At 50.7% G+C, this 57,671-nt stretch carries 36 protein-coding genes, 1 tRNA gene and 6 pseudogenes (1 of these 43 cut by a window edge); 15 read left to right on the top strand and 28 right to left on the bottom strand.

Annotation, left to right across the window (positions count from 1 at the left end; all coding sequences use genetic code 11):
• Positions 1–12: 12 nt before the first annotated feature.
• A complete protein-coding gene (locus ABD035_RS06190; protein WP_343868576.1) occupies positions 13–282 on the top strand; it encodes a hypothetical protein in 270 nt (89 codons plus the stop codon).
• Between the two features lie 354 nt (positions 283–636).
• On the opposite strand, the gene ABD035_RS06185 is transcribed toward ABD035_RS06190, so the two are convergent.
• The gene (locus ABD035_RS06185; RefSeq protein WP_343868574.1) at positions 637–1,893 is read right to left on the bottom strand and encodes an MFS transporter; all 1,257 of its coding nucleotides are present in this window, start codon (positions 1,891–1,893) and stop codon (positions 637–639) included.
• 60 nt (positions 1,894–1,953) lie between these two features.
• Complete coding sequence (locus ABD035_RS06180) at positions 1,954–2,874, bottom strand: aminoimidazole riboside kinase (RefSeq protein ID WP_343868572.1); 921 nt, start codon at positions 2,872–2,874, stop codon at positions 1,954–1,956.
• Between the two features lie 215 nt (positions 2,875–3,089).
• On the opposite strand from ABD035_RS06180, the gene ABD035_RS06175 reads away from it, so the two are divergent.
• Positions 3,090–4,523, top strand: a complete 1,434-nt coding sequence (locus ABD035_RS06175; protein ID WP_343868570.1) for a glycoside hydrolase family 32 protein — start codon at positions 3,090–3,092, stop codon at positions 4,521–4,523.
• A 6-nt stretch (positions 4,524–4,529) separates the two neighbouring features.
• On the opposite strand, the pseudogene ABD035_RS06170 reads toward ABD035_RS06175, so the two are convergent.
• Positions 4,530–4,712, bottom strand: a pseudogene (locus ABD035_RS06170) (LacI family DNA-binding transcriptional regulator); the annotation flags it as partial.
• Between the two features lie 365 nt (positions 4,713–5,077).
• On the opposite strand from ABD035_RS06170, the gene ABD035_RS06165 reads away from it, so the two are divergent.
• Positions 5,078–5,950, top strand: coding sequence for a phosphorothioated DNA-binding restriction endonuclease (locus ABD035_RS06165; RefSeq protein WP_343868761.1), 873 nt, complete (start codon positions 5,078–5,080; stop codon positions 5,948–5,950).
• A 515-nt stretch (positions 5,951–6,465) separates the two neighbouring features.
• On the opposite strand, the gene ABD035_RS06160 is transcribed toward ABD035_RS06165, so the two are convergent.
• The 7 genes from ABD035_RS06160 to ABD035_RS06130 all read right to left on the bottom strand — a co-directional run bounded on the left by ABD035_RS06160 (position 6,466) and on the right by ABD035_RS06130 (position 16,997).
• The gene (locus ABD035_RS06160) at positions 6,466–8,079 is read right to left on the bottom strand and encodes a purine-cytosine permease family protein (protein ID WP_249213534.1); all 1,614 of its coding nucleotides are present in this window, start codon (positions 8,077–8,079) and stop codon (positions 6,466–6,468) included.
• A 309-nt stretch (positions 8,080–8,388) separates the two neighbouring features.
• The gene (locus ABD035_RS06155; protein ID WP_343868566.1) at positions 8,389–9,123 is read right to left on the bottom strand and encodes a GntR family transcriptional regulator; all 735 of its coding nucleotides are present in this window, start codon (positions 9,121–9,123) and stop codon (positions 8,389–8,391) included.
• A 6-nt stretch (positions 9,124–9,129) separates the two neighbouring features.
• Entirely contained in the window at positions 9,130–12,747 is a 3,618-nt protein-coding gene (gene uca / locus ABD035_RS06150; protein ID WP_343868564.1) for an urea carboxylase, read from the bottom strand.
• Positions 12,748–12,749: 2 nt separating this feature from the next.
• Complete coding sequence (gene atzF, locus ABD035_RS06145) at positions 12,750–14,546, bottom strand: allophanate hydrolase (protein WP_343868562.1); 1,797 nt, start codon at positions 14,544–14,546, stop codon at positions 12,750–12,752.
• A 778-nt stretch (positions 14,547–15,324) separates the two neighbouring features.
• Positions 15,325–15,714, bottom strand: coding sequence for a putative T6SS immunity periplasmic lipoprotein (locus tag ABD035_RS06140; protein ID WP_343868560.1), 390 nt, complete (start codon positions 15,712–15,714; stop codon positions 15,325–15,327).
• Positions 15,715–16,077: 363 nt separating this feature from the next.
• On the bottom strand, positions 16,078–16,440 hold the full coding sequence (locus ABD035_RS06135; protein ID WP_343868558.1) for a putative T6SS immunity periplasmic lipoprotein: 363 nt from the start codon (positions 16,438–16,440) through the stop codon (positions 16,078–16,080).
• Positions 16,437–16,997 (bottom strand): type IV secretion protein Rhs, encoded by a 561-nt coding sequence (locus ABD035_RS06130; protein ID WP_343868554.1) that lies wholly within the window; start codon positions 16,995–16,997, stop codon positions 16,437–16,439. Before ABD035_RS06130 ends, ABD035_RS06135 begins: the two co-directional genes overlap by 4 nt.
• Positions 16,998–17,458: 461 nt before the next feature.
• On the opposite strand from ABD035_RS06130, the pseudogene ABD035_RS17635 reads away from it, so the two are divergent.
• The 7 genes and pseudogenes from ABD035_RS17635 to ABD035_RS06100 form a co-directional block, all read left to right on the top strand.
• Positions 17,459–17,959: pseudogene (locus ABD035_RS17635) on the top strand (POTRA domain-containing protein); the annotation flags it as partial.
• Between the two features lie 162 nt (positions 17,960–18,121).
• Positions 18,122–19,201 (top strand): ShlB/FhaC/HecB family hemolysin secretion/activation protein, encoded by a 1,080-nt coding sequence (locus ABD035_RS17630; RefSeq protein ID WP_425579712.1) that lies wholly within the window; start codon positions 18,122–18,124, stop codon positions 19,199–19,201.
• A 9-nt stretch (positions 19,202–19,210) separates the two neighbouring features.
• The gene (locus ABD035_RS06120) at positions 19,211–19,801 is read left to right on the top strand and encodes a toxin-activating lysine-acyltransferase (RefSeq protein WP_343868550.1); all 591 of its coding nucleotides are present in this window, start codon (positions 19,211–19,213) and stop codon (positions 19,799–19,801) included.
• Positions 19,802–19,826: 25 nt separating this feature from the next.
• Positions 19,827–20,402, top strand: a complete 576-nt coding sequence (locus ABD035_RS06115; RefSeq protein ID WP_343868547.1) for an Ail/Lom family outer membrane beta-barrel protein — start codon at positions 19,827–19,829, stop codon at positions 20,400–20,402.
• A 137-nt stretch (positions 20,403–20,539) separates the two neighbouring features.
• A complete protein-coding gene (locus ABD035_RS06110; RefSeq protein ID WP_343868545.1) occupies positions 20,540–29,521 on the top strand; it encodes a hemagglutinin repeat-containing protein in 8,982 nt (2,993 codons plus the stop codon).
• Positions 29,508–29,762 carry a hypothetical protein gene (locus ABD035_RS06105; RefSeq protein ID WP_343868543.1) on the top strand — a complete coding sequence of 85 codons (255 nt, stop codon included), beginning with the start codon at positions 29,508–29,510 and terminating at the stop codon, positions 29,760–29,762. Before ABD035_RS06110 ends, ABD035_RS06105 begins: the two co-directional genes overlap by 14 nt.
• Positions 29,763–29,902: 140 nt before the next feature.
• Positions 29,903–30,823 (top strand): annotated as a pseudogene (locus ABD035_RS06100) (VENN motif pre-toxin domain-containing protein); the annotation flags it as partial.
• 154 nt (positions 30,824–30,977) lie between these two features.
• Here ABD035_RS06100 and ABD035_RS06095 read toward each other — a convergent pair.
• The 7 genes and pseudogenes from ABD035_RS06095 to ABD035_RS06065 form a co-directional block, all read right to left on the bottom strand.
• Entirely contained in the window at positions 30,978–31,328 is a 351-nt protein-coding gene (locus ABD035_RS06095; RefSeq protein WP_343868541.1) for a DUF1493 family protein, read from the bottom strand.
• Positions 31,322–31,765: an STM2901 family protein gene (locus tag ABD035_RS06090; protein ID WP_343868539.1), complete on the bottom strand. Its 444-nt coding sequence runs from the start codon at positions 31,763–31,765 to the stop codon at positions 31,322–31,324. The genes ABD035_RS06095 and ABD035_RS06090 overlap by 7 nt, the downstream gene beginning before the upstream one ends.
• A 393-nt stretch (positions 31,766–32,158) precedes the next feature.
• On the bottom strand, positions 32,159–32,623 hold the full coding sequence (locus ABD035_RS06085) for a DUF943 family protein (protein WP_343868537.1): 465 nt from the start codon (positions 32,621–32,623) through the stop codon (positions 32,159–32,161).
• A pseudogene (locus ABD035_RS06080) lies at positions 32,620–32,757 on the bottom strand (DUF3289 family protein); the annotation flags it as partial. The pseudogene ABD035_RS06080 and the gene ABD035_RS06085, both read right to left, overlap by 4 nt.
• A gap of 15 nt (positions 32,758–32,772) precedes the next feature.
• Positions 32,773–32,883 (bottom strand): annotated as a pseudogene (locus tag ABD035_RS06075) (DUF3289 family protein); the annotation flags it as partial.
• Positions 32,884–33,374: 491 nt separating this feature from the next.
• The gene (locus ABD035_RS06070) at positions 33,375–33,698 is read right to left on the bottom strand and encodes a helix-turn-helix domain-containing protein (protein WP_025903927.1); all 324 of its coding nucleotides are present in this window, start codon (positions 33,696–33,698) and stop codon (positions 33,375–33,377) included.
• The gene (locus ABD035_RS06065) at positions 33,682–34,041 is read right to left on the bottom strand and encodes a type II toxin-antitoxin system RelE/ParE family toxin (RefSeq protein WP_343868534.1); all 360 of its coding nucleotides are present in this window, start codon (positions 34,039–34,041) and stop codon (positions 33,682–33,684) included. Before ABD035_RS06065 ends, ABD035_RS06070 begins: the two co-directional genes overlap by 17 nt.
• Before the next feature lie 313 nt (positions 34,042–34,354).
• On the opposite strand from ABD035_RS06065, the gene ABD035_RS06060 reads away from it, so the two are divergent.
• Positions 34,355–34,723 carry a DUF1493 family protein gene (locus tag ABD035_RS06060; RefSeq protein WP_343868532.1) on the top strand — a complete coding sequence of 123 codons (369 nt, stop codon included), beginning with the start codon at positions 34,355–34,357 and terminating at the stop codon, positions 34,721–34,723.
• Positions 34,724–35,141: 418 nt separating this feature from the next.
• On the opposite strand, the gene ABD035_RS06055 is transcribed toward ABD035_RS06060, so the two are convergent.
• Positions 35,142–38,660: an AAA domain-containing protein gene (locus ABD035_RS06055; RefSeq protein WP_343868530.1), complete on the bottom strand. Its 3,519-nt coding sequence runs from the start codon at positions 38,658–38,660 to the stop codon at positions 35,142–35,144.
• 261 nt (positions 38,661–38,921) lie between these two features.
• Here ABD035_RS06055 and ABD035_RS06050 point away from each other — a divergent pair, with 261 nt between their 5' ends.
• Together ABD035_RS06050 and ABD035_RS06045 are read left to right on the top strand one after the other, a co-directional pair.
• Complete coding sequence (locus ABD035_RS06050) at positions 38,922–40,655, top strand: AAA family ATPase (protein WP_343868528.1); 1,734 nt, start codon at positions 38,922–38,924, stop codon at positions 40,653–40,655.
• Positions 40,652–42,553 carry an N-6 DNA methylase gene (locus ABD035_RS06045; RefSeq protein WP_343868526.1) on the top strand — a complete coding sequence of 634 codons (1,902 nt, stop codon included), beginning with the start codon at positions 40,652–40,654 and terminating at the stop codon, positions 42,551–42,553. Before ABD035_RS06050 ends, ABD035_RS06045 begins: the two co-directional genes overlap by 4 nt.
• 80 nt (positions 42,554–42,633) lie before the next feature.
• On the opposite strand, the gene ABD035_RS06040 is transcribed toward ABD035_RS06045, so the two are convergent.
• From ABD035_RS06040 to ABD035_RS06010, 7 genes and pseudogenes are all read right to left on the bottom strand, one after another.
• Positions 42,634–45,696, bottom strand: a complete 3,063-nt coding sequence (locus ABD035_RS06040; protein ID WP_343868524.1) for a type I restriction endonuclease subunit R — start codon at positions 45,694–45,696, stop codon at positions 42,634–42,636.
• 1 nt (position 45,697) lies between these two features.
• Positions 45,698–46,885 carry a restriction endonuclease subunit S gene (locus tag ABD035_RS06035; RefSeq protein WP_343868522.1) on the bottom strand — a complete coding sequence of 396 codons (1,188 nt, stop codon included), beginning with the start codon at positions 46,883–46,885 and terminating at the stop codon, positions 45,698–45,700.
• Between the two features lie 16 nt (positions 46,886–46,901).
• Positions 46,902–48,374, bottom strand: a complete 1,473-nt coding sequence (locus ABD035_RS06030; protein WP_343868520.1) for a type I restriction-modification system subunit M — start codon at positions 48,372–48,374, stop codon at positions 46,902–46,904.
• A gap of 5 nt (positions 48,375–48,379) precedes the next feature.
• A complete protein-coding gene (locus tag ABD035_RS06025; RefSeq protein WP_343868518.1) occupies positions 48,380–49,879 on the bottom strand; it encodes a type I restriction-modification system subunit M in 1,500 nt (499 codons plus the stop codon).
• Positions 49,879–50,106 carry a helix-turn-helix domain-containing protein gene (locus ABD035_RS06020; protein ID WP_343868759.1) on the bottom strand — a complete coding sequence of 76 codons (228 nt, stop codon included), beginning with the start codon at positions 50,104–50,106 and terminating at the stop codon, positions 49,879–49,881. The genes ABD035_RS06025 and ABD035_RS06020 overlap by 1 nt, the downstream gene beginning before the upstream one ends.
• A 248-nt stretch (positions 50,107–50,354) precedes the next feature.
• Positions 50,355–51,104, bottom strand: a pseudogene (locus ABD035_RS06015) (tyrosine-type recombinase/integrase); the annotation flags it as partial.
• A 246-nt stretch (positions 51,105–51,350) separates the two neighbouring features.
• Positions 51,351–51,435: transfer RNA gene (locus tag ABD035_RS06010), tRNA-Leu, on the bottom strand.
• 1,149 nt (positions 51,436–52,584) lie between these two features.
• Between ABD035_RS06010 and ABD035_RS06005 the strand changes: the two genes are divergently transcribed.
• The gene (locus ABD035_RS06005; RefSeq protein ID WP_212713687.1) at positions 52,585–53,100 is read left to right on the top strand and encodes a YjjA family protein; all 516 of its coding nucleotides are present in this window, start codon (positions 52,585–52,587) and stop codon (positions 53,098–53,100) included.
• A gap of 238 nt (positions 53,101–53,338) precedes the next feature.
• Positions 53,339–54,013 carry a MarC family NAAT transporter gene (locus tag ABD035_RS06000; protein ID WP_343868514.1) on the top strand — a complete coding sequence of 225 codons (675 nt, stop codon included), beginning with the start codon at positions 53,339–53,341 and terminating at the stop codon, positions 54,011–54,013.
• Between the two features lie 39 nt (positions 54,014–54,052).
• Here ABD035_RS06000 and ABD035_RS05995 read toward each other — a convergent pair whose 3' ends face one another.
• The 3 genes in view from ABD035_RS05995 to ABD035_RS05985 are tightly spaced (at most 28 nt apart) and all read right to left on the bottom strand, a layout consistent with a single transcriptional unit that may run on beyond the window.
• Positions 54,053–55,324 (bottom strand): c-type cytochrome, encoded by a 1,272-nt coding sequence (locus ABD035_RS05995; protein WP_343868512.1) that lies wholly within the window; start codon positions 55,322–55,324, stop codon positions 54,053–54,055.
• 4 nt (positions 55,325–55,328) lie between these two features.
• A complete protein-coding gene (locus ABD035_RS05990; protein ID WP_343868510.1) occupies positions 55,329–57,098 on the bottom strand; it encodes a GMC family oxidoreductase in 1,770 nt (589 codons plus the stop codon).
• Positions 57,099–57,126: 28 nt separating this feature from the next.
• Positions 57,127–57,671, bottom strand: partial view of a gluconate 2-dehydrogenase subunit 3 family protein gene (locus ABD035_RS05985; protein WP_212713683.1) — the 3' portion only. Its footprint extends 184 nt past the window's final position; 545 of the gene's 729 nt are visible here — the last part of the coding sequence; the start codon falls outside the window, past its right edge; it ends in the stop codon at positions 57,127–57,129.

Genomic DNA, 57,671 nt, shown 5'->3' with positions numbered 1-57,671 from the left:
ATACCCCCCCGGATGACCGGGAATGAGAACGAGGAAACCATAGTTCGGGCAGGTAATGGGGTATGCCCTGGCAGAACTGTCAAACAATGGCATGTAATATTCCTGCTATCGTTGTCCGGCGAAGAATGGCATGTAATATTCCTGCTGTCGTTGTCCGGCGAGGAATGGCATGTAATATTCCTGCTGTCGTTATCCGGCGAAGAATGGCATGTAATATTCCTGCTGTCGTTGTCCGGCGAGGAATGGCGGAATACCTCCATTATCCGGGTCAAAGACCGGTAAGTCCCCGGAAGCGGAACAACACCCCGGAGAGTGCACCAGGCTCCGTTTTCCGCCCGCGTTTCACCCGCCGGACCATACCCGTTTATCGCCGGATTTCCCCGGAACAGACTTCCCCCCTTGCCGGCAGGAAAACGGGATAAAAGAAGGCGGGTCTGATTGCGGAGCCCGGACGGCAGGATCTGCCATCACTCGTCAGGGCTGGATACCCTCCCCGGGCCCGCCACAGGCTGTCGATTCGGCAGAAAACCTGCTGGCTGAGACTTCTGTCTGCCCTTAAGATGCGCCGGAACCCGGGCCGGTCTGTTTTTCCGGCCGCCGGGTCAACAGCCAGGGGCCGCGGGCTATCCCGTGGTTCTATAGTGTTCCGGGCGCGGTGGCTGCCGCAGGTTCAGCGCCGGGGCGTTCCCGTTTTTTACTGAGTAATACCCTCCCGAACAGCAACATCAGAAACACAATGCCGGAGATGGCGAAAAATACGGTCCGGTAGCCTGCGTTATCGAACAGGATCCCGATCGGCGCAGACAGAAAAATGATCCCGACGGAACTGGCAATCTGGAATCCCACCAGAAAGATCGTCGAAGAGAGCCGTTTATCGAAATTGGCGACGCTGTATTTGAACACTGAAATCACACACAGCGGCACTTCTATCGCATGTAATAACTTCACCAGCGAAATAATATAAGGGTTAACAAACAGCGCACAGGACAGGATCCGCAGCATCATAATCACTACCCCCAGCAGCAACGCATTCTTAGGGCCGACACGGTTCACAAAGAAGGGGACCACCAGCATACAGAGGGCTTCCAGTATGACCTGGAACGAGTTGAGATAGCCGTAAACCCGTGTGCCGACCTCACGGGATTCAAACAGGCCGGCATAAAAGACCGGGAACAATTGCTGGTCATAGATATTATAAAAGGACCAGGTCCCGACAATAAACAGCACGAAGATCCAGAAATTGCGATCTTTAAAGACCGCGAGGAAATCCTCTTTTTTTACGCGGCCTTCCCCGGTGGTCACACAATGCTGAGGCTGAAATTTCACCCGGAAATTGATCGCGATAAATGCGAGACCGAATAACGACACCAGCCAGAAATTAATATGCGGATTAATACTGAAAAAGATACCGGCGAAAAATGCCCCGACGGCGTAACCGAAAGATCCCCAGGCACGGGCCGTCCCGTATTCAAAGTGGAAACTGCGGGCCATTTTTTCGGTGAAGCTGTCCAGCAGGCCGCTACCGGCCAGATACCCCAGACCGAAAAAGAGTGAGCCCAGCACCAGGCCCGCCGAAAAGTGGGTTCGCAGCAACGGCTCATAAATATAAATCATAAACGGCCCGGTCAGGAGCAGCACGATCCCCATACACCAGATCAGCGTTTTCTTCAGGCCCAGTTTGTCCTGAATAATGCCGTAGACCACCATAAACAGCATACTGGTGAACTGGTTAACGGAGTACAGCGTCCCTAATTCGGTACCGGACAGCCCCAGATGCCCTTTCAGCCAGATGGCATACAGCGACCACCATAATGACCAGGAGATAAAAAAGAGAAACGAGTAACCGGATGCAAAACGATAGTACGCATTTCTGAAGGGGATATTCAGCGTCATAATCACCTGCCTGTCGTTAATAAAATGGAGATCCTGTCCACGGGAAGCGCGGTTTAGCTGTTACTTTCCCTGAGTCAATGCCTGCCGACGGGGCAGTGCCGTCATCGCCCCCTTTGCCGTCACCGCTATCGCACCACACCGCTGGGCCTGGTCGATCATCTGTTGTAATTCTTCTTCGTTTTCCGGAAAGCCCCGCGCCGCCAGCCAGGCCAGTAAACCGGCCATAAAGGCATCCCCGGCCCCGGTACTGTCGATACAGGTCACCGGCCTGCCCGGGAAATGGCGGACCTCCCCCCGCCAAAAAACCGCCACCCCGTCGGCTCCGCGGGTGACCAGCAATAACCGGATATCATTCTCTGCCGCCAGCGTGCGGATACCCCGATCGCTGAGCGGTTCTCCGCTGATAAAGGTGAGTTCGTCTTCTGAAAGTTTGACCACATCGGCCAGCTGTAACGCCTGTTGCAGGCACTCCTGTAATCGCCGGGTATCGGGCCAGAGATCCTGGCGAATATTCGGGTCAAAACTGACAAATCCGCCGGCGTCCCGTTGTGCTGACATTGCGGCCAATGCACTGCTGCGTGAGGGCTCCGCCGACAGAGCAATCGAACAGAGATGTAACCACTCACCGCGATGCCATCGGGGAAGATCGGTTTTTTCCAGCATAAGATCGGCAGACGGACGAACCATAAAGGTGAATGAGCGTTCGCCCTGTTCAAGTGCCACCAGGACGGTCGACGTCCGGTGCCATTCGTCTTCAGTCAGGTAAGCGGTATCCACGCCCTCCGCCTGCAGAGTCTTTTGCATCAGGGCACCGAAAGGATCACTCCCCACCCGGCCGATAAAACCACTGCGTCCATCCAGCCTGGCGATACCCACGGCCACATTGGCCGGCGCTCCGCCGGGACACGGCAGGAGGCGACCATCGGCCTCCGGTAACAGATCCACCACCGCATCCCCTAACACCCACACTTTCACTGACATGTTTTTATCCTGTGCTTATGCTGCATAAGCACATTGATAAACTGCTTTATGCGAAATTCGTTGCGAATTATCAGCAATATGCATATTCGATCACAAATCCGGATGGTTAACGTTAACATTTGCGAATAACATCACAAAAAGCAAACTTAGCGGCTTTATCTTTGTCATAGTTAACGTTAACAATCAGGTGAATTTACTGAATCAGGATATTGAATATGACTCAATCCCGTCCGGATAAGGCGCAGAAGGCGCTTGAAGAGCTGTGCGATCATCGTGGTAACACTTTTTACCCGCATTATCACCTCGCCCCCCGGGCGGGATGGATGAATGACCCCAACGGCCTGATCTGGTTTAACCACCGCTACCACGCGTTTTATCAGCACAACCCGCTGAATGAGAACTGGGGAGCGATCCACTGGGGACATGCCACCAGCGAAGATATGGTGCACTGGCATCATGAACCTATCGCCCTGGCGCCGGGCGATGATGAGGATAAAGATGGCTGTTTTTCCGGCAGTGCCGTCAGCGATAATGGTGTCCTTTCGCTGATCTATACCGGCCATGTCTGGCTGGCGGGAGAAGGCAATGATGCTGAAATCCGTCAGGTACAATGCCTGGCCACCAGCCGGGACGGCGTGCATTTCGTGAAACAGGGGGTCGTGTTAACGCCTCCGGAAGGGATTATGCATTTCCGCGACCCGAAAGTCTGGCAGCAGGACGGCCACTGGTGGATGGTGGTCGGGGCAAAAACTCCGGACAATATCGGGCAGATCCTGCTTTACCGTGGCCGTTCGTTACGTGAATGGACCTTCGATCGCGTACTCGGCCAGGCCGATGATGGTGAAACCTATATGTGGGAATGTCCGGATCTTTTCGCTCTCGGCAAACACCATTATATGATGTTCTCCCCGCAGGGGATGTCACCGCAAGGCTACCACAAACGTAACCTGTTTCAGAGCGGGGTCATCCCGGGTCAGTGGTCTCCGGGCAGTGACTTTATCCCCTCCGGCGCTTTTACCGAGCTGGATAATGGCCATGATTTTTACGCGCCGCAAAGCTTTACGGCCGGTGACGGCAGGCGTGTGATGATTGGCTGGATGGATATGTGGGAATCCCCCATGCCCTCCAAAAAAGAGCGCTGGTCCGGTTGCCTGACGCTGGCCCGTGAACTTTCCGAACATGAAGGGAAACTGATCCAGCGGCCGGTGCAGGAAGCGGAGACCCTGCGCGGTTCACATCAGGCAATCCCTGCCGGGGAGATCACCGGAACCCGCGTATTACAGGATAACGCGCAGGCAGTGGAAGTCACGCTACAGTGGGACCTGCGGAAAAGCGAGGCCGAACATTACGGACTCAGACTCGGCAGCAGCCTGCAGTTATATGTCGATAATCAGGCGGGCCGGCTGGTGCTGTGGCGTCACAGTCCGGAGGAGGCGATCGACGGTTATCGCAGTATTGCTTTACCCCCCGGGGAGTCCCTGTCGCTGAGGATCTTTCTGGACATGTCTTCGGCAGAAGTCTTCGTCAATGATGGCGAGGCGGTGCTCAGTAGCCGGATCTATCCGCGGCCCGGAGAGCGGGAACTTTCACTGTACGCTGCCGGCGGTAAGGCCGTGCTGATGAGCGGCGCGCTCTGGTCACTGAGTTAACCGTCCTCAGGCGGAACTGCGGATCAGTAGCGGGCAGTGAAGCCGCTTACAGCCCCCACCGGTACGTCCTTCAATAATATGCAGCGCAGCTTCCCGGCCGATCACGGCAGGCGGAAGTTGCACTGTCGTTAATGGCGGAATAAACAACTCCCCGACCCTATTATCAAACCCTGTCCCCGCGATGTCCTGAAACCGGGAGATGGCTTTCTGTCCCGGCATCCCCGCGGGACTGCCACCGGCAGATCTCTGGCTGGCGGTCAGCCTGTTTGTCTGTTTGTCTGTTTGTCTGTCTGTTTGTCTGCCTGTTTGTCTGCCTGTTTGTCTGTTTGTCTGTTTATCTGCCTGCCTGTCTGCCTGTTTGTCTGTCTTCCTGTCTTCCTGTCTGCCTGTCTGCCTGTCTGCCTGTCTGCCTGTCTGCCGGCGGCGGTGACTGATCTCCCCAGCCCCGGAGACCCGCCTGATTAACGATGATGGCCTGCCGCCGCCGGGTGAATATTGAATTTTCTCCGGGTTACGTGCATGCTCGTTATCCCCCTGAGCTGTGACGAATGACTATGACCTCATATCACATCCTGAACCAGGCCATTGCCGATGTCGCTGTCTGGCGGAAAGGTGACCAATGTGCGCCCCATAAACCTCTGCTGATACTGTATGTATTATCGCAATATAAAAAAGGCCATCACAGGCTGTTTAATTATGGTGACGAGATCCAGCAGCCACTGACGCAGTTACTGCAGGAATTTGGCCCGAAACGGCGGGATTATTACCCGAACATGCCTTTCTGGCGACTGAGGACAGAAAGCTTCTGGTGCCTGGAAAATGCCGAACGTTGTAAACCGCGCAAAGGTAATACCCAGCCTTTAAAACGTGAACTGACAGAACATCAGGTCAGCGGGGGCTTTGATGAGGAGAGTTTCCGGGCACTGAATCAAAACCCGGCAATGATCGATAAGCTGGCACAAAATATTCTGACGGAACGCTTTCCGGAAAGTCTGCAGCAGGTACTCGCCGATCAGTTGGGCTTCGATATTATCACGCTGATGAAAACACGCGACCCGCGTTTCCGCGAGAGTGTGTTGCGGGCATACCATTCTCAATGTGCTGTGTGCGGTTATAACCTGCGACTGGATGGGGCGCTGGTCGGGCTGGAAGCGGCACATATCCGCTGGAAACAGTATGGTGGCCCGTGCGAGGTCAGTAACGGACTGGCGCTGTGTTCGGTACACCATTCGGCACTCGACAGAGGCGCAATCGGGGTCGATGAACATCTGACCATCCGTATCTCCGGCGGCATCAATCGCAGCCCCATGGTAGACCGTCTTTTCCGGGACCTCGAAGGGAAAAAACTGCTGCTGCCCGGCAATAAGGCCTACTGGCCCGCGGATAAATTTATCGAATGGCATCAGACAAACGTTTTCAAAGCCTGAGTGGCCCGCGGTTTGCCGATCCGTTGCACGTTGTCTTAAAGGCGGTGAGCATGGGTGTGATACGGGACCTTCCTTTTTCCGCCGGTGAACCTTCGGTCAGTGAAGGATAAACACAGACCGGGCCGGGAAAACCAGGGGTACGGCCATATTAGCGTTTTAATGTGCCTGCCATCCCCCCGCCATCCGTCGTGAGTTTTTATCTGACCGCGAGATTAATCCCTGAGGCAGCAGAATCGCTGACAGAGATGATTCTGCGCTGGCTGCCGGCTCCGGAAAACGCCGTACCGTGCCGGCAAAAATGGCGCGACCAGGCAGAGTGGTAAGCCATGGCATGACAGAAAATAAAAAAGCGCTGAATCAGGGCAGCCTGCCAACGGCGGGGCTTTTCGGTGTACTTCCGGTGATGCCGCCCTGAAGAAAGCCAGTGACTTAACGGGTTCCGCATGGCGGTAATCGTTGCAGATAACCGCTGATGATCGTCCCTGATGATCAGCGGCCGGAGGGGGTTACCGGGGCTACTCCAGGGTTTTACATAACGAGCAGATCACGCCCTGATGCTGGCGGGAAAAGAGCACATCCGGACGCTCGTAAGGCTGGGCGCAGGCAACACAGGAATAGACGGTGCCGACCGGTGCCCCGTCGTGATCATAACGGGGCTCTTCGATGCCATCCGAGGTGTTTTTAATATAAAATTTCCCGCGCGTCAGCAGCCCCATCAGCGGTGTCATCACCGCCGCCACCACCAGAGCAATCAGCGGTGAATAAGAGGTCAGAAACGTCCCCAGCAGACCGAAAAAGGCCGCAATAGACAGCCCGGCAGCCACAAGGAATGAGACCATTCCCACCGGATTGACGCTATACAACATATCCCGGCGGTATTCAGGCTGCTTAGGAGATAGCCTGAGAAGGTATTTATTGACGGCAATATCGGTCGCGACCACGGTCACCCAGGCGATGGCAAAGTTGGAATAAAAGCCCAGGATATTACCCAGCACAGAGAACATATCCCCTTCCATCAGTGCCAGTGCGATGGCCAGGTTAACCAGTACAAAGACGATGCGCCCCGGGTAATGTTTGCGTATCCGCGTGTACGCACTGGTCCAGGACAAAGAACCGGAATACGCATTGGTCACATTGATTTTAATCTGGGAAATAATCACCAGGATCACGGCCAGTGTCAGTGCGGCTCCGCCAGGCAGCATATCGTGGAAAGCGGCGCTGAACTGCCGGACCGGTTCGGTACTGTTAATTCCGGGCGTGAGTGTCAGCAGATAGAACCCCAGGAAGGCGCCGATGGCCTGTTTAATGGCCCCGAGGATCACCCAGCCCGGGCCTGCGGAAATCACTGCCAGCCACCAGGTTTTGTTATTTTTAGCCGTTTTTGCCGGCATAAAACGCAGATAGTCGATCTGCTCACCAATCTGCATAATCAGCGCAAGGCAGACCCCGGCCCCCAGCATCACAGAAGACATATTAATGCCGCTTTTGCCCTGCTGCCCCGCAAAGGCCATAAACTGTCGCGGAAGATCCGGTTGTTTCCAGACCAGGTAAAGGACCGGCCCAATCATCAGCACCAGCCATAATGGCGTCGTCCAGATCTGCAGTTTAGTTAAGACTTTCATCCCGTAAATCACTAAAGGGATCACCAGCACGGTGGATAATAAATATCCCAGCCATAAGGGAATATCTAACCCCAGCTGTAACCCCTGGGCCATAATAGATCCTTCCAGGGCAAAGAATATAAAGGTAAAACTGGCAAAGATAATACTGGTGACCACCGAGCCGTAATAACCAAATCCTGCGCCGCGGGTAATCAGATCGAGATCGATATTATAACGGGCAGCGTAATAGGCTAACGGTATCCCCGTCAGGAAAATAATGATCGCCGCAAACAGAATGGAAAGCAGCGCATTGGTTGTTCCGTAGGAAAGACTGATACTGGCCCCGATGGAGAAATCTGCCAGATAAGCAATTCCGCCCAGTGCCGTAATGGCAACCGTCAGGCTGCCCCAGCGTCTGAAACTGTAAGGAGCATAACGTAAGGTATAGTCCTCCAGCGTTTCATTGACAGAATGATTACTTTGTTGCGGGGAAGCCCCCGACGTCACGACATCATCGTTTATATTCATAATCCATCCTATTGCGGTTAACTCGTTGATTGGTTTCTGCCACAGGTTCTCTTACCCTTGCTCATTGACACGCTGCGCCACCGTCAGCGGTCGCTGATGATTTACCCTCACTTTCTGCGGCCGCAGTGACCCTGTGGTTCCCGGCCGGTCCCGGTACGGTTCCCTGCTGACGGCGGGTCACAGGCAGTGCCGCGTCTCCTTTCAATGCCCTATGCGGCGTGGCAGTGACAAAAACCCTGCCTGCCCTGCTGCCGGTTTCCCCGCAGGCCCCCCCGGGGCGGCTAAATACGTGGGTCCGCCCCGGTCTGTTCACCCTCGCCGATGAGTGGTGTCTGCCTCCTCCGGTGCCGCCGGCTGCGGCCGGGCCTGCTGTAACCGGTGTAAGGTGATTTTCCGGACCTCCGCCTTACTGACCGCAATGTGGCCGGTTAAAATACGTTGTGCCTCGTCGGTGTGTTGCCGGAAGATGGCCTGCAGGATCTGCGTATGCTCGAGGTAAGTCGCCTCTACCCGGTCCTCCCGCGTAAAGTCGAGCCGCCGGATAATCCGGATTTTTTCGGTCAGTCCGGCATGGACCCGCGCCATCTCCTGATTTCCGGCTGCGGCGACCAGCGTGGTATGAAAGGCTTCGTCCTTCGCCGACACGATCCTGCCGTCGTCCGGACGCGGGGTATCGATCCAGAAACGTTTCAGTTCAGCCAGCACTTCGGCACAGGCCAGCGGTGGCATGGCACACAGACGACGCACCGCTTCACGCTCCAGCACGGTACGAAAGTCGTACAACTCTTCGAAATATTCGAAATCAAACGGCTTTACCTGCCAGCCGCTACGGAACCACACTTCGACATATCCCTCGCGCTCCAGCCAGAACAGCGCCTGACGTACCGGGGTACGGCTCACTTCCAGCCGCTCTGCAATCTCGTTTTCGCTGAAACGGTCGCCGGGCATCAGACGAAACTCAAAAATGTCCTGTTTCAGTGCCTGGTAGACCTTCTCTGCCAGCGCCTCAGGCCGTCCTTTACTCTTCGGGGTTGGAGTCATCATCACGCCTTACTCCAGCCACAGCAGGGTATCGCCCGGGCTGACTGCCCGGCCCGCCTGGCAGGCGAGTCGTTTTACCGTACCGGCCTGCGGTGCGGTGATCGCCAGTTCCATTTTCATCGCTTCAACGATGATCAGGGTCTGCCCGGCATCGACCTGGTCGCCAGGCTTCACCAGCACTTTCCAGATATTGCCGTTCATGTCGGCACTGACCGCCAGTGCATCGCATTCGTCTTCGCTGATAACCAGTGTTTCCTCGCTGGTCAGCGGGGCTTCCTGCTCTTCCTGTGCCCATCGCGTGACTTCCTGTTCAAAGGCCGCACTCTGACGTTCACGGAACGCGGCTATCGGGGCTGCGTTTTCCTGCAGGAACTGCTGATGCGCCGCAAAATCAAAGACGGTTTCTTCGATGCGGACGGTCGCCCGGCCTTCGCGAAAATCATCCCGCAGCCCGCTGAGTTCCTCTTCCGAAACCGGATAAAAACGCACCTGATCAAAGAAGTGCAGTAACCAGGGTTCCTCTGCCGCAAACTGATCATTTTTCAGGAATTTATTCCAGATCGGTAACGTGCGGCCCACCAGCTGATAACCCCCAGGCGAGTCCATGCCGTAGATACACATATACATGCCGCCAATACCCACGGTCCCTTCCGCAGTAAAGGTACGGGCCGGATTATATTTGGAACTCAGCAGGCGATGACGCGGGTCGAGAGGAACGGCACAGGGTGCGCCGAGATAAACATCCCCGAGGCCGAGGATCAGATAACTGGCGTTAAACAGGGTGTCGCGGACTTCCTCCCTGCTCTCCAGCCCGTTGATACGCTGAATAAAATCCACGTTATTGGGCAGCCACGGCGCTGTCGCGCGGACGGTTTCTTTATAGCGTTCCACGGCACCCAGGGTGGCGCTATCTTCAAACGCCATCGGCAGCCAGACAATACGTGACGGCACTTTCAGCTGACTGACATCCCCCAGCCCGGCCTCCAGTTCCAGCAGCAGATCCATCAGTTTTTTCTGGCTGAGGATCAGACTGTCATAACGCACCTGCAGAGAACGCACTCCGGGTGAGAGTTCTGCCACGCCCGGCACGGCCCGTTCACGCAGGGCATTCATCAGTAAATGCACGCGCAGACGTAATGCCAGGTCCAGCACGTTATCGCCATACTCAATCAGAATATATTTGTCACCGGCCTGCCGGTACGCGGCTGCCGGGGTGGTGGCGGTCGCCGGTAATGCCGCTAACAGTGTCGCCGAACCGGTGTCACTGGCGGCCAGTGACGGAGTGGCAAAAGACGGCGTCTCATTGCTGTGTAATGTTTCCACGCTGCGGGCCTGACTTTTTTCCCGCGCGACGGCTTCATCGGCACTGATCGGATAAAAACGAATACGATCCCCGGGTTTCACCTGACCGACTTTCCATAATTCCGCTTTAGCGATAGTGACCGGACAAACAAAACCGCCGAGGCTCGGGCCGTCATGCGTCAGGATCACCGGGAAATCTCCGGTAAAGTTCACTGCACCAATCGCGTATTCACAATCGTGGACATTGGAAGGGTGCAGTCCGGCTTCACCGCCATTGGCGCGGGCCCAGGACGGTTTCGGGCCGGTCAGCCGCACGCCGAGCCGGTTAGAGTTGTAATGTACCTGCCATTCACCGGCAAAGAACTCGTCGATGGCTTCCGGGGTGAAGAAATCAGGCGCACCGTGCGGGCCGTACAACACGCCGATACGCCATTCATTGCCATACTCAGGGATCAGTGCCGGGTCCGCCGCTTGCGGCTCACTGACCGGGGCCGGTGTGGTACAGGCAGCCAGTTGCGGGCGGGAAACCGGTAACATGTCGGCCACCCGCAGGGTGCGTCCGGCGTGACCGCCAAACTGACCGAGTGAGAATGTGGAACGACTGCCCAGATATTCCGGCACATCGAAACCATTACGTACCGCCAGATAGGTGCGGCATCCCTTCTGTGCACGGCCTGATACCAGCGTTTGCCCGGCACGGACTCTGACCGGCTGCCAGTACGGCACGCTTTCACCGTCTAAGGTTGCCGGACAATCGGCACCGGTGAGCGCTATCACGGCATCGCAATGAAAACGCAGTGTCGGCCCCTGCAGCGTAAACTCCAGCCCGGCAGCACTTTCATGGTTACCCACAATACGGTTTGCCAGCCGGAAGGCAAAGTCATCCATCGGCCCCGAAGGCGGAACGCCGATATCCCAGTAGCCCTGACGGCCGGGGAAATCCTGAACGGTGCTGAAGGTGCCTGGCTGTAACACTTCGATCACACTGGCGGCCGGGGTGAAACTGTCGAGGAAGCGCGTCCAGACCTTCCCGCTGCGGAAGGCTTCGGTGGCGACGATTTGCCGCAGATAATCGAGATTGGTGGCGATCCCGTGCAGTTGCGTTGCATCCAGCGCCTGCTGCATTTTGGCCAGTGCGGCTTCACGCGTTTCTGCATGGACGATCAGTTTAGCGATCATCGGGTCATAAAAAGCAGAGACCTCTGTACCGGTATCGATCCAGCTATCCACCCGCACATCCTGCGGGAAAGTGACGCCGGTCAGTACACCCGGCGAGGGCTGGAAGTTTTTCAGCGGATCCTCGGCGTAAATACGGACTTCAACCGACGCACCGGCCGGGGGCTGTTGCAGGCGCTCCCAGTCAATGGCATCCCCTGCCGCGACCCTGAGCATACACTCCACCAGGTCCAGGCCGGTGACACATTCGGTCACCGGATGCTCGACCTGTAAACGGGTGTTGACTTCAAGAAAATAAAAGGCATCCTGTTCAGCATCATAAATATATTCCACCGTCCCGGCGCTCCGGTAACTGACCAGTTCGCCCAGGCGGACGGCAGACGCCAGTAAGGCGTCACGCGTGGCCTGCGGGAGATTCGGTGCCGGCGTTTCTTCCACCACTTTCTGGTTACGACGCTGCAGCGAACAGTCCCGTTCGCCGAGCGCGACCACCTTACCGCGGCCATCCCCGAAAATTTGCACTTCAACATGCCGGGCGCGATCGATACAGCGTTCAAGGAACACCCCGGCATCGCTGAAAAACTGTTCCCCGAGGCGGCGGACACTCTCCCAGGCCTCCTGCAATGCGGTCGCATCTGCACAGCGGGTCAGACCGATCCCGCCGCCACCGGCAGTACTTTTCAGCATCACCGGGTAGCCGATGGTCTCTGCCGCACTAAGAGCCTCTTCCACCGAGTTCAGCAGCGGCGTGCCCGGTGTCATCGGCACTCCGGCACTCGCTGCCAGTTCACGGGCGCGATGTTTCAGGCCAAATTCGCCAATCTGCTGCGCGGTCGGGCCGGCAAAAGCAATCCCGGCCTCTTCACAGGCCGCGGCAAACGGCAGGCTTTCAGACAGGAATCCGTAACCGGGCCAGATAGCCTCCGTACCGCTTTCCTTCGCGGCTGCCAGAATTTTATCGATGCACAGATAGCTGTCGCTGGCTTTATCGCCGCCCAGCGCAATGGCCAGGTCGGCTTCTTTAACATGACGGGCGTTACGATCCGCGTCCGAATAGACGGCCACGCTTTTCACACCCAGGCGTTTCAGCGTGCGGATAGCACGGCAGGCGATTTCGCCACGGTTAGCAATAAGAACGGTGCTGAACATGGTTATTTATTCTCCTGAGAGGCCAGCCAGTGACGCCAGCCGCCGAATTCTGTAATTTCCGGGGCCTGAGACAGCACCGCCGGTTCGCAGATAAAGCCTTTAACCGTCCGGCCATCGGCCAGCGTCAGGCTGCCGATACCGAGCGGTGCCGGAATTTCAGCCACAAATTCCCCGAAGCGCGCCAGCGGGATATCCCACAGTTCAACGGTGATCGCCGCCCCGTTTTCGTCACGCAACAAACCGGGTTTTTTCACCGGGCCATCGATCAGGGCAAACAGCCGGTAACTGGCGGCGGTCTGCGTTTCATCCACCAGCACCGCATTGCGGGTAGTGAGCTGGAAGTTCAGCGGCATACCGGTGAGGTGCGCGCCCACCACGGCCACCCGGACATGCCCGGCGGAGGCCGGTAACGGCGCAGACGGGGTCTTCAGCGGTTTTCCGGTAGCCCCCGCAGGCAATTCCAGCTGCTGTTGCCAGGTTATCCCGAACCCGGCCAGCGCACGATCGTGCCAGGCCGGCGCGATCAGTGTGATCCCCGCCGGCAGGCCATCGTCACGGAACGGACCAGGCAGCGCCAGCGCACTCAGGTCGGCGAGGTTAGTAAAGTTGGTATAGGTGCCGAATTGCGAGTTGTAGTTCACCGGCTCCTGTTTCATCTCTTCCAGCGTATGGATCGTCGGCGAGGTCGGCACCACCAGCGCATCAAACCCGGACAACGTCTGCCCTATCTGACGCGCCAGCTCAGCCCGCAGGTACTCGGCCTGATAGGCGTCCACCGCGCTGTATTTCAGGCCATTGCTGACAATGCCGTACACCACCGGGTCCATCTCTTCCGGCCGGTGGATCATCCCGCCGACGGCAGCGGTACGCTCCGCCACCCACGGGCCGTAATAGAGTTGTTCTGCCAGCTGGCTGAACGGGGTGAAATCGATGGGATGCAGTGTTGCCCCGCCGGCCTGTAATTGTTCAAGTGCCTTCCGCCAGGCGGCTTCCGCCTGCTTATCGCCAAAAAATTCCGGCGCCGCCGGGATCGCGAAATCCGGCTGTGCTTTGAACCCGGCTGGCGCGGTATGCGGGTCGGTGCGTGAGTAAGCATCGGTGGCATCGTAGCCGCCTGCGAGGGTCGCGACCGTAAAAGCATCTTCCACCGTCAGCGCAAATACCGAAATCGTATCGTTGAGGCGACAGGCCGGGACGAGGCCGCTGGCCGACAGCCACCCTTTTGTCGGTTTCAGGCCGACGATATTATTAAATCCGGCCGGCACACGGCCGGATCCGGCGGTATCGGTGCCCAGAGAAAAGCCTGCCAGGCCCCGCGCCAGCACAGAGGCCGAGCCGGAACTGGACCCGCCACTGACATAATCGGGGTTAAAGGTATTAGGGACCGCGCCATACGGCGAACGGGTGCCGACCAGTCCGGTGGCATACTGATCGAGGTTGGTTTTGCCAATCACTACCGCACCTGCCGCTTTCAGTTTCGCGACCACAAAGGCATCAGCCTGCGCGGTATAGGCCAGGGCCGGACAGCCCGCCGTGGTCGGCCAGCCGGCGACATCGATGTTGTCCTTCACCGCAAAGGGAACACCAAAAAGAGGCAGCGACTGCGGGTCACGCAGATACTGTTCGAGCAGAGGTTCAGTTTGCGCCTGTAACTGCGCGGGGGTCGCAAGATAAAGCCAGGCATTATCCTGCGGGTCGATAGCGTCGAGGTGTGCGGCCAGCAGCGAACGAATACACTGCGGATCCTGCCGGTAACGATGTTGCCAATCCTGAAGGGTGAATCCGAAAGTAGATGCCATGTTTGAATCCCGACTGGTATACAAGATGGAATTCAACAGAGCAAAAACTGTGCCATAACACTATCTGACTGTTTATTAATAAAATTTACCCCGACTCTTCCGCCTTCACCTCTCTGCGCTGTTAATTACCGGTGCACTTTCGCACCAGCGTAATGCACAACCACGGTGAGCCATCGCTCCCGGTATCACTCGTTGCCAGCGGAATATGCTAAGTGATCGTTATTGATGGAAAGCCAGTAGCCGGTGTTTGCCGGCCCCGCCCGCAAACGGCTGGTCCGGGCTTTAGGACAATGCGGGTATGTTGGAAATCCGGGCCTCAGAAAATCCGGCTAAGAGCCTTTTTATATGGTCAGTAACCGGCGTTTAACGACCCCGCCCGCAGACGGCTTGTACGGGCTTTAGGACAATGCGGGTATGTTGGGAAATCCGGGCCTCAGGAAATCCGGCTACGTGCTTTTTTATATGGTCAGTAACCGGCGTTTAACGACCCACCCGCAGACGGCTTGTCCGGGCTTTAGGACAATGCGGGTATGTTGGGAAATCCGGGCCTCAGCAAATCCGGCTAAGTACCTTTTTATACGGTCAGTAACCGGCGTTTAACGACCCCGCCCGCAGACAGCTTGTCCGGGCTCTAGGACAATGCGGGTATGTTGGGAAATCCGGGCCTCAGCAAATCCGGCTAAGTGCTTTTTTAAACGATCGGCAGGTGGGTGGAATGACCCCGTGCCGGGCTGTTATCGTCAGGAAAGACCTGACGTCATCATTTCGCCCGGATCCCCTATGGCCCGACCCCGGCTGGCCCGAAGTGATCTCCGGGCAGAGTGAATACTGATTTGAGTATTAATTTCCGTGGATGATTCAGATTGCTGATCAGATAATACGCGTTATATTGCTCTGCAGGTTCAAAATGAAAACCAAAAACAGGCAGGCATTCTCCTTTTTTTATCACCGGCCGGGAGCTGATAAGAGATTTATAGAAGTTGTCGCCTTTGCCGGATTCACGGATAAATTCAGCAGAAAGCAGAATGTCCCCCGGGCTGGCAGCATAGGTTATACAGGGCCCATTCCCCTGCAGAACGGTAACAGCCTGACGGGTCTCCGGGACGTTTCCTGACCGCCCGCAACATCCCGTGAGCAGCGCCAGCGCAGCTAACAGATAAATTTTCATGACCTTGTCCTTGTCTTTCGCATATGACTTTGCAGCGTTTTTTGCATCACGTAAAAAGCAGAAAATAAACTCCCCGGCGGTCAGATTCAGCGTTTCGCGTTTTGCCTGTGTTCTGTCTGGTTTCACTTCCCTGCGGTGCCTGAGACCTGTTTTCGCCTTCTTCCCACAGACTTCCGCTCACGGAAACTGACCTCCGGGAGTCAACCGATAACGGAAGTCTGCGATTAACAGAAGTCTCTGTAGTGCGCTTTTATAAAAATTACTTTTATAAAAAAACCGTCATAGCTATTAACTTATAAAAAACTAAAAAAAACATAATAAATAAAACCACCGGATAACTAACCGTAAAGAAGATAATTACTTCTAATCAGAGAGAGTGAAGCGCGCCTTAACCTCGAAAGTTTCCGGGTTATTAATGTTATAAATTGAATAATAAACGCTATAACTCATCGCAGATTTAAAAGGATATTCAAAGAGAGGCAGGCACTGTCCTTTTTTCGGGAAAGGCGGATCTTCAGTAAAAAACCGGAAAAAAGCACGCCCTTCAGAGGATTCACTGGCAATCTGAACCGCAGAAATATGGTCTCCCTGGCTCACTGCATAGGTAATACAGGGCAGTTTTCCACTCAGGTTAACCTGTGCATAGCGGATCTCCGGAAGCCTATCCCCCGGCCCGCAGCATCCGGTAAGCAGGACCGGCACACACAATAAAGTATGTTTGATCATTGCAGCCAGCCCGTAGTGACAATTTTTTTGTATAATCCGGGGATATCACTAAGCTTATCGTTCCCCTGATACTTTCCCTGCAAAATATTATTATGAAAATATAGCCACATATTTATACCATAACGAAGAATTAGCCAGTAATCAGCAATGATACTGGCTTGTTGTTCAAGGGAGTAATCGGTGAGTCGCGGTTTATCAGGAGTGTAAAAATAATATGCCGCCCAACTAAATAGCCCCCTGGTCCTTACCCATTGCCCATGCTGATGTTGCCAGACATGACCTAACTCATGAATGAAGTTATGCTTTAAACGCTCATCGACAGAACCCGAAGAAAAGTCCGGATGATAATATTCTTTCCGGAACCAAACCTCCCCATTGGGAGACATTGCAACCCGCTTCCCCTGCAATCCAAAAGGGAAATAGCTGTCATTATGAATCCATACACGATGATAAATAATATGATTACCAAATACACACCGGGCCATCGTAATCTCACCCGGAGTCATCAGACGTAACGTCCCTTCTTTATACGGGTACTGAGCCTGTTCCTTCTGCATAGATAGAAATCCTTCTTTCACCCATCGAAAAACCCTTCCGGTGATTAAATATCATACAACCTGGCATTTAACATCCCCGCCACGGTACTTATCACAAATCTGTGAACCCATACGCACGATAAGCCGTGATGAGAAACGGCAAAACAGAGCGATGACGAAATACAGAGCCAGGGTTTCTGCCTGAACAGATGCGCAGAGTGCTTACCCCGGGGCCTGAACAGCACAAGGTATGTTTCAGGCGAGACGTCCGGCGGCAGGAAACCGGTGCTCACTGCCGGATGAAATAATTACCTTTTCTGTCCTGCGGAAAAACTGTGACAGTACCGGGATATTTCGTCTGATTTGCGACATGGCATGTATATTTAATAAACAGTTCATTGCCAACCCGTACAATAAGTGTCATTTTATGAATGTATTTAAAGCATAAATGGATATTTACGCTTCATTGACAAGGATATGTCATGATTTTTACGCCAAATGCGGCACGATGCCGCACTTATCTTATTCTGCTGATCCTCTTACCGCTGCCGTTACTGGCCTTGCCGGTATTACCCGCACCGGTTCTTCAGCCGCCCGTCCCCGGGTCATCGCCGGCATTGAACACGGGTGACAGACAGTGGATCCATCAGCAGGAGCAACAGCGGGCATTAGAGCAACGTCTGACCCCGACGATCCCCGATGTTCGCCTGTCTCCGTCTTCCGGCCGTCACGGGCGGATAATTTTTCCGCAGGAAACCCCGTGTTTTACTCTTTCCCGGGTCACTCTTTCGGGCACTGATACCCTGCCGCACTGGTTACCGTTGCAACGTCTCAGCCACCAGGCGATCGGCCACTGTCTGGGCGCAAAAGGCATCAACCTGCTGATGAGCACATTGCAAAACCGTCTGGTGGATCACGGCTATATCACGACCCGCGTGCTGGCCCCGCCGCAGGATCTCACCGGCGGCGAACTGAAGCTGAGAGTGATCCCGGGGGATATCCGCCAGCTCACTCTGACACCGGACAGTGGCCACTACGTTACGCTGTATAACGCGTTCCCCGTCCGCAACGGTACTCTTCTGGATCTGCGCGACATCGAACAGGGGCTGGAGAATTTACAGCGGTTGCCTTCGGTGCAGGCCAGCATGGAAATCCTGCCTGGCGGTCAGCCAGGTGAGAGTGATATTGCCCTGCACTGGCAGCAACGGCGTCTGTGGCGGGTTGCCGCTTCGCTGGATGACTCCGGAACCCGTAGCACCGGCCGTTATCAGGGGGGCCTGACACTGTTTCTGGATAACCCTTTTTCGCTCAGCGATTTAGCCTATATTTCCGCCAGCAGCAGCCTGGACAATCAACACGGAAAAGGCTCGGGGAATATCACCGGCCACTATTCGGTCCCTGCCGGTTACTGGATGTCGGGCATCACCGTCAACCGTTATCGCTATCACCAGACGGTCGCCGGCCTGAACAGTGATTACCGTTACAGTGGAAAAAGCAGCAATATCGATTTCCGGGTCAGCCGTGTTCTGCATCGTAACGGCAGTCAGAAAACCACCCTGACTTACGATGTGCTGGCCCGCGAATCGAAAAACTATATCAACGATACGGAAGTTGAAGTGCAGCGGCGGCACACCGCCGCCTGGCGTATCGGGCTGCAACATCGCCATTATATTGCTCAGGCCACGCTGGATGCAGGTATCAGTTATCAGCGAGGCACCCGCTGGTTCGGTGCCCTGCCTGCCCCGGAAGAAAATTTCGGGGATGCCACGGCACTGAGCAAAATTATCCGCATATCGTCTCAGCTCGATCTCCCCTTCACACTGGCGAAGCAGAAACTCCGTTATAACCTGCAATACCAGCGCCAGTTCAGCACCACCCCGCTGACGCCACAGGATCAGTTTGCTATCGGCAACCGCTGGACAGTGCGCGGCTTTGACGGTGAGCGTTCGCTGAATGCCGATCGCGGCTGGTTCGTGCGCAATGAAATCGCCTGGCTGACGCCGGTCCCGCTGCAGGAACTCTATCTGGGCGTTGATTACGGTGAAACGGGGGGCAATGGCACGCAAAATCTGGTGGGTAACCATCTGGCCGGGGGCACCCTCGGTATCCGCGGTTCGGCATTTAACACCGGTTATGACCTGTTTGCCGCCGTGCCGTTCTCCAAACCTGAAGGTTTCAAAACCAGCCCGGTATCGCTCGGTTTTAACCTTAACTGGCAGTACTGAGAGGCAGAGATGAAGACCGGTCCTTATGATGTGCATTCACCAATGATCATCGGCGGGGAAATGAGCGAGGCAGAAGCTTTCGGCGCTGCCGTCTGGCTGTGGATGCACTCACCGCAGCATCGGGATCTGCCGATCCATGCACTGCCGACGGTGCTGCTGCCGATAATTAACCGCCAGCAGTATGTACTGGTCAGTCGCGGCACAACCCCACGGGTGTTTATGAGCTGGATGTGGCTGGACGATATCGCCGAACGGCGCTATCTGTCACAACCGGCGATCATGGTGCAGGAGCGGGACTGGGCCAGTGGCGAAAGAATGTGGATCCGCGACTGGATAGCCCCTTTTGGCGATACCCTGTCCATGCGCGATCTGTTCGGCCGGACACTTTTTCCTGAACGTTGCGCACGCGCGCTTTATCACCGCGGAGCCGAAAAAGGCCCGCGGGTGATCAATTTTAAAGGAGACCAGGTCAGCCACCAGCAGGCCATCGCCTGGCGTGAGGCGAACCCGTTAATGGTTCCTCTTCCTGAATTCCCGAACGGTCAACGGGAATACCTTACCCGCGGGTTTCAGCCTGACAAGGCCGTCACCCGGGACTAACCCTCCACAATAAAAGGACTTAACGATGAAAGTATTATTAACGGCTTCCTTACTCGCTGCCTGTCTGGGCCTGAGTATGCCAGTGCTGGCAAATGAGCAGACCGTATCTCTGGGTTATGCGCACAGTAAAATACAGGATGCAAAAGGCATGAACGGGGTGAATATAAAATACCGCTATGAGTGGAATTCACCGCTGAGTGTTATCGGCTCATTTACTTATATGACCAGCAAGGCTGAATATTCTCCCGGCGGGTCCAAAGATATTATTCATAACAAAGCGGATATTAATTACTTTTCGCTGTCTGCCGGCCCTGCTTACCGGTTTAACCCGCTGGTGAGTGTTTATGGCCTGCTGGGTATCAATGTCGACCGGGCCAAATACTCCTCTTCCTGGCTGAATTATGAATCCGGTTCTTACCGTGATATGGGCACAGAATATGGCCGGAGGACTAAAGCCGCCTTTATGTATGGGGCTGGCATACAGATTAACCCGGTTAACAACGTTGCGATTGATATTGGCTACGAAGGTACCAGCATCAATGACGATTATAAAACCCATGCCATTAACGGTTTCAATATCGGCATAGGCTACCGCTTCTGACCTGAGGCATCCCGGTGGATGCCGGGATGCTGCGTTGTATTTTCTTATTCCCTGGCAACACCCTGCGCTGGCGGTATCAGGGAATAAGAAAATAGTCAGTACGCTGCACACAGTTATTTTATAGCAAGGATGCTGTCATGAATAAGAATCTCTACCGTATTGTTTTCAACAAAGCACGCGGTTTGCTGATGGTTGTGCCGGATATTGCAGGTTCAGGCCGTGCAGGAACGTCGTCGCCTTCCCCCCGCCCCCGTCCTGTCCTCAGGCAGGTAACAGCAAAACTGCACCGCCTGTGTTTTGCCTTGCTGCTGGCTCAGGGGGCGGTCCAGCCCGTTCAGGCGGGGATCGTCGCGGATGGCCGTGCCCCGGGCAGTCAGCAGCCGACCATTATCAACACCGCTAACGGCACACCGCAGGTCAATATACAGACCCCGGGTGCAGGCGGTGTCTCACGCAACGTTTATCGTCAGTTCGATGTGGACAATAAAGGCGTGGTGCTCAATAACTCACACGCCAGCACCCAAACGCAAATAGCCGGCATGGTTAACGGCAATCCGTGGCTGGCAAAAGCCGAAGCGAAGATCATCCTCAACGAAGTGAATGCGCGCGACCCCAGTCAGCTCAACGGGTTTATTGAAGTCGCCGGGCGTAAGGCGCAGGTGGTTATCGCCAACCCTGCGGGGATCACCTGTGACGGGTGCGGCTTTATTAACGCTAACCGCGCCACCCTGACCACCGGTCAGGTGCTGATGGAGAAAGGGCAGCTGACGGGGTATGACGTTAACCGGGGCGAGATTGTTATTCAGGGCTACGGGCTGGACAGCAGCCGTCAGGACAGCACCGACCTGATCTCCCGTGCCGTAAAGGTGAACGCCGGGATTTGGGCGAAGGCACTGAACGTGACGACCGGGCGTAATCAGGTCGATACCGCACACCAGCGCATTGATAAAAAAACCGATGACGGCAGCCTCCGGCCACTGCTGGCGGTGGATGTTTCACAACTGGGCGGGATGTATGCCCAAAAAATTCGCCTGCTGGGCACCGAATCGGGCGTGGGTGTGCATAATGCGGGGGCACTGGGTGCGGCAGCCGGTGATGTTGTCGTCAATGCCGATGGCACCCTGACCAACAGCGGCTCCATCAACGCGTCCCGGAATGTGCAACTGGCATCATCGGCGACGCTGACGAATCAGGGAACCGTCTATGCCGCAGGCCGGACGGACATCACCAGTCAGGCCAGCCTCAGTAATACCGGTATTATCGCCGCAGGGGCGGATACCCGCATTGTGGCGGCCGGGATCCACAGCGGGAAGAAAAGCGTACTCGCCGCCGGGATCGCCGGTGACGGTACCCTGGGTTCTTCCGGAGAGTTAACGCTGACCAGCCACGGCAAATTACAGGCCAGCGGACAGAATATGGCTGCCGGCAAACTGACCGCCAGTGCCACGTCACTCGATATCGCAGGCAGTCAGACCTATGGCGACAGCCTGTTATTGCAGGCCAGTGAGGGGGATATCCTTACCACTGACGCCCGTCTTTCCGCCACCCATCAGCTGACGGCCAGCACCCGGGGAACGCTTAACAACGACGGTGGTACGCTCGCCGCCGGTCAGCTTCACCTGACAGCCAACCGGCTATCCAACCGGAAAGGGACTGTGCAGCAAACGGGAACCGGGGATCTGCAACTGATACATGCCGGAGGCATTGATAACCGCGAGGGCAACCTCGCCACTAACAGCCGCAACCTGACCTTAACCAGCGGGACGCTGAACAATCAGCAGGGGACGATTTTACATGCCGGAGACGGCCAGCTGATGATCACCACCGGCCGGACAGACGGCGAACATGGGAAGATCATCAGTAACGGGGCATTGAGTCTGAGCGGGTCGGTACTCGGCCTGGATAACGCGCTGACACAGGCGGCGGGGATTACGCTCAGTACCGATGCGCTATCACACCATTCAGGCCGGATGATACAAAGCGGTAACGGGCTGATGCGCCTGGAGATCACCGGCCGGTTCGATAACCAGCATGGTGAAGTGTTTTCAAAAGGCGCTCTGTCGCTGACCGCGGCAGCACTGGATAACCGGCAGGGACAACTGATCGCCACCGGTAACACGACTCTGCAACTGCTCCCCGGCGGAGAACTGAATAACCGTGCCGGTATTATCGCCGCCGGGAGAGAGTTAACCTCACTGAGTGATGAGGTGGATAACCGCGGCGGCCTGATCCAGTCAGGCGCAGCATTAACGCTTAACAGCCGGGGCCACGCCCTGCTCAATGCTGACAGCGGGGATCAGGGGGGTATTATCAGTGACGGCAGCATAAAACTCATCACCGGAGATATCGATAACCATAACGGCCTTATTGCGGCGAAATCACTGACCGCCACCAGCGGGGCTGTTAACAATCAGGCCGGAAAATGGCTGATCCAACAGGCGTTGTCTCTGAACAGCGGTGCCCTGAACAATCAGGGCGGCCTGCTGCAATCCGGTGGAAATCTGGATCTGACGACCCGTGACCAGCCTGTCGATAATCACTCGGCCGGGCAGATGATTGCGACCGGGGAACTGGCTATTCATAGTGGTGAGATGGACAACCGGAACGGTAACATCCTGAGTCGCGGTGAGGCCTCCCTGCAAACCTCTTTGTTCAATAATAACGATGGCCAGCTCTCAGCACAGGGCCACCTTTCGCTCTCCGGCCGGAGCATACAAAACAATGACGGCGGCCTGATCCGCAGTGCCAAGGATCTGCTGATTGATACCCACGGGGCATTACTGAGTAATCAACGCAGCGGTGACACTGGCGGTATCATCAGCCAGGGGAACCTGACCCTGAATACCGGTGCGCTGGAAAATACGCAAGGCACCATCATTAGCAGCCGTGACATGACGCTGACTACCGCGACCGTGGATAATCAGCAGGGATTACTGGCCTCCGGTGAAGCGATGACCGTTATCACCGGCGTAGCCGGTAACCCACCGACGGGCCTGCCTGCCGGTCAGACGTCACCGGAGTTGATGCCTCCGTCACTCGATAACCGTCAGGGGCACATCCGCTCACTGGGGAATATGGTGCTCAGTGTGGCGCAATCGGTGCTGGATAATAGTGCGGGGCTGATACAGGGAGTAGTTAATGTCACCCTTAATGCCGTGCAGGTGCTTAATCAGAATACCCGGGAGGACGGGCTGGGGATCCGCGCGGAGACACTGACCCTTAAGGCCGGCGACCTGGATAACAGCAACGGGCAGATCCTGACCCGCGATGCGATGGAGCTGACGCTTAGCAACGTGCTGAATAACCATGCCGGTCTGCTGAGTGCACAACAGAGCCTCAGCGCGCAGGCCCGGCAAATCATCAACCGCGACGGTGAGGCTGAGGCGGGCAAGCAGCTGACGATGACCGCCGATACCCTGAGCGGCGACGGTCACCTGCTCTCGCTGGGTGACCTGACACTTAACCTGACGCAGACCTTTATGAATACCGGTACCGTTGAGGCAAGTGGTGACCTTAACCTGACCACCGGGGGGAACCTGACGAATGCGTCACTGATGCAGGCGGGTAATGCCCTGACGCTGACGGCGAACGATATCGTCAATGATGCAGCGGCGGAAATCAACGCCGGGACCACGCAACTGAATGCAAAGCAGAGCCTGACGAACTATGGCCTGATTGACGGGGTTTACACCCGGATCAACGGACAGACCGTCAGTAATACCGGCAGCGGTCGACTCTACGGGGATGTGCTGGCCATCGGTGCCGGTACGCTCAACAACCTTGGGCAGGAGGGACAGGCAGCCACTCTCGCGGCGCGGCAACGGCTGGATATCGGAGCCACCACCATTAATAACCGCGATCATTCCCTGATCTACAGCGGCGGGGAGATGGCCATCGGCGGTGCCCTCAATGCCGACGGACAGGCGACAGGCCAGGCTGCGGTGCTGAATAACCACAGTGCGACGATCGAATCTGCCGGGGATATGACCCTGAACATTGCCGGCATCAACAATATCAACGACCACCTGACGCTGGAAAAAGTACTGGTTTCTCAGGAGGCGATTTCCGAGTACGAGGTCTCACGCCTGCACAATGGCGTTCGCTATAACGATAAAGATTACACCATCTATATTTATCAGGATGAGGTCAATACGCTTTGTATTGAAGGGGTTATCTGTAACACCACCGACGGGGACCGCTTTACCCATTTCGCTTACACCCGCACCATTACGGAAGACCGGATCAAAGAGAGCGACCCGGCGAACATCCTCTCCGGGGGGAACCTCAGCATCAATGCCGGGCAGGTACTCAATGACAAGAGCCGGATTGTCGCCGGTGGCGCGCTGGCGCTGCAGGGAAGTACCCTCAATAACGTGGACGCCGAAGGCCACCGGGAGATAACCGATGCCGGTAAAGCCATTTTTTACTACCGCCATCAGAACAAAGACAGCACTGACTCCTCCAGGGTGGATGTCTCGGATTATCGGCCCCCGGCGATTATTCAGGCCATTACCCTGAAACCCGGTACGGTAGAGGAATTTACCTACGGGCAAGGCAGCGGCCTGAATGTGACTGACCATCAGGGCAGCGAGATCAGCGGCGAACTCCGGCAGGCAGATGGGCTGACTCCCCTGCCCGGGGCAGACAGTGTCAATCCCGGGGTACCGGGTGCAGTGCCCCTGCCCGCCGGTAAAACGTTCGAGGTGACGACAGAATCACCGGGCAGCGTGATCCGCGGGGTCGGTCCCGACACCCGCCTGCCGGATAACAGCCTGTTCCGCACCCATCCTGAAAATAACAGCCCGTTTCTGGTGGAAACCGATCCGCGCTTTACCGACAAGAAAAAATGGCTGGGTTCCGATTACATGATGGATGCCTTCACCCGCAATCCTGACAATGTGCTGAAACGCCTGGGCGATGGTTATTATGAACAGCGGCTTATCCGTGAGCAGATCCTTGCCCTGACGGGACAGCGCTATCTTCAGGGGGCGAAAAATGATGAAGAGCAATACAAAGCGCTGATGAACGAAGGTATCACCTTCGGTCAGAAGTATCATCTGACCCCCGGCGTTGCCCTGTCCGCAGAGCAGATGAAGCTGATAACCGGCAATATGGTCTGGCTGGTGACGCAAACCGTTCAGCTTGCCGATGGCAGTACGCAGCAGGTGCTGGTGCCGCAGGTGTATGCACGGCTGCAGGCGGGTGACCTGGACGGCAGTGGCGCACTGCTGGCCGGTAAAAACGTCAGCCTGACGCTGAGCGGTGACCTGAACAACAGCGGACAGATCACCGCTCAGCAAAATACCCGAATGCTGGCGGAGAATATCATCCAACAGGGCGGGCTGATTCAGGGGAATGCTGTCGCGGTGCAGGCCCGTACCGATATCAGCAATACGGGCGGCCTGTTCTCGGGCAACCAGACCCTCTCTCTGCTTGCCGGGCGGGACATTAACGCCCTTACCACCACGCGCAGCGCAGAAAGTGCCGGGGGTGATTTTGTCCGGACCACGATTGACCGGGTGGCCGGTTTCAGTGTTCAGCATCCGGAGGGGGCGATGGTATTACAAGCCGGTCGAGATGTCAGCCTGACCGCCGCGCAGGTGAGTCACCAGGGGGATGGCGGTAGTACGTCGATTATCGCCGGTCGGGACATTAGTCTGAACACGGTGACCACCGGCAGCACAGATAACCTTCAGTGGGGGGAAAACTGGCTGCACCAGTCCGCCAGTCAGCAGACAGGCAGTGAGGTAGCCGGTGGCGGGGATATCCGCATGGATGCCGGCAGGAATATCGATGTGACCGCCGGGAAATTATCCGCCGGGCAACAGCTCAGCCTGACGGCCGGTGATGACATCAGCCTCCGCCACGGCACCGATACCGAAACGTTTGATCAGCACTTTAAAGCCACCGGTAACCGCGGCCTGATGTCCAAAACCACCACCGAAGTGCGGGACAGTTTCAGCAACCAGACCGTCGGGGGCAGCCAGCTGGAGGGTGAGCGTATCAGCCTGAGCGCCGGGCATGACCTGACGGTCACCGGCAGCAGTGTGGCGGGTACGCAGGACGTCAGTCTGACTGCAGGGAATGATCTGAATATTCTGGCGGCAGCCACAGAGCACCAGGAATCGCATTTCTACAGCGAGAAAAAATCTGGCCTTTCCGGCACGGGCGGCATCGGCGTAAGCCTCGGCACCCGCAGCCTGAAAACCACCGATGACGGCAACACCCTGAGCAGCACGGGCAGTACCGTCGGCAGTACCCGGGGCAGCGTTACTCTGACGGCAGGGAACGGGCTGACCACGCAAGGTTCGGACGTGCTGGCAGCCAGCGATGTGAGTCTGACCGGTAAACACGTCAGCCTGCTGGCGGCAGATCACCAGAGCTCGCAAACGCACACCACAGAACAGAAACAGAGTGGCCTGACGCTGGCACTTTCCGGGACGGTCGGCAGTGCGATAAACACTGCAGTGTCTGCCGCCAGCGAGACCGGCACAGAGAGTAGTGGCAGGCTGGCCGTCCTGCAGGGAATGAAGGCGGCTCTGAGCGGCGTACAGGCGGCGCAGGCCGTTTCGCTGGCTGATGCGACGGGCAGCCGTCCCGGCAGCATGGCAGGCGTTAACCTGTCGTATGGCCGTCAGTCATCAACATCCACACAGACCAGCACGCAGAACCGGAGCCAGGGCAGTACGCTGACCGCAGGGAACAACCTGACAATAAACGCGACCGGCACCGATATTAACGTTCAGGGCAGCCGGTTGCAGGCCGGGAAAGATATGAACCTGGGGGCGGCGCGGGACGTTAACCTTTTCTCTGCGCTGGAAAGCCAGACGCTCGAAGGCAAAAATGAGAGCCACGGCACGTCTGTGGGCGTGGGGATCGATGCCGGTCAGGGCGGTATCGGATTATCGCTTAATGCCAGCGTCAATAAAGGCAAAGGCAGCGAAAGCGGCAACGGCACCCGCCATAATGAAACCGTTATCAATGCCGGAAATCAGCTGACCCTGCGCAGCGGCCGTGACACGACCCTTACCGGTGCGCAGATCGGCGGTGAAAAAGTGACGCTGGACGCAGGGCGTCACCTGACCCTGACCAGCGAGCAGGATACCGATAACTACGATTCGAAACAGCAGAATGCCAGTGCGGGCGGCAGCGTAAGCACCAACGGCCCGGCTATTTCGGTCAACCTGAGCCGCGATAACATGCACAGTACTTACCAAAGCGTGCAGGAACAGACGGGGATCTTCGCCGGTAAGGGGGGCTTTGCTGTCACCGTCGGTGACCATACGCAACTTAACGGCGCGGTGATCGGCTCGACGGCCGATGCCAGCCGTAACAGTCTCGACACCGGCACGTTAGGCTTCACTGATATCAAAAACAGTGCCGACTATAGCGTTGAGCACCAGAGCGTGGGGGTAAGTACGGGCGGTAGCGTGGGCGGCCAGTTCGCAGGCAACCTGGCAAACGGCCTGCTGACAGGCGTTAACAGCCGTGGCAACGACAGTTCCACTACCCGGTCGGCGGTATCAGAAGGTACCCTCACCCTGCGGAATAAAGAGCATCAGACGCAGGATACGGAGGAACTAAGCCGCGATGTCGCACATGCCAGCCAGACGCTCTCCCCCATCTTTGATAAAGAGAAAGAGCAGAACCGGCTGAAAGAAGCACAACTGATTGGCGAGATTGGCAATCAGGCGGCGGACATTGCGCGGACGCAGGGTCAGATAGCCGGGGAGAAAGCGAAAAAAGACCCGGTAGCCCTTCAGGCCGCCAGAGAACAACTGGCCGGTCAGGGCAATCTCTCTCCTACCGAAAAACAGATAGCCGATCAGGCGTTTAACACCGCGATGTCATCCTACGGCACCGGCAGCGCCCTGCAGCAGGGAATTCAGGCAGCCACCGCCGCGGTCCAGGGACTGGCCGGAGGTAATATCGGACAGGCGGTCAGTGGCGCGGCATCACCGTATCTGGCAGAACAGATCCATAAACTGACCGACGGCAACCCGCAGGCACAAGCGATAGCCCATGCGGTTGTCGGAGCCGTCACCTCCTATGCGGCCGGTAACAATGCACTGGCCGGTGCCGCAGGCGCGGTCAGCGGAGAGCTGATGGCAAAACAGGTAATGGCTCAGTTATATCCGGGTAAAACGACCAGTGAACTCACGGAAACAGAGAAACAGACAATATCCGCACTCGGCACACTGGCCGCAGGCCTCGCCGGCGGCCTGACCGGCAACAGCACCTCTGACGCGGTTTCCGGTGCACAAACGGGTAAAAATGCGGTTGAGAATAACTTCCTCGGTACAACATCTTCAGACAAACTCGACAAGGCTGTTGAGAAAATTAAGAACGGTGATAAGACATTAGCGACCGCTAATGAGCTGATTAAGCTGGAAAACGCCGACAAGCGCAGTGATGCCCTGGTGGATAAATTTACCCGCGACCCTTCACAAATGAGTAGTGCTGAGCAGGCTGAACTGGCGGGTTATCTGCGAGTGTATGCTGCTGAGATGGAGAAGGAATATGGCCCTGCGGTATCACAGGAGCTGGTTAAAGGTCTGTTATCCGGTCAGGATTATGTGAAACGTAATCCCGACTCTGAGGCGATGTCTAAAGCTCAGACCATTATGAACACCTGGGGATATCATAAATCCAATGCCAGTATCGGAGATGCGCCGCTGATGTTTGGGAGTAGCGTGCTGGGCACCACGATAAAAGAGGGAATGGCGCTTAACGCGGCCATAGGTGCGGGGGTGAATGCCGGTGTTCAGCTTACCGGAAATGATCCTTTCAGTTATGTCGATGTGATTATGGCCGGGATAACCTCAGCGGCAACGACCGGAAAAGGTATAGGAACATCTGCTGCAATCAATATGGGCGGTGCTGCGATAGGGAGTGGAATTAAGGGGGAAGATCCTACAGGTTCTGCTATTGCTTCCGGGGCTGGTTCAATATTTGGCGGAACTGTAGGAAAGGTTGCTACAGAGCAGTTGAAGCCTGTAATTAAAGAGGGTAGTGCGGAAATAATTGGAGCAGTTACAGGTGGAACTGTAAGCGAGATTACAGGAAAAAATGTGCAAGACGCTCTGAAAAAAACAGGTAAAAAAAATGGAAAAAATTAATCTTAAAGATTTATTGATATTGGTTTTTTATTGTATATGCATTCTTTTTTTTGCTGTAGTAATCGGATATTTAATAGCATCCTTTATAGTCTATTTTAAATTAGGTATATTTAATATCGACTGGGAAGTAGTTCTTTTTGATTCTTTGAAAAAGGGCTATGTCGGAGGCACAATACTTGGTATTGGTATCTGGACCAAAGGTAAGTTAAAGGAACGGCAAGTCAATAAAAAATCTACTTAATGAACTATATTTCGGCCACAAAGAATCGGGGGACTTTTCCTACCAGTCATTCCCCAGCCAGTCGCATAAGACGGCGCAACTGAACAACTAGTCAGCGAACTAGCCGCAGGACTTTAGGGGGGCCTGGCGAGAGCGATACTGGCGGAGCAGTGACGGCAGCTAAAACGGGTAGAAATGCGGTGGAGAATAATTATCTTAGCTCAACAGAGGCGCGTCAGCTTGATAAAGAAATGCAGGACTGTAAGGCATCTGGGGGCGATTGCGTTAAAGTTGCTGAGAAATATATCGAAATCAGCCACAAAAACAGTAAAGAGCTACAGGAAGCCTGCACCGGCGGCGGTGTTGCCTGCATAACCTGGCAGGAACTGATTCAGGGCGCGACCAATGTAGCGAATGATGCGGACCCGTCACAAATCCGGCTGGATGAAAAACTTAAAGATCCGACAGCAGCAGCCCTGGTGAATTATCTGAATGGGACGGACCTTCAATTTCTGCAAGACAATATCACGACCGGAGATCGGATTATGGATGTGGTTATGGATCCGACTTCCTGGCCTGTCGCGATAATGGGTGGTAAGGCAATCATAACCAATGCGGTGAATAATACCAAAGAGCAGCTTATTGCGGTTGGAGTTGGTGCTGGATTGGAGGCAGGTATTCAATACGGCACAACAGGTGAAGTGAAACTGTCGGATGTGATTGGTGCGGGAACTATTGGTGCTATAACGGTGAGTAAAGGATATAACCCAACGGTGACATGGAATGCGGCAGGTGGTTATTACCAGGCAGAGCTAAAAGGTGATGATCCATTCGTAGAGGCTTTTTTAAGTAAGACCGGAGCTTCCGTTGGGTATGCTGCGGGTAATATTATTAAAGTACCGATAGATAAGAAACTGAATCCGCTCTCTAAGCAATATAAATGGGTTCCAACAGGTGTCTGGACAATAAGTAAACCAGTCCCCAAAAATAATTTACCCTCCCTTTCAGGGAATATAGCCGACTCAGCCACTTCAGGATGGTTTTCTGATACGTACGGGGTTTTATTATTATATTTCATTTAGTTATATCATTACGATCAGCTCCGTGACCTGCTTTTTCCTGCGGGGGAAGAACTAACAGATCTTCCTCAGGATCTGCATGATCTCCGTCTCGGCCTGGAACGACTCCTGCGCGGTGAGCACCAGGCAGTCGGGCATTACCGGCACCTTAATCCAATTAATAAAAAAGCCAACGCCCAGCTTTTGCTGATTCGACCAGCATTCGGAGTGTTAAAGGCTTTGGTTCAACATCCGGAACTTTTTGGGAACGAGGACGCAGAAAATTAGGCAGAAAACCTTTTTCATAAGGCCAGTACGCTATAAAATCAAATTTACTATCATCTACATTAAATCGTTTAAAATAGTCATTCATGATTTCATCACCCGTCTCTCTTGCCCAGGGATACTTTCCTGTTGAAAGACTCGTTTCCAGGGTTAACTCTGGCTTCACTTTAGAAAAAATCGGCTTACAATTATAAGTATTGTCATACCACTCAAAAACAGCATTTTCAATCGTATTTTTTACCATAACCTGTCACCTTTCTTCGCGATAAGGTTATACCTGCAAGCTGCTTTCCAGGTTATTTGAGTTACATCACTCATTACAAAAAGTATTCCAAGGACGGGTATCCAGCGACCTGCAAACGCTCCCAGGTTATTAACGTAGCTAAATTTCAGCCTTTGAATACTCTTCGTTGTGAGGGTTGGCCAACGATTAACCTTGAACTTTAACCAACGACGAAGTGTTGAGCTTAATACAGATGTGCCTTTTGTTGCGCCGACCGGTTTAGATCGTGTGATTTTTATTGGCTGACCTAAAATTATTAGTGCTAATGATAATATATCCTCAACACCAAGCTGTTTCTGAGCTTCATCCAGAAACACGAAGAAGAAAAGCTCACCAGCAGTAAGATTGAACATCCCGCTGTAAAAGTATGTCCCATCCATTTCTTTAATAGTATCCATCTTTCACCTTCCCTGTGATTAACCGAACTGAAGACATGTTATCAAATGTCGCCATAAATATAACACCCCCATATTAAATATCGATAAACAAATTATAAGAATTTGATAGATCTATGACTTACAATGAAAAATAGTCAAAAAAGATAGAGAGTTTTAATATTTACAGAAAGATTTAATTTTATATATGCAATAATCCTTACCAAACAAATGGATTATTATAACCAGGCATATCCCCACTGACACAGGAGCGGGCTATCGCAAGTGCGACACTAGTGGTCACTGCATTAAAACCCTCTGGCCGCACCCTGACTTTCGAGGCTAAAATACTTACGACAGGCTGATGTAAGCCGTATAGGGTGGATGCTTTTGATGCTTTCGCTACGTGTAAAATAACTAATCGAATGAATCTTTAATAATATTTTGGCCCTTAGTTAACAAATATCTTCCCTCGTAAGTAGCAAAGATAATGTCATCATCTTGATACTGTCTGATAGCGAACACAGCATTCTTATCGATGCAATTTACTTTCGTTTTCATATCATCAAAACAACGCCTGTCATATTTTCCTGCTTCCTTATATCCATATCCAAAAAGCCAGAAGATAATAGTGAAACTTCCTGACAATGAGGGTTTAGGAATATTATATTTTTCTTTCATGAAATTTTTATTTTTCAGCCACCAGTTTATTTTTCCTTTATCCGTGAATGGGAAATTTTTAACTAAAACAGAGGCATGATTATCCTCTTCATGAACAGCGACAATCTCAACCGGACGCAGACACAACCAACACCAGTAGCCCGCCGCCACACAACCAGCCAGCAAGAGCAAAGCCATCGCTTTCTTATTCTTTATTTTCACTGTCGGTCTCCGGTAACTTCTATGGTAGCTTCCATATTGGTCATAAAAGGTTTAAAACCAAACCGGTTATATCTCTGTAATACAAACCAAATACGAAAAAAACGTAACTGGTTAAATCTGAGTTTAGAAATATCAGGCCGATGATAATCCGTTTTTAACCGTTCTTCAGTTAAATCTCCACAGCGCATATCTCTGGCGCCGTAGTCGTCCATCCATTTTTGGGTTCTGAACAAGGTGAAGGGAAACTGTAGTGCAACCATCGTGACACACTCCTTGTGTTATCGTCCGGCAGGGTTTTCACAGTGAATAATATGCCGCGACATACGGTAGTGTAAATCCTGCAGTGTCACTTGTACGTGATTTTCAGATTCCTGCAGGAAGCTGCACCGGGCAGTACATAGTTATACAATTAGCGAGAGCCCCGCCATATCGGGAACCTGATTGGGCCATTACTCTCTTCTGAGTACCGTAACGTATAATTGCTGTTACCCGCAGTTACAGACACCGGGCGGAAGCATATTTCCCTGCAACACCTAAAGCCTGAACCGGTGCCAGGAGCTGACAGTTTTAAACGTCCGGGCTGCAGGGGCTGCTCAGAGGGGAAAATAATACTGTTAGAACTCGTTGGCATTAATCATCGCTCCATGTCAGGTGACTAATGACCCACTGGCAGGCTATGGTCTTAAGGTCAATTCCCTCAGCTGAAACCTGATAAACCATGTCCCGACTCTGCAAAGATAATCCGGGATAACTAAACCAGTACCTTCAATCCATGCTTCTGCACCACGGTCAGCAGCTTCAGCGCTACTCCACCAGGACGCTTTGCACCACTTTCCCATTTCTGCACCGTTGACACACTAGTGTTCAGGTAGCTGGCAAAAACGGGCTGGCTCACGTTGAGCTTCTCGCGCAACGCCTTAATCTCAATGGGTTGAAGCTCATCCACGTTATTAAGGCACGCTTTATCAAAGTTGCGCATCGTTTCCTGCGGGATAGCATCGACGCTGAATAAACCGGAAGCCGCGCTATGGATAGCCTCAAATGCAGGACTCCTGAATTTACTTTTTGCAGTCATGGCAAATCTCCACCAGTTCTTCACTCTTTATCAGTGCCGTAATCTTCTTATCAGCAAGGGCAGCGTAGTGCTTTGCTAATTCACGGAATCCGGCCAGTTCACGATTATCAATGTTTGCCCTATCCTGTTTGGCGTAAAGGAACGTGTAAAACCAGTGCTCCCCGCCTTTTGCCAGAATAATGGCGCGATCGCGATTCTGGTTCAGCCGTTTCTTGTAAACACCACCGCCGAGGTCGTCAGCCTTACCTTGCATCACCGCTTCGATAGCCTGGCATAACTCACTATCCTGAATTGTGTGCGATTTAGCTGCCTTACTGAACCATTTAGTTTTGAATACGCGCATCGGGCTGACATCCTGTTACCTTAACTATAGCACCTGGTGCCAGACTACTCTTTTTTTACTGATGAAAAATGATCTCCGCCAACAAAATAGCGGCATACTTTTAATCATGTCTATCTGCTGCTAATGACAGCCAGCCAATGCTTCCGGTATCAGGATAATGCGAGTGGTTTGCGGGAACGCTTTTAAGAGGACCTGAGCAGCTGAAGGGTTACCTGATGTTTGGTCCGGTAGCATTTTTCAGCCACCACTTTTATTGCTGAGCCCCTCCCATGCAGGTATCCTTTTAACCCTGCACGCTAAAAGGATATGGCGCATGGATACGATAGAGAAGCCCGACCAAAATACATCTGATGAGGTTATTTCCTGGTATGAGGAAAACTGGAATAGCCCTGTATTCCCCTTTTTCCGAAAACCAAAACTCACCCCGGAGACCAGCCTGTCAACGGGTAAATACCCCTGGGCATGGGAAGACGCTGAGGACATCCTGGTAGAATACTTTGAGAAATTTAAGGTTGAACGCCGGAATTTCTCATTTATAAAATACTGGCCAAACGAAGAAACCTTCATCCCTCTGAATTTTTTGAGAAAAAAAGAAAATAGATTTCATTATGTTGAACCACAGCCGCTCACCATTGAGATGCTGGTGGCTTCCGCAAAAGCGGGATATTGGCTTTATGATTAATGGGGCTGTGGCCCTGATCGTATAAGTTATGCAGTCGTTCTCTCGTTCAGGGCATCAGCTGAAATGACATCATCTCGCAATAATTGCATCTGATTTAAAGAATATGTCTTGCCTCCTCGGGGTTGTCATCATTACTTTCGACAGAGCTCCAGGGCTAATATCCCAGTTGAAGCTTCGCAGAAAATGTTGATGATTTGTTGGTCAAAAAAACGTTCTTAGGGAGGGATGTCCACATATGATTTACGAAGACATTGCTATCATCGGGGTCTGTTAATCAGCGGAGGCAGGTCATCGTCTTAATTACAATAAAATTATAAAGTTGTAGTTAAGAATTATAGCCGGATAACCACCAGATAACATCTAAATAGCGATGCTACCTGGTGTCTCTGAGGTTAAACCGGGAAACGATTCCTGAGTATTACAACTGTCGTTGTTTCAGGCTGGAAGATATCGTTTTAATTTCACTTTTTAAACTTTCGCCACGGTATACCATCGATGTATCGTATCGTTGATACTTCTCATCGCGCGTAGCACTGAACCAGTTAAAGGAACCCACGCAGAGCAGCCCCTCATCACCAATCACAATCTTACTGTGAACACGGTTGACCAGCTTCGTCGTGATACCCATGTCATTCAGCCTTTCCACTGCTTCATTCAGGCGCTGATGTTTCTCTTTACGCTTTTCAAAATCTGCATGCTCTGTGTTATACGTTTTATCCGTTATTACCGTGATATCTATACCACGTGCTTGCGCTCGGGACATTGACGCCAAAAAGCCTGTCTGTTCCAGCTTTTGCCAGGTAAGCCATGGGGAAACGATCGTAATACTTTGATTAATGGCATCAAACGTCTGGTTCAGGAAAGCATCATGTTGCTCCACCCCGTGCAGTGTTGAAATCTGCGTTTGCGAGGTAATTAAATCCTGCCGCTTCTGAAACTCAAACTGTAATGCACTATCAACGGAAGCAAACAGATACTTTGCCAGCAGTCCCCGGGGAGAGGAGCCGGGTTGGATCTCAAAAAGATCCATATCGCCAAAGACCAGGAAGCTATCTTTAGCACGTGAAACCGCTACGTTCAGCATGCTACTGTCACTGTCGATAAACCCACCATCTTCATGCTTCGAATAGACTGGAGAGAAAATTACAATCGCTCTCTCCGCCCCCTGCAATGAATGAACAGTGCCCACTGTCAGGGAATTTTCATCACCACTACAATTGATATCCAGCTTACGTAGTGACGATTTGATCGTACGAACTTGTGCCGAAAATGGCGTCACAACTCCGACTAATTGGTGTAAAGACTTACCGTAATGACGCTCAATCGCTTCTTTATTGGCCACAAGCCACGCAGCTATCGTCTCAGCTTCAAAAGAGTTATAACGGCTTCCACCGCTGGCCTGCATGCCTTTACCATCTATATGCAGATAACCCATTGCAGGAAATATTGTCCCTTTTTCCTCCCCCCGTTTGGGCTGCAACTTACCGTGGTAGCAGAGGGTGTTACAGTAGCCAATGATGTTATCGAAGCAACGACGGTGTTCGTACAAGTACATCCCCCTGGCCAGGTCCGGATCGTACTGGTAACAAGAGTTAAACTGTGCAACCTTCATAACGCTGCCAGATGCAGCACTTTTTCCCGAGTCACACACCAGAGCATAAGCTTCTGTAAGTTCTTCCTGCGTACCTCCCGGAAGAATATTCTCCTCAACCATATTGCCGATATCAATACCAGGCAGGCTGTTCCAGATTGGGGCAATCTGTTCTGTATCACCAATCACTAATGCCTTCTTAGCCAGTGCGAAAGATGCTGCGGCAACTTCAGGGAGTACCTGCCCCGCTTCATCGACGATCAGTAAATCGGCAAAGTTATATAAATAGTTATCATCGAATCTCTTATTACCGCCGACAAACTCACTGGTTTTCATATGGCAAGGCAACATGAAACAGGTCATGACTACACAGGGAGTCAGCTTCATTCTGCGCTGCCAACGCGCCTTTGTGCTTTTCGCGCCAGTCCGGCCTTTTTCTTTTTGAAGATTATCAATAGCAGCCATATCCATCAGCCACCTGCCTTCCCAGTAATGCGTCGCCAGCAAAAATGCAGGGAAACGGAGCTGTGTATCGGCCAGCTCATCGGCCTCACGCAGGTTCAACTCTGTTTCACCCGTATGTCCCAGTGAGTAAGTAATCTCACGCCAGCGTATTGCCGCTTCCCTTTCAAGTCTCGAAATGTCCTCAGCAAGATCAATTTGGTGTTGATATTCGTCCTGTTCTTTAAGCGCTTGTGCAATCAAGCCATCGATAAAGGCTTCAACTCCATCAGGCAGAACACCCTGGAATGCTGTCATTCTTTCGCCAAACGTTGCCTCCAGAAACAGCTTCATTTGATAATGACGCTTAGTGCGAACGGCTGGTAACCAGGAGAAGAGAGCGAACATAATCGACTCACTCGCCCGATATTGTTCCCACTGGTTTTTTCCCTGCGTTAATAATGAGACTTCATTTGTACAATTAAGCAGTAACGTTTTCTTATCCTGAATATACTGTTCGAGATCATCGCTGATGGCCATCCGCTCCAGGCGGATTGCGTGTAGGATGTCCCATGCAGGTTCAATTTGCTCAAGATCTGCAGAGAGTTCCACTAAACGCTGATGCAAGAGATCCACAACCTGTTCAGGTGAATGACACTCCTTAGCCGGAAAAGCGTTTCTTGCCTTTTCAAGGAAGAAATACTGAGCAGTTTCTATATATTCAAGGGATTCGACACAATTAAAAAAATCTTCAGTCTGGTATTTTTTTGCTGCCTCAGCCTTTCGACCTGAAGAAGGGAAGTAAGCACCAAAGCTTTTTACATCAGGCAGCCATCGTCCAGCCATAGGCCCGGTGCCAATAGAAAAATCTTTACCGAAAGCCTCGATAATGTTGGTAACGGCCTGATTGTTGGTTGATGTCGCAATCACCACTGGCGGTTCAGTTTTACTTACCGCTGCTCTCGCCCATTCAGTAGCAATAATGGAAAGAACCAACGTCGTTTTCCCGGTTCCGGGAGGACCATTCACAGCAAGAATATCGCCCGATTGTTGAGTGAGATAATGGCTAAGTGCATCGCGCTGCGCCACAGCCAGCGGAAATTTATCACCGGAATGACCCAGGCGGTCACTGAACATGGCATTGCTGGCAAGGAGCGGTTCAACAGGAGACCTCTCGTTTGAAGCAAAACGGGTCAGTAATGGGACCTCTTTTTTGCACGACAGAAGATGATCGTACATAGGCAGGATATGAATGCTGGCACCTCCAGACTTGCTGGCTTTAATAATGTAGCCATATCCAGCTTGTTCATATTCCTCGGGAGATACGAGCCATTTACCGGCAACATGTTTTAAAAGTTCACCTGAATCTTTAAGGTACTTTTGCCACAACTGTTGATAACGTGCATACCGTATCGCTCGTTGTTCATCATTCTCCTCACGCAATCCATCATCTTCACCGGGGGTAATAGTAATGGAATCATGGGTGGTTTTATATTTGTCATACTCAGACATTTCACCAATTGAAAAGGTCCCTTTCGGAAGCGGCTCAAGCAGATCACGGGGGATGGAGGAAGAGGATGTGGGGAACAAAAAACCTTTGCGATTCAGGAGAGCAGAGGTAACCAAAGGTGTAACGATTCCAGGAGCCCCCGCGGTCCGCTCTTTGCCATGCTTCAGCTGACGGAGCCATACCTGTGGCCGTAACAGTACTTCGACGGTTTTAACCTGTTCGTCTTCGCCCTCAAAGAACGATTGCACGATCTCTTCACCCAACCTTCCTTGTTCAACGTTGATCCATTGTGTGAATGAATCTTCATCTTTACGCTCAAATGCCCCTTTTCCGGACTCGGCATCAGCTAAGGTATTACGCCAGTATGAAGTGAATCCTTGAGTATTGCTGTCCATTCCCCATCCCGTAACTAAAATGAAACTATTGGTTTTGTTGATATTGACATAGTACGTGGTTGAACATTGTGCACTAAGCGAGTAAGAGCGCAATGATTTGTTTGTACAGAAGAAACAATTATTATATGGTCTTATAGGGCAGAGCATACTGCTACCGCCATAGAGTTGAAAATGATTTGGTCGAGACTATAGTGGGCCAGTCTAGGGTAGTAGAATTTTAAAAATTACTGGTGCATAGAATTAAAAAAGTGGAACTATAAAGTGCAAATCATCTTACCCAAAAATACCTTGTATGACAAAGAGCAAAATGTCTTTTTTGAAAAAGTAACTGCCTTAATTGGCGAAAATGGTGCTGGTAAATCCTCAGTTTTGCAATCTGTATTTATTAATTGTTTAACGAAAAAATATCTACCAGAAACAAAAGTTGTTTGTTTTTCCTCTGGACAAAATGAAAAATACTCAACATATTTCTCTGATTATCTTTCTCATGAAAGACAAGCGAATCGTGGACTTAATTTAGATTGCTGTTATTACGATAAATCATGGTCAAAGTTACTAATATTCATATCCACAATTTGTAAATCAAATGGCCTTGTTAGAAATTTTTTATGTGAGAAATTCTATATTGATGTATCAGATGATAAAAGTGATGATATATCAAGCAAGCTTACATTGACAGTCCGAGTAAATTCGGCTTACGTTAATCGAGTAAAAATGGCATTAGCACAAGAAGAGCAAGGTATTGAAAATACCTTAAGGTATTCAGCTTATCATAGGACTTTAGAAAGTTTCATTAATAATATTGTTAATACCGATTATGATTTCGAAACTCCACTTGAAGCTCAAGAGATTTTGCTAACTCATTCAAATTTTTTTAACCCATCATTTGAAGAAGCAGAAGATTCATTTTTTGATCCTATCATAACATTTTTCACTCAAGCAGCAGATAATGATTACTTTATAATAAAACCATCATTACAACTAGAGTTTAAAAACAATATCGAACTGAATGATATTAGTGATGGGGAATATCAAGTACTCTTTTTATACTCTCTACTTGATATTTTTGATAGTCCTAATACTTTATTCTTATTAGATGAGATAGATTCCCATTTACATTACAAGAATATTGAGCTCTTATGGCATCGACTACATAGTATCAATGGTTATGCGATAACAACCACCCATCTATTAGACTCAATTACAGCTACTGATAATGATTTTAAAAACTTAAAGATTGTTGATAAAGGAAAAATAAAAGAAGACGATAAAATAAAAACTATAATAGAACGTTTATCAGTCTTGACAAGAATATCAGATGTACAATTCGAAGTGTGTCGTAAACTAGAAAACATTGTATTAATGGATGATTATAATGATTGGACTATTTTTTATGCCTTAGCAAAGAAAAAAGGACTTGATGTATCGAAGTTAGATAGCCTCCATGCTATAAAACAGTCCTCTGGTTATGATAATTTAAATCAAGAGTTCGCAAAACCAAAATTAGAGTGGATTAATTCGCTTTTAAATATAAACTCTGATAAAAAAGTCAAAAGAATATTCATGATTTGCGACAAAGACGAGGCTCCAATTATCTATCAGAAAGATGGTGTTCAAGTCAATGGAAATGAATATTCAAAGCATATAACGACGTTGGAAAATAAAAACAAAAATAAAATATATCTCCTTGCATGGAAAAGAAGAGAAATAAAAAACTACTTATTATCTTATACCGCATTGTCTCATTATGGATTTATCGATAAAATAAATAATGGAGATCTTCCAACTAACAGTTATTTAATAGAAAATAATCCCGGAGACAATCCAGCAATTAGTCGACTTAACGTAAAGTCTTGTATCACAGAAATAATCGATTCTGAAGGTATAGGATTAGATATATCAAAACTTTATTCATATATAGAGCTTATACCACCTTCTGAAATTAGTGTTGATATAGAGAATATGTACAATTTTTTGGTGGAGAAATTAAAATGAATGCCTCTTTATTTGAAGATCTGCTTACAATAATCAAGAAAAAGAGTTCGGTAAGAAATACTGAACAAGCGGTAGAGATAATTTCATTGTTTATTTTTTTGCATTATATAAAATTATATCTTTATGAACATAATAAAACGGTTTTAGATATAAAAAGCATACCAGACAATAACATTAATGGAATTAAAATACATTACCAAAAATCATATGAAAACTTTATTTCATCGATAGATATAACAAATAAAAAACATGACGCGCATGAAAAAATCAGGGGCAAGATCGATTTTTTAATTGACAATATTAATGACCATGAAATAATTAAATATATAGATCATTCTCTTTCACATATATATTCACTCAAAGAGTTCTATCAATATGCAAATTCTTATCAATCTTTAATTTTTAGGATGGTTAATGAATCTGGTCGATCTGGGGAATATGTTACTCCATCTGCTATAGTTCAGCTCATGGTTGAAAGGTTATCACCTACAGATGGCAAATCAATCTACGACCCAGCATGTGGTACCGGAGGTTTATTAATAGAGTCAGCACGACATATTAATAGCAACAGTTTAAAAAACAATTCAAATTACTCCCTTATTGGTAATGACACATCGTCATTTGCCTGTTTAATCTCAATTGTTAATCTTTTAATCAATAAAGAATCTAATTTTGAAATAATCCTTAAAGATAGTTTAGAACAAAATTATACGAATAAAAAATATGACTTTATTTTAACTAACCCACCATTTGGGAAAAAGAACGGATGGGATAACATTCATATTAACACCCATTACAAAGGACCTAATCTAGACTATTACTTCCTAGAGCATGTTATTGATTCTCTCAATTTTAATGGCAAAGCAGCCATAATCTTACCAGAGCGTTTTTTATATGATGTGAGTAAAGAATGTATTACTCTTAAAGATAAGATTTTCAAAAATTATAATTTAGAATGTATTCTATCTATACCATCAGGTGCATTACTGCCCTACACTGCAGTAAAACTATGTATTCTTTTTATAAGTAATTCTGGTCCAACTGATAGAATATTTTTCTACAATTTAAACAATGGTAAAAAATACTCACGTACAAATACTATAAAATTCGATGACTTTATAGATTTTTTAGATTCAGACAAAAAGAGAAGAATAACAGAGCACTCCTGGATTATCGATATGAGTGATACACCTTTATCTTATGACTTACTCTTAAAAGATAAAGAGAGAAACTCATATGAGTTCTTTAGTAATTCTATATCTAACATTGAGCAGACAATACGTAATAATAAATTATTACTAACCGAGTTTTCTTTATTAAGAGAAAAAATAGCAACCCTAGAATCAACAATAAAAAATCATTCTCATGAATATGAATTTGAAAGAATTAAAGTTGGTAATATTGCAAAAATAAAATCCGGGAATTTATTACAAAAAAATAAACTATTATCCACAGGGCCAATTCCTGTATATGGTGGAAATGGAGTTATTGGATATAATTATGAGGCAATGGAAAATGGTGAGAATATTATTATTGGTAAGGTCGGAGCTCTTTGCGGAAACGTTCGGTATGTTCAAGGTGATATTTGGGTGACAAATAACTCGTTAATTATTAAGAATGATTTACCAAATAAAATTTTAACACCATACCTTGCAAAATTACTATCGACTTTAAACTTAAGAAAGCTCGCCATTGGCACCGCTCAGCAATATTTAACCACAACACAAATAAAAAATGTAGAGGTTAGCATTCCACCTTTAACGACTCAGCATAAATTAAATATGTGGCTTGATGAGTTAGAAAATACGCTTGAACAATATAATGAGCTCATTGAAAAAATAATGAATGATAAGCAAGCACTCAAAGAGAATTTGTATAAAGGTCTTTTAATACAATAGATCACAGGAGCAGGGTGTCTATAAAACACCCTGCTCCTAGTTGCAAGTACGTTGCAATTTCTGTACTTCCGAAGCTAATATTAATAATGCTCCTCAATGTACCCATATGCTTTCCGGAATAACTCTTTATCTTTCCCTAGTCCAAACTGAGCCAAGGTCAGCAAAAGTGCCTTTTGGATTTCGCGAGGGCCACTGTTGGAGTTTTGCCAGCCATCAAAACGGGTAGCTTTGACGATTTGATCAATTTGCTCTACAACATCACCGATTAACTTAGGGGTAGTTTCCGGGCGTGTTTCCAGGAAAAGCTTAGTTAAAGCCTGTTTATTATCAGCTTCAGTTACTGGCCGCTCGCCCGTTTCGCGCTCGGCTTGTACGGTATCTTTCGCAGCATCCAACAGGCCTTTCAACCAGTCGATGGCCTTGATAACACCAGCTTCATAATCCTGACGCAGTTTTTCCAGACGCTCACCCAATGCCACAAATTTAGGATCATGGCTACCGCGTAAACGCCCCATAAGATCAATCTCCAGGCGTTTTGCGCGTTGTTCCTGTTCTTTAGCCGTCAGGGTAAAAATTGCGTGCTCATCCATGATCAACTCGTCAATATCATCGCGAATACGATTGATATCAGTATGCTCATGGATCATTTTGATGGTTTCAGGACCCAGCGCAGCCCAAACAAGCGCACCTGTCTGCCCCACCGGACGCACAGATTCATAAATTTGCGCCAGCCATTTATAGTCCTGACGATAAGGGGTTAAAAAAGGATCTGGATTGATAGCTGACCATAACTTAGATAACACGCCAAAGCTGGCAGCGAATTCATCACGTTTCTCGTTAGTTGGCAGACATTCTTGCGCGGCCATAATACCTTCAAAACCTTCTATGGAACGATCCACACCAGGGAAGAAGGCCAGACATTTATTCAGTTGTAACGGCAATAGCTCTTTAAATGCCTCGATTCCCTCTACAACCCCTTCAATTTCTTCAGGGTTGTAGGCCAGAGCCGTACGCAGATTTTCGAAAACGCCGAGGTAGTCGATAATTAATCCCATGTCCTTGCGTACATCATCGGTTTCATACAACCGGTTGGTTCGGCACATGGCCTGAAGAAGAGTATGATCGCGTAGAGGCTTATCGAGGTACATGCAGTAGCAAATTGGCGCATCAAAGCCCGTAAGCAGCTTGGCGGTAACGATGATAAGCTGTAACGGATGCACAGGATCTTTAAAGCATTCAATCAGATCCTTCTGTACCTGCTCTTCCGCATCGATGTGCTGCCAGCGTTCGAAATCGGCTTGTTTAACAGGTAGCTCCAATTCGTCATGCCATTTGAGCCAGTCCTTGTTGAGCTTATCTTTTTTACCACCCTCTTCAGCTTTAACCGGAGCCTGGTCAACGTTCATAACCACTTCAACGGCATCAAAACCGAGCTTTTCACCTAGCAAATAATACATCTGCACACAGGCTTCGCGATCGTATACCACAACCATGCCTTTCATCTTTTTCGGCATAACATGGCTGCTAAAATGCTCAACAATGTCATTACTCACCGCAGCCATGCGTCTCGGAGATTTCAGCATGATGGCCAGCTTCCCAGCACGTCTGGATAATGCTGCTTTTTCTTCTTCATCCAGGTTGTTTTCGGTAGCCAGTTGCTCGAACTCTTCATTGATGGCGTCACGATCTACTCGGAGTTCAGCCAACCGAGGTTCGAACTTCACCGGGTTAGTCGCGCCATCCCGGATCGACTGCTTATAGCTATAGCGGCTCATATAGCGACCCGGATCTTCTTCGGCACCGAACAACTTGAATGTATTACGATCAATGCCAGAAATCGGTGTGCCAGTCAGGCCATAGAAGTGGGCATTGGGCAACGCCCAGCGCATTTTCTCGCCTAACCCACCTTCCTGGGTACGGTGAGCTTCGTCAACCAACACAATAATGTTGTCACGGTTGTTCAGGCCTTTGGGGTTACTATCGTCAATTTCGATATCTTTAAATTTAAAGATGGTGGTGATTAAAATGCCACGGCTGTCTTGCTCAATGTATTCGCCCAACTTTTTGCAGCTTTGCACTTTTATCAGATTCTTAACGTCGGCTCCACCAAAGGTTTCATTAATTTGGCTGTCCAGATCTCGCCGGTCCACAACGATGAGTACCGTAGGGTTTTTTAACGTATTATCGGCACGCAGCATTTTAGCGGCGTAAAGCATCAACAAGGATTTACCCGATCCCTGGAAATGCCAAATCAGACCTTTTTTTGGATAGCCTCTGCGAACACGTTCAACGATTTGTTTTGCTGCTTCAAATTGCGGGTAACGCGGCAGGATTTTAACGCGTTTAGGCGGAGTATTTTTGCCCGTTTTGACGGTTGAAAATAATGCAAAAGATTCCAATAACTGCAATAAGGTTTGTGGATTTAACAAACTCTCACAGCTGTTGAGTACCGACGCCAAGCCCGGCAGAATCTCATCACGAAGCTCAGTATTATGCCAGGGCCCCCAGTCTTTAACTCGGGCATTAATTGCACCATAGGCAAAGGTTTTACCTTCGCTGGCAAAACACAACAAGTTAGGGACAAAGAAAGATTCAACATTTTTCCAATAGTACTTTTTGCCACCCATGAAGTCAGCGGCACCGTCTTGCCAGGTCACGCTGGGGCGCGTGGCAGTTTTAACTTCGCCCACTACCAGTGGTATACCATTCACATACAGGACAATATCAAAATAGACTTCAGTGGCCGCGATATAGTGGACCTGCTGTGCCACCACAAAGTGGTTATTTTCTATATTGTCAAAATCAATCAGATTGATGGTAATATGGTCGCCATTCTCGCCAAAAGGCAAGGTTTTGTCAGCCATCAACCATTCTTGGAAATTTTCATTGGCCTTTACCAGACCGGTATGGCGGGCTTCTAAAACCACTCCTCGTAGTTTGTAAATGACCTCATCGGCAAAGTCAGGTTGTCTGCCGATATCAGGGTTTAACGAACAAAGCGCGTCTTTTAGCCACTCATCAACGAAGATATCCTGCACTTGTTTAGGCAGATTTTCGCCGTGGCAATAAGCCCATTTGCCTCCACTTAGTCCTTTCAAGCGGTCGATAATTCCATTTTCTGTAACGGTTTGTTCGTTAAACATTTTATATTTCCTTATCAATCATAGCTTGACGTAGTTGAATAATTTTCCCCAAGGATTCATTGTGTCTATAAATATTTTCATACGAACACTTAAACGCATTAATGATTGATGCTTGAATATTGAAGGGAGGAATAGGCATTTTAATTTTTAAAAAGTTATCTTTATTTATTTTCTTCATGCTTCCGCTAGTTCCAGCCGCAATACCTTGGATAGCTCGGCGGCCATATGGAGACATTAGATAGTACATTAAAAACTCTTTTTTAATGATTTTTTCGTCGACAGCCAATCGCCACATCGTGTCTGGAAAAATCGTATTCCCATTGCCAGTCGACCCTTTATATTTTCCAACCAAACCAACCAACTCTGCTGTATTAGAACGGGAGATTAACAAATCACCATCATTGCATATTTTTCCTTTTAAAAAATTATCTTCTGTAATATTTTTTAAAGCAGTTTCTCTGAATCCTGATTTCGACAAGCTATTTAGATTCAGGACATAGTACCCAGTATCGACTGCAGTTTCAACAGGAGAATACCCCCCTTCTGGAGAAGTAATTAAAATATCTTTAATAGAACCAAAATTCCATCCAACCGGAAGAGGAACACATTTATTCTCTCTCGAATCAAAGTAATTATCAAAAATCCGCAGACCAATTGCATATAATAATCTTTTAGCTGCTTCAAGAGCACTTAAATATAGAAGTTCTTTCTTTGCTAACGAATCAAAGATTATTAATGACGAGCATTGCTGCTCAATGCTCGGTATAATAACTTCTAGTTTATTTAATTCACTCCATTTTATTCGCGATGATAGCGAGCCGGCGGAATTTGCAATCACCTTTTCCATAAAAGAGGTTGATTGCATCAAGTGGGGTAAGTACCCGTCCAATAAGTAGCTGTTTTTTCTTGATTTAATTACCATTGCATCAGCAGAACAAATACCATTAATAGGGCTCACCGACACCCTTTTTAAATATGTATTTCGTCTACTAAAAATTATTTCGCCACACTTTACCTTAAAGGCCTGTGTTTTCAATTCAACGTCAGCCCCCCAATCATGTACATAAAAATAACCAGATTTTAAATGTTCTAACCCAATAAAATGCTTAGCATCGTCGCTTGTTGGGGAAATTCTAACCATAACCTGTTCAGCAAGATCACCAAATTTTACCTTTTGTTTATTATTCATTATTATATTTCTCTCTTTAAATTTCATAACCAATGCTGCCCAGGCTATCAAAAAACATCTTGATATTTCTTTTGAGTTTTATGCTACTGAATTTCCATGATTCGATAGCATGCTGAACATCATTTATTTTGACATTGCTTTTATTTTTCACATATAGTGGAATTGACAGGTTATAAAGGTTTTCTTTAATAGCTTCGATATCCACTAAAGCGGTTATATCGTTTTTTTTTTCCGGATTAAAATAAGCCGCGCATAATACCGCCAAATCCTCATCGGATAAACGACTATGAGCACGTTCACGGGTGACATGCTCAACCCCGTTGATAAACAACACCTTGTTCTTGCGTTCAACTGGTTTATTGCAGTTAAGAACAACCACGCACGATTCCATCGGTGAGTTATAAAAAAGGTTCGGCCCCAAACCAATCACCGCTTCAATAATGTCAGATTCAATCACCTGTTTACGAATGGCCTGCTCAGAATCACGGAACAGCACGCCATGTGGCCAGAGCATGGCAGCGCGACCTGTATCGGGTTTCAAGCTTTTGATGATATGGGTATAAAAAGCGTAATCAGCGCAGCCCTGCGGTGGTATCCCATAAAGGTTACGACCATAGGGATCTGCGGCAAACTTGTCACGATTCCATTTCTTGATGGAGTATGGCGGGTTGGCAAAAATCACATCAAACTGCTTAAGCCGATCGTTTTCAATAAACTTTGGCTCAGCCAAAGTATCACCGCGCAGCACATCAAATTCTTCGATATCGTGCAGGAACATATTCATACGGGCGATAGCGGAAGTCAGCAGGTTCACTTCCTGACCATAAAGGTGCACAGAGCGCCACTCTTCCCCTCTTGCACGAAGATCCATCACTGCATTTAGCAACATCCCTCCAGTGCCGCACGTTGGATCATAGGCGGTTTCACCCGGTTTTAAGCTCATAATGCGCGTCATTAAATGCACGACTGTTCGGTTGGTATAAAACTCTGCTGCCGTATGGCCGGAATCATCAGCGAACTTTTTAATCAGGTATTCGTAAGCTTCACCAAGATCATCCTGGGCGACAGATTTAATACCGAGCGGAATTTTACTGAAATGCTCAATCAGATCAGCCAGCAAATGATCGGGCAGGCGCTCTTTATTGGTCCACTGCGCATCACCGAAGACGCCATGTAAACGCGGATTATTGGCTTCAATCAGTCGAAGCGCATTCTGAATTGCTTCACCAATGTTTTTACTGGTATTGCGGACCTTTTCCCAAGCTGCCTCAGAGGGGATGTTGAAACGATGAAACATCGGCATGGCGGCATATTCAGCATCACCTTCATGGAGTTCCAGCGCTTCGTTATATTCTTCCAGATAGACATCTGACAAGCGTTTGTAAAACAGCAACGGGAAGACATACTGCTTGTAGTCTGATGCGTCAATTTGGCCACGAAGAAATTCGGCGGCTCCCCAGAGCAGCTCTTCCAGCTTTTTATTACTCATAGAACTCATACCTCGAACCCTTCTTTGATAAGCAGGGCTTCCAGTTCCTCTTCTGCTTTTTCCAGCTCAGCCAGCTTCCGTTGAAAATCTTTAAGTGCTTCTTCCACAGTGATGGTTTCTTCTTCGAGTGGTTTTTGCACATAACGAGCAATATTTAGATTAAAGTCATTTTCTTCAATCTCCTCCAGAGGCACCCAGCGCGCAACGCCTTCGATTTCTTTTGCATCCGGCCCCTGTTGCGCCTGGTCATGATAGATTTGGTATATGTCATCGGCCTGCTTGTTGGACAGCGTATTCTGCGCGCGCCCCCTGGTATAGATTTCTTCAGCATTGATGATCAATACATGATCTTTATGCGTTGCCAGGCGTGATTTGCGCAGCACCAAAATACACGCAGGAATACCCGTCCCATAGAACAGGTTGGAAGCGACACCAATAATCGCCACAATGCGATTCTCTTGCAGCAATTTGGTTCGAATTGCCCCCTCAGATCCACCACGAAACAGCACACCATGAGGTAACACGACAGCCATACGCCCTTTGTCGTTAAGTGAAGCAAACATATGCTGCACCCAGGCAAAATCACCATTTGTTTTAGGCGCCAGACCATATTGCTTACGGCCATAGGGATCATTCGACCACAGATCGTATCCCCATCCCTTCAAGCTAAATGGTGGGTTGGCAACAACGCAGTCGAAGGTTTCTAAACGATCGCTTTGTAAAAACTTAGGTTCACGCAGCGTATCCCCGCGAACAATATCGAAATCCTCCTGACCGTGCAGGAACAGGTTCATTCGAGCGATGGCTTCTGTGGTCAGGTTTTTTTCCTGTCCTTTGATTTTTAGCAGACGCGGATCTCCACCGTTTTCTTTTACATGGTGGATAGTCTCGAGCAACATACCGCCTGTGCCACAGGCGGGATCGTAGACACTCTCACCGGCATTTGGATCCAGAATGTTAACCATCAAGCGAACGATAGTACGTGGGGTATAGAACTCACCGGCTTTCTTGTTAGCTTTGTCTGCAAAGCGTTTGATCAGATACTCGTATGCGCGCCCCATATCATCGTCACGGACACTAGAAACGCCAAGGTTTACCTTATTGAAGTGATTAAGTAACGTAGCCAGCAACTCATCAGAAAGGCGTTCTTTATTGGTCCAGCTGGCATCCCCAAAAATACCATGCAGTTTAGGGTTTGCCAGCTCTATACCACGGAAGGAGTCTTTCAATGCCTGGCCGATGTCTTTGATCTCAGCGAATACATCATGCCAGTGGCAATTTTCAGGTATCTGAATACGGTGAAACATCTTCCCCTTGGCAAGCTCTGCATCTCCAACGCTCTCCATCGCATCGGCAAATTCTTCGTCATATACATCACAAATGCGCTTGAAAAACAGGATGGGGAAAATGTACGTTTTGTAATCTGACGCATCAATAGGCCCGGTGATGATATGGGCTGCATGCCAAAGATGGGCCTCGAGATCTTTTAGGTTTATCAGTGTCATTAATTTTTCTCTGTACGATTCTGCGAAGCAGGAACCTTTTGCAGTAAATCGTGTATTTCACAGTCAAAAAGCACGCAAAGCCTTTCTAATGTATCCAGGTCAACCTTCTGAGCCGTCTCTTTGTAAAGCAAAGTGATAGTGTTGCGACTCAGGCCAGTTTCTCTGACAACATCGGCTATTCGCATCTTATATTCGCCCATGAGCCGAGCAAGATGGCAGCGGATCATAATGGTCCTTATCTTTGTGCTTAACGATGCAAATCGTATCCCAAAATGCGAAAAAAACAAAAAAAATTCAAGCTGAAATGAAATTACAGCAGTTGGGAAAACATTGAACGTATGGATAAGAAAACAAGCATATTCGACATGTTTAATTTCAGGATATATGCCGAGCATAGATACCAGACATAAGTTCCAGTGAAGTCATATGCCAATTAGCGACACTTTGGCCTACAGGAACATATAACTAACCATTGCTATCGTTTTTTGTCGTTAGAGTATTCAAACGGACTCACCCCCTTCTCACGGTTCGCATCCAGGTAATCCGCCCACCACTGCAACATCAGCCTACGCTCCCCAAGATGTTCCGCCTTATGGATGTAAGCTGCCCGAACAGAACTACGCTCCTGATGGCTCATCTGCCTCTCTACTGCATCCCTCGACCACAATCCTGACTCAATCAGAGAACTACACACCATAGTCCTGAAACCATGCCCACATACTTCCGTTTTCGTGTCATAGCCCATCACTCGCAGAGCCTTGTTTACCGTGTTTTCACTCATCGGCTTACGTGGATCGTGATCGCCCACGAAAATCAGCTTTCAATTCCCACTCATACTTTTTATCTTTTCCAAAATGGCTAACGCCTGCCGCGATAAGGGAACAAGATGGGGAGTTCGCATCTTCGAACCACGCTGAGAATGCTTAACTCCTTCCAGTGGCTCGCGCTCACCTGGAATCGTCCACATCGCCATTTCAAAATCCACTTCTGACCAGCGTGCAAAACGTAGCTCGCTTGAACGGGTGAAAACCAACAAAGTGAATTCAAAAGCCCATCGGGTTAACGACCTGCCGGAGTAATGATCAATACGATGAAGTAGTTCAGGAATACGATTGAGTTCGAGCGCAGCACGATGCTGGCTTTTCGCCGTAGTAACCGCACCAGCCATCTCTTGCCCGTGGTTGTAGTCGATTAACCTACTCTGCACAGCAAAGCGTATATAGGCTTTTGTTTCAGACTTGGCAGCACGAACCTTCACATCATTCAGAGCCATGATGAGTATCCTTTCAACGGTTCTGTGTGAATACAAACATTATCGAACCGGGATATACCCGCAGTTGTACCCGCATCAGTAAGTTGATGTAGATTGAATCAGCATGACGTCGGTTGACTGAAATGCGGGTAAAGCCCTGCGGCTACTGGATCCCAGACACAAAAAAAGCCACCCTTGGGTGACTTAATTTTGCATATTTGGTGCCGAAGGCCGGACTCGAACCGGCACATCTTTCGATGGTTGATTTTGAATCAACTGCGTCTACCGATTTCGCCACTTCGGCACTGAAGGGTATGCGGAAAACAACGGGATTATACCCTGAGTCGTGGCGGGTGCAAGATGATTCCATTAGGTAACGCGTTAATCGCTGGAAAAACAAACACTCCCTTCGTTGTTATCGGCCCGGATTGGGCTCGTTATCTCCCCTTTATTGACCCTTTATCTGTATAAAATCCCCCTACTCTCTGACATATCCGGGCCATGGGTTCCGGAAGCATAGTTGAGTCTTTGGTCTTTGGTCTTTGGTCTTTGGTCTTTGGTCTTTGGTTTTGACCCTGTGTTCCGGCCCCTAAGTTCTGGCGTTTGGTTCCAGGCCTGGGTTCTGGCCCTGGGTTCTGGCATTGAGTTTTGACCTTAGGTTTTGGCCCTGGGTTTTAGCCCTTAGGTTCTGCCCTTAGGTTCTGGCCCTGGGTTCTGGCCTTTGGGTTCTGCCCTTAGGTTCTGCCCTTAGGTTCTGCCCTTAGGTTCTGCCCTTAGGTTCTGCCCTTAGGTTCTGCCCTTAGGTTCTGCCCTTAGGTTCTGCCCTTAGGTTCTGCCCTTAGGTTCTGCCCTTAGGTTCTGGCCTTTGGGTTTTGGGTTTTGGGTTTTGGGTTTTGGGTTTTGGGTTTTGGGTTTTGGGTTTTGGGTTTTGGGTTTTGGGTTTTGGGTTTTGGGTTTTGGGTTTTGGGTTTTGGGTTTTGGGTTTTGGGTTTTGGGTTTCGGTATTCAGTCCTGCAATGGGGGTCTGAAGGGTTTTTGATACGTTAGTTTGCAGGGAAGCAGTCTGCCCAAGGTACTTGCCCGGGATGTGGGTGGTGGCCCGCGGGTTTTGCCTGGCCATCGATTTGGCTTGCTGGCGGTCTGCCTGCCCGTGTGAATGACTGTCTGTATCCGTGGCTGGCTATTTAGCTATTTGGCTTTTGGCTTTTGGGCTTTTGGGCTTTTTACCTGTCTGGCTGGCCGTTGGTCTGACTGTCTGTGTTCGTGGCTGCCTGGCCTTTTGACTGCCGGTCTGACTGCCTGTGTACGTGGCGGGCCGGCCGGTAAGGCACGGGAAGAAATCCTATTTTGCTGCGCGGTGGACCGGGGGCACACAAAAAAGGAACTTATCTGAAGCAATAACAGACTAAACTGAGTACCGGAAATAAAAGATAAGCAAAATGAGGCTGTATTAATGAAAAAATCGACACGCACCCCTTTACTGGCTATGGGCCTGATTGCCGCGCTGGTGAGTGCATCCGCCTGTGCTTCCAGCTGGCAGGATAAGCTGAGCAGTTCAGCGTCGGATCTGCTGGATTCCTCTTCAGCCACCAGCGGTAAAAGTACCGGTACTGAAGGCGGCTTATCCTTATCCTCTATCACCGGTTTGCTGAATGGCGGTAATAAAGCGGTGAGTTCCAACAGTATGAGCAATGCGACCGGTATCCTGCAGTACTGTGCAGAGAACAATCTGGTGAAAAATAATGTCACTTCGGTCACCGACCAGCTGAAAAGCAAACTGGGCCTGACCGATACCAGCGCACAACAGAAACAGACCGGCTATCTGGACGGCATTCAGGGTCTGCTGAATACCGGTAACAACCAGCAGATCAGCCTGAAAAGCCTGAGCAACACCCCGATGGGTGAAAAGCTGAAAACCAAAGCCTGTAATGTGGTTCTGGATCAGGGTAAAAAATACCTCGGTATGTAATCCCCCCGTCAGTGCAGGCCCGCCTGCACTGAATTTATTCCCCCGCGCTTTCCGTTACTGCCCTTCCCCCGCTTTTCTGTTACGGTTTCCCGTTAATTGCCGGAGCAACTTTCGCCCCTGTCCGCACGGCACATCACTCTATACTGTGCGCCGCTCAGGCAAAAATCTGACTTATTCATTATCCTTGCCGGTAACCGGAGGGCAGCGGTCGCCGGTGTTCTGAAAATTCGAGGGTTTTATGCAGGAACTTATCAAGGCGATCGGGCTGGGGCTGGTGGTGCTGTTGCCGCTGGCCAATCCGTTAACCAGTGTGGCGTTGTTCCTCGGCCTGTCCGGCGAGATGAATTTCAGCGAACGCAACCGTCAGGCCTTCCAGGCCTCGGTCTATGTGTTTCTGATTATGATGGTGGCCTGGTATGCCGGCAATGCGGTACTGGATACCTTCGGTATCTCTATCCCCGGGCTACGGATTGCCGGAGGGCTGATTGTGGCATTTATCGGCTTCCGGATGCTGTTTCCGGTACAGAAACTCCACGATACCCTGGAAGTACAGCATAAGCAGGAAGAGATAGAGGCCGCAGAGCATCATGACTCACAGGTGAATATCGCCTTCGTACCGATTGCGATGCCGAGTACCGCCGGGCCAGGGACCATCGCGATGATTATCAGTACCGCCTCCACCGTCAAAAGCGGGGATTTTCCGGTCTGGGTATTGCATGTGGCACCGGTGCTGACCTTCCTGCTGGTGGCCGTCATTCTGTGGTTAAGCCTGCGCAGTTCAGGGGCGATTATGCGTCTGGTCGGTAAAGGCGGTATCGAAGCCATTTCCCGTCTGATGGGATTTCTGCTGGTCTGTATGGGCGTACAGTTTGTGATTAACGGTGTGCTGGACGTGGCCACGCATCTGCGCTGAATCCGGCCCCGGGTATCGCCGGGGACCGGATCGGCGGGGTCAGTGCTGTGTCAGCGTGGCACGCACTTTCTGTACCTGATCGGCTGTCACTGCCGGGGCGTTATTGCTCCAGCCCTGGCGAACAAAGGTCGCCAGTTTTGCCACCTGGTCGTCCGACAAACGATGTGCAAACGCCGGCATCTTCAGCATCGAAGGGGCTTTCGGGGTCGAAGGTAACTGTGCCCCCTGCAGAATGATGTGGATCAGTCCGTCAGGGCTTTGCGCATTGACCACAGCGGCCTGGTCCAGTTGCGGGAAGGCGCCGGGCGCGCCCAGCCCGTTTGCAAAGTGGCAGGCATCACAGTTGTTCAGGTAAAGCGTTTGCCCCTCAGTCAGGTTCACCGCAGCCGTCAGGGTGTCGGTGGTGGCCTGGTTTTTCTGCTGATCATAGGCCTGCAACGGCGGGTTCCCCCCCAGGAACTTCAGATAGGCCGCAATCGCCTGCAGGTCCGCATCGGTCATATGGGAAGTACTGTTTTCTACCACCGATGTCATCTCCCCGGCCACACCGGCCTTATCATTGCGTCCGGTCTGCAGATAGTCGACGATCTCCTGCGGGCTCCAGCGGGCGATACCGCGCAGCGAGGGCACATCCCAGCCGTTAAGATCCCCGCCGGCCAGGAAATCACGGTCATCGCTATGCAGCGCTTTTTCGTTCATCGCAAACCCGCGCGGGGTATGGCAACTGCCACAGTGCCCCAGTGATTCAGCAATATAAGCTCCGCGATTGACCTGTGCAGAGGCCCCGCCTATCGGCTGAAAAGGTTTGTCCGACGTAAAGACCAGATTCCAGAAACGCATCCCCCAGCGCTGGCTGAACGGAAACCTCATGTCGGTCGCCGGAGGCTGGCTGTTGCTGGCGGTGACACCGTGCATAAAATAGGTGTACAGCGCGTGGATATCCGTATTACTGATCGCGGCATAATCCGGATACGGCATGGCCGGATAGAGGTAACTACCATCGGGGCGGACCCCTTTACGTACGGCATCGGCAAACTGCTGTTCGGTATAATTCCCGATGCCATACTGTTTGTCCGGCGTAATGTTGGTGGAATAGATCGTCCCCAGGTCCGATTTAATCGCCAGCCCGCCGGCATAGGCCGGACGGCCCGCGGTGGTATGACAGGCCATACAGTCTCCCAGTCGGGCCAGATATTCCCCCTGCTTTATCAGCGCGTCCTGGTCATTATCTGCAGCCTGTGCGGTCGCCAGTCCTGAGGCCAGTAATAATGCATTTGTCACCATAAGGCGTTTCAACGTCAGCTTTATCATTTGATTACACCTGTACCAGCGGGCCGGGATTTTTAAGATACTGTTCTCTGATGGCATTGGCGGCCATCAGGGTGATCGCACCGATTGTGTTGGTCGGGTTCGACTGGAAGTTCTGCGGGAACGCATTGCCTCCCGGCACAAACACGTTATGAACATCCCAGCTCTGCAGATACCGGTTCAGCGCCGAGGTTTTCGGGTTATCCCCCATCACCGCGCCACCCACATTATGGGTGGAAACATATTTCGTCAGGTCAAAATCAGCGCCCATCGGCAGAAAACTCATGCTGTAGCTGTCGGGGTTCATCTCTTTGACGATATCCCCGACCACCCCTTTCAGGTGTTGCTGCAGCAGCAGTTCGTTGCGTTTCCAGTTGAAGGTCATCCGCAGCAGGGGCTGACCGTGCCGATCTTTATAGGTCGGGTCGAGGTCCAGATAGACATCCCTGTACGACATACAGGAGGTGGTGATACTGACCTTCATCGAATGCCCGTACCAGTTTTCCAGCCCTTCTTTCCAGCCGCTGCCCCAGGCCGGGGTGCCCGGCGGTAATGCCGTACTGATCGGTGTGCCGGTGGACTGGGCACTCTGGATTTTGGCACCGCCAATAAACCCGAGCCCCGGCCCGTCGAAATTCCCGGGGGAGATGTCGTTAAACTGCACGCCGGTCGGGCCGGAACTGATAAACGGATTAAAGTTTTCGTTTTTAAAAAATAAGGTGGCGGCCCCGTTACTCAGAAAAGCGTAGTTGCGACCCACCACCCCCTCCTCGGTGATCGGGTTATACGGCTGGCCGATCCCGGAAAGCAGCATCAGCCGGACGTTATAAAACTGGAAGCTGCTGAGGATGACGATCCTGGCCGGCTGAAAACATTCGTTGCCCTGCTCATCGATATAGATAACGCCTTTCGCCGTTTTTTTATCGTCATGCAGAACCACCCGCAGCACTTCCGCGTTCACTTCATAAGAGAAGTTTTTCATCCGTTTCAGCGAATCCAGGACCGCGGTCTGCGGCGAGGCTTTGGAATAGTTCAGGCAGGGGTATTTGGAGCAATACCCGCAATAGTTACAGGGGGTGATGGTATTACCGTACGGGTTGGTCCATACGCGGGATGCCGCGGCCGACGGGATAGTAAACGGGTGATAGCCCATTTTTTTGGTGGCGGCGGCGAACATATCGCAGTTAAGGGTATTTTCCAGCGCAGGCAGCGGCATCGGGTTGGCCCGGGGGCCTTCAAACGGGTCTCCCCCTTCCATGATCTGTCCGCGCAGGTTCCCGGTGTTACCGGACAACCCGCAGATACGTTCAAATTTTTCATACCAGGGTTCGATCTCTTCCCAGCTGAACGGAAAGTCCATCACCCGCATCTCTTCCTGCAGGATGCCGGGTTTATAGGCCTGATCGGCATAGGTTTTCAGTTTAATATCTGTCGGGGTCGGACGCAGCAGTACTCCGGTCCAGTGCATGCCCGCACCACCCACGCCGCCGCCCGGCACAAATGCCCCCCATTTACGGGTCGGTAATGCCGTATCCTGTGCGGTGTAACGCACCGTCACCGCCGAATCTGCCGGGGTGGTCATCACTTTGTTACGGACCGCATACGCATACTCATCGGCGGGCTTTGGGTAGGCAAAAGCGTCATAATCGCGCTCGGGGCCTTTTTCCAGCGCCCGTACCGTCAGCCCTGCCATCGCCAGTTCAATACTCATCAGTGAACCTGCCCAGCCGAATCCGCATACCACGACGTCGACTTCTTTCTTAGTCATCTGAGCCATAAGAAACCTTTATCCAGAAAATTGAGTGTCAGGCGGTTTCGCCTGACAGGCTGACCGGCCCGAGGGGGTACTTCACATTGTGTTGTTTCACCCACTCCAGGTAACTGGCACGCGCGCCGGGAAAACCGATAGCAATCCACGCCTTCATGCCCTTATTGCCGCCGTACATCGGGTCAGCGAGATAGCCATGTTTGGTTTCAGCCAGTAACTGACTAAAAAACAGCGATCCCCTGAGGGTGTTTTCCCCCAGCGCAGCAAAGTCGAGTGTGTTTTTCTGTAATGCGGTTAATACGTTGTCTTTATCCGTGTCGGATAACTGATGGAAAGGTTTTTGCAGATGCTGCAGAGTCCATTGGTCCGTCAGGCGGATCCCGGTCTGATAGATCTGTTGCGGATAGAGAGGAACCTGATACCCCATGGTGGCCGGTGCATGGGCATCGAACGGGCCCTGCATATAAATTTCCTGGCCGAAGTTTTTATCATGCAGTTGCTGATCGATAAACACCGGTACATTCGTTTCCAGCGCGCCCGGGGCTTTTCCCGCACCGCCCGGCGGGATCATGCGATCCGTCG

The organism is Tatumella terrea, assembly GCF_039523755.1.
Classification (GTDB): domain Bacteria; phylum Pseudomonadota; class Gammaproteobacteria; order Enterobacterales; family Enterobacteriaceae; genus Tatumella; species Tatumella terrea.
Note: the sequence above shows the minus strand (reverse complement) of the source record. Positions and strands in the feature narration are given on the sequence as shown.

What these genes read in the sequence shown, in the direction of transcription:
- ABD035_RS17630 (WP_425579712.1), top strand. Translation starts at nt 18,122, where the DNA reads ATGGAAATCCTGCCTGGCGGTCAGCCAGGTGAGAGTGATATTGCCCTG.
- ABD035_RS06095 (WP_343868541.1), bottom strand. Translation starts at nt 31,328, where the DNA reads ATGGTAAAAAATACGATTGAAAATGCTGTTTTTGAGTGGTATGACAAT.
- ABD035_RS06005 (WP_212713687.1), top strand. Translation starts at nt 52,585, where the DNA reads ATGAAAAAATCGACACGCACCCCTTTACTGGCTATGGGCCTGATTGCC.
- ABD035_RS06090 (WP_343868539.1), bottom strand. Translation starts at nt 31,765, where the DNA reads ATGGATACTATTAAAGAAATGGATGGGACATACTTTTACAGCGGGATG.
- ABD035_RS06165 (WP_343868761.1), top strand. Translation starts at nt 5,078, where the DNA reads ATGACCTCATATCACATCCTGAACCAGGCCATTGCCGATGTCGCTGTC.
- ABD035_RS06025 (WP_343868518.1), bottom strand. Translation starts at nt 49,879, where the DNA reads ATGACACTGATAAACCTAAAAGATCTCGAGGCCCATCTTTGGCATGCA.
- uca (WP_343868564.1), bottom strand. Translation starts at nt 12,747, where the DNA reads ATGTTCAGCACCGTTCTTATTGCTAACCGTGGCGAAATCGCCTGCCGT.
- ABD035_RS06160 (WP_249213534.1), bottom strand. Translation starts at nt 8,079, where the DNA reads ATGAATATAAACGATGATGTCGTGACGTCGGGGGCTTCCCCGCAACAA.
- ABD035_RS06030 (WP_343868520.1), bottom strand. Translation starts at nt 48,374, where the DNA reads ATGAGTAATAAAAAGCTGGAAGAGCTGCTCTGGGGAGCCGCCGAATTT.
- ABD035_RS06190 (WP_343868576.1), top strand. Translation starts at nt 13, where the DNA reads ATGACCGGGAATGAGAACGAGGAAACCATAGTTCGGGCAGGTAATGGG.
- ABD035_RS06065 (WP_343868534.1), bottom strand. Translation starts at nt 34,041, where the DNA reads ATGCGCGTATTCAAAACTAAATGGTTCAGTAAGGCAGCTAAATCGCAC.
- ABD035_RS06140 (WP_343868560.1), bottom strand. Translation starts at nt 15,714, where the DNA reads ATGAAAATTTATCTGTTAGCTGCGCTGGCGCTGCTCACGGGATGTTGC.
- ABD035_RS06060 (WP_343868532.1), top strand. Translation starts at nt 34,355, where the DNA reads ATGGATACGATAGAGAAGCCCGACCAAAATACATCTGATGAGGTTATT.
- ABD035_RS06105 (WP_343868543.1), top strand. Translation starts at nt 29,508, where the DNA reads ATGGAAAAAATTAATCTTAAAGATTTATTGATATTGGTTTTTTATTGT.
- ABD035_RS06120 (WP_343868550.1), top strand. Translation starts at nt 19,211, where the DNA reads ATGAAGACCGGTCCTTATGATGTGCATTCACCAATGATCATCGGCGGG.
- ABD035_RS06180 (WP_343868572.1), bottom strand. Translation starts at nt 2,874, where the DNA reads ATGTCAGTGAAAGTGTGGGTGTTAGGGGATGCGGTGGTGGATCTGTTA.
- ABD035_RS06130 (WP_343868554.1), bottom strand. Translation starts at nt 16,997, where the DNA reads ATGCAGAAGGAACAGGCTCAGTACCCGTATAAAGAAGGGACGTTACGT.
- ABD035_RS06000 (WP_343868514.1), top strand. Translation starts at nt 53,339, where the DNA reads ATGCAGGAACTTATCAAGGCGATCGGGCTGGGGCTGGTGGTGCTGTTG.
- ABD035_RS06155 (WP_343868566.1), bottom strand. Translation starts at nt 9,123, where the DNA reads ATGATGACTCCAACCCCGAAGAGTAAAGGACGGCCTGAGGCGCTGGCA.
- ABD035_RS06110 (WP_343868545.1), top strand. Translation starts at nt 20,540, where the DNA reads ATGAATAAGAATCTCTACCGTATTGTTTTCAACAAAGCACGCGGTTTG.
- ABD035_RS06175 (WP_343868570.1), top strand. Translation starts at nt 3,090, where the DNA reads ATGACTCAATCCCGTCCGGATAAGGCGCAGAAGGCGCTTGAAGAGCTG.
- ABD035_RS06020 (WP_343868759.1), bottom strand. Translation starts at nt 50,106, where the DNA reads ATGATCCGCTGCCATCTTGCTCGGCTCATGGGCGAATATAAGATGCGA.
- ABD035_RS05990 (WP_343868510.1), bottom strand. Translation starts at nt 57,098, where the DNA reads ATGGCTCAGATGACTAAGAAAGAAGTCGACGTCGTGGTATGCGGATTC.
- ABD035_RS06045 (WP_343868526.1), top strand. Translation starts at nt 40,652, where the DNA reads ATGAATGCCTCTTTATTTGAAGATCTGCTTACAATAATCAAGAAAAAG.
- atzF (WP_343868562.1), bottom strand. Translation starts at nt 14,546, where the DNA reads ATGGCATCTACTTTCGGATTCACCCTTCAGGATTGGCAACATCGTTAC.
- ABD035_RS06070 (WP_025903927.1), bottom strand. Translation starts at nt 33,698, where the DNA reads ATGACTGCAAAAAGTAAATTCAGGAGTCCTGCATTTGAGGCTATCCAT.
- ABD035_RS06055 (WP_343868530.1), bottom strand. Translation starts at nt 38,660, where the DNA reads ATGGACAGCAATACTCAAGGATTCACTTCATACTGGCGTAATACCTTA.
- ABD035_RS06035 (WP_343868522.1), bottom strand. Translation starts at nt 46,885, where the DNA reads ATGAATAATAAACAAAAGGTAAAATTTGGTGATCTTGCTGAACAGGTT.
- ABD035_RS06135 (WP_343868558.1), bottom strand. Translation starts at nt 16,440, where the DNA reads ATGATCAAACATACTTTATTGTGTGTGCCGGTCCTGCTTACCGGATGC.
- ABD035_RS05995 (WP_343868512.1), bottom strand. Translation starts at nt 55,324, where the DNA reads ATGATAAAGCTGACGTTGAAACGCCTTATGGTGACAAATGCATTATTA.
- ABD035_RS06040 (WP_343868524.1), bottom strand. Translation starts at nt 45,696, where the DNA reads ATGTTTAACGAACAAACCGTTACAGAAAATGGAATTATCGACCGCTTG.
- ABD035_RS06115 (WP_343868547.1), top strand. Translation starts at nt 19,827, where the DNA reads ATGAAAGTATTATTAACGGCTTCCTTACTCGCTGCCTGTCTGGGCCTG.
- ABD035_RS06185 (WP_343868574.1), bottom strand. Translation starts at nt 1,893, where the DNA reads ATGACGCTGAATATCCCCTTCAGAAATGCGTACTATCGTTTTGCATCC.